Here is a 57671-nt window from a genome sequence, read left to right as displayed (position 1 = left end):
ATGTGAGAATATTTATGAGTCGCATGAGACTTCAACATGGCTTTTTACTATTAATTTTACAGATAACTTGGTTACCTGCCTTAGTGGTAGCGCAAGAAACAGATCCCTTCCTCAATGATCTAGAGCTTTTAGATTGTGTTATCGACCCCAGTGAGACAGCTGATCTAGGTAGCCATATTCCAGGTGTATTACAATCAGTCAACGTTGACCGCGGCGATTTTGTTAAAGCAGGAGACGTGATAGCAGTACTTGAATCAAAAGTCGATATGGCATCACTTGAACTCGCTCGTACACGTGTCTCATTGACAGCTGAAATTGAATTACGACGTGCCAATGCAGAGTTTGGCGAACGACAAAGCAAGCGTATTGAAGATCTGTATAAACGCTCAATGATATCGAGCAAAGAGATGGATCAAACGCAAACCGAAACTAAATTGACTCAACTACAACTCAATCAGGCACTTGATAATCAAAAGCTAGCTGAACTGGAATATGCACGCGCAAAGGAAGTCGTGGATCGCCATACTATTCGTAGCCCAATAACAGGGTTCATCATGGACCGCTTTAAAACACTAGGTGAATATGTTGACGATCAACCTATTGTTCGTATCGCACAACTCTCTCCTTTAAATGTTGAAGTTATCATTCCAGTAGAGCAAATGGGCAAAGTAGAAAAAGGAATGTTAGCAGACGTAAGGTCAGATGCGGTCGATCAAACATGGCAAGCAACCGTTAGCCGTATTGATCGCGTTGCCGATGTCGCCAGTGGCACTTACGGCGTTCGTCTTACATTAGATAACCCAGATTATGAAATCCCTGCGGGTCTGCGCTGTAAAGTTAGTTTTATATCGCAAGATAACGCAACGGAAACTCAAACTGCTAGCGTCACTCAATCTACTCATCACTCTACCGAACAAGTGTCGGTTTCTCATGATCTAGTCGCAGAAGAGGAGCACTCTTTTGTTGACCATCATTAAACACAGAGAAGAGTATATTGCGAATCTAATGCCTTTATTACTAACGGGTTTCAAAGGCTATAAAAAATACGCTTTTCAGTGGGATCAACCTTATTCACTGTCTTACTTAATGGCCACTGCTACTACTAATTACTCCTCAGAATTAGGGGTGTAGTGGTGATGAAATTTGTGATGAAAAAATCGACATCGATTAAAAAACGTAAATATAACGCGCCTGTTATTGAAGGGCTTGAGCCGCGTATTTTACTGTCAGCTGACTTACCGGGGTTAGATCTATCTGCTGGTGATCTCGATTTACCTGATCACATGTCAACGGAAGATATTTTACGCGATGCGCAGGCAGAATTCGATTATATTGACGCGCAAGATACAGCTATTAATGATGCTAACCATTCCGAATCACTGGTTGAGTCAAGGTCACAAACCACTGCTATCAATGATTCTAGTCAAGACAACAATCAATATGCTCAAGATGACCATTCCGAATTATTGATTGAGTCAACGTCACAAACAACCGATATTCGTCATGAACTGGTCATTATTGATGCCGATGTAGAAGATTACGCGCAATTAGTCGAGAGCATACAATCACAAACCGATGATGACGTTACTCTTGAAGTGATTATTCTAGATTCAAACCGTAATGGTATTGAGCAAATCAGTGAAATCCTCGCAGACCAACAAAATCTAGATGCTGTGCACCTTATTTCCCATGGGTCATCAGGTTCAGTGCAGGTCGGTAACAGCCAATTAAGCCAAAGCGAATTAACTCAACACTCACAGACAATAAGCCAGTGGGGTAATGCATTTTCAGCCGAGGGTGATTGGCTTATTTATGGCTGTGATTTGGCTGCTGATGCTCAAGGTATCGCGTTTATTGATACGCTATCACAATTAACCGATGCCGATGTGGCCGCGTCCGATGATTTAACCGGAGATACTGACCTTGGTGGAGACTGGGAGCTTGAATATGAAGCCGGCACAATAGAATCTAATGTGATTATTGATGCAGATACCCAGCAAAACTGGAGCTATTTACTGGCTGATAATCCTGACTTACTTGATGGTGATGAAGACTTTACTACTGCGACTTTAAATACCGATATGCTAAGTGGATATAGTGCGAGCGCCTCTATTACTGCAGTTAATGCGACTGCACTCACCGGGGTAGAACAAAGCATCACTGTCACCAATGGTACTGTCAACATAGGTGCAGACGGAAATATCACTTTCAGCGCAGCTGCTGATTATAACGGTGCTGTGAGCTTTAATTACACCATTAATGACGGTGGTACTGAGACTATAGACAGTGCGAGCGGGACGATTGCGGCGGTTAATGATGCGCCTGTGCTTAACTATACTACCAACCTATCTGATATTTCTGAAGATCCAACCACCAATACGGGTGATAAAGTCTCCGATATTATTGCCCGTGACGGTTTCTTCACTGATGTTGATGCGGATGCGCTCCAAGGAATAGCCATTTATGGCCTCCCTGATACTAATGGATATTGGGAGTTTGATACTGGCTCTGGCTGGCAAAGAGTTGATTCAATATCTACAGAAACAATATCTCTATCCAATTCACTTTTATTGCGTAGTGAAGATAGTTTGCGCTTCGTTCCGAACTTAGATTGGAATGGTCAAGTGTTTATTGGTTTTGCAGGGTGGGATCAGACGTCTGGTACATTTGGTTTACAAGGCTCCACTGTTGATGCTTCTTCTTTTGGCGGCACCACAGCATTTAGTGCAACAGGTACCGGTCCTTCAATCACAGTTACAGCCGTCAATGATGCGCCAAGCATCACCTCTGATGCTTCTATTAACGTAGCAGAAAATATTGTTGAGGTTACCACTGTCACTAGCACTGACGTTGATGGGGATACTGTTAGTTATACCATTACTGGTGGCGCCGATGCGTCATTATTCAGCATCGGCAGTGCAACAGATGAATTAACCTTTAACTCGGCACCTGATTTCGAGACGCCTACTGATGTCGGTGTAGACAACATTTATAACGTTCAGATTACTGCCACAGACAGTAATAATGCGACAGATATTCAAGATCTGGCGGTGACAGTCACCAACCTAAATCTTGAGGCCAGTGATGATACTTTTACTGTTTCGGCAGGCGTCCCGGTCACCATCGATCCGCTCAGTAATGACATCGATGTAGACGGTGACAGTTTAACGCTTACTCATATCATCGATACTGCAGATAATGATACAACATACGCTCTTGTTACAGGAACGCCCATAACCCTAGCATCGGGTGCGGTGATTGAACTGCGTGCTGATGGTCGTCTTAAGGTCACAGCCGCCACTGCCGTTAATGAGAGTTTTGATTATGTAGTTACAGACGGCAAAGGTAACAGTGATACCGGCACCGTCGACTTAACGGTGGGGGGCGACCAAACAACAGCAGAACAGATTGGTTTTGTGACTACTTGGAAAACCGATAATGCAGGCACATCTGAAGATTACCAAATTAGTATTCCAATTGGGAGCAAAGGCTCTGGAGATATTAATTTTACTGTTTACTGGGGAGATGGCACATCAGACATTTACAACTCGGAAGATGGGTTTGATAAAGATAAGATAGAACACACTTACGCTGACGCAGGCACTTATACCGTTGCTATTATCGGTGACTTTCCCGGCATTAACTTCGATACCAACGAAGATAGTAAGACCCCGAATGACGGTGATGCTGACAAACTATTAACTATCGAGCAATGGGGCAATATCGCTTGGCAGGATTTAGACGATGCCTTCGATGGTGCGAGTAACCTTGTTATTAATGCGACCGATGCGCCCGACCTTTCTGCAATAACCGATCTTTCTGAGATGTTTAAGGGCGCGATTACTACTAAAATTGACTCGACTATCGATACAGAATCGAAAACTTTGGATTGGGATACATCGAACATCACAGACATGAGTTTCATGTTCAACGGCGCTAAATTTTTTAATCAAGATATTAGCGGATGGAATACGTCTAAAGTTACGAATATGAGCTATATGTTCGACGGCGCGACTTCATTTGATGGCAATATAGGTGCGTGGGACACCTCAAGTGTCACTAGCATGCAAAGTATGTTCTCAGGCGCAACTGCGTTTGGCACTACTGAGTACGATACAAATATTGGTTCATGGAATACATCCAACGTCACCACCATGCAAAGTATGTTTAAAGGGGCATCCTCTTTTAATCAAGATATTGGTGATTGGAATACTTCAAGTGTCACCAATATGTGGAATATGTTCCAAGGAGCATCAAAGTTTAATAGGGATATTAGTACAAAAACTGACATAGATGGAAATGACATTTCATGGGTTACATCAAATGTCACTACAATGGAAAACATGTTTTCTGGTGCCACAATTTTCAATCAAAACATTGGCAACTGGAATACTTCAAATGTCGAAAGTATGCGGAATATGTTCCAAAATGCTTCAAAGTTCGACCAGGATATTAGTACAAAGAAAGACATAGACGGTAAAGACATTTCATGGGGCACCTCGAAAGTCACCACTACATCAGGTATGTTTAGCGGTGCTACCTTATTCAATACTGATATCACTAATTGGGATACTTCGAACGTCAAAATAATGAATTCGATGTTCAGTGGCGCAACAAAATTTAACCAGAGTCTGAGCGACTGGAAAACTGGCAGTGTAACTGACATGAGTTTCATGTTTAACGGCGCTACTTCATTTGATGGCAATATAGGTACATGGGACACCTCAAGCGTCACTAGCATGCAAAGTATGTTCTCAGGCGCAACTGCGTTTGGCAAAGATATCAATACAAAGACCAATACAGAGACTGGTGAAACTTCATGGGACACCTCAAGCGTCACTACCATGCAAAGTATGTTTAAAGGGGCTTCATCTTTTAATCAATATATTGGTGATTGGAATACAGGCAATGTGAGCAATATGCTGAACATGTTTTACAATGCTAGCAAGTTTAATCAAGACATTGGTGGTTGGAATACCAGCAACGTTACAACCATGCAAAACATGTTTTACAATGCGATCAAGTTTGATCAAGATATTGGTGGTTGGAATACCGCTAAAGTCACCAACATGAGTTTTATGTTCCGTAATGCCAGTGATTTTAATCAAGATCTCATTTTTAATTCAGATACCAACGCATGGAATACTTCTCAAGTTACTAACATGTCTTTGATGTTTCAAGACGCTTCATCCTTTAACGGCAAAATCGGCTCATGGGATACGTCAAGTGTCACTGACATGCAAAGTATGTTTTTGAATGCGAGCGATTTTAATCAAGATATTGGTGACTGGAATACGTCAAAAGTCACTAACATGAGTAGTATGTTCAAAGGGGATAGTGACGCAAATCCAAATGTCTTTAATCAAGATATTGGACGCTGGAATACGTTAAATGTGACTACCATGCAAAATATGTTTAACAGAGCAGACGCTTTTAATCAAAATATTGGTGCATGGAATACGGAAAATGTTAATACCATGGAAGCGATGTTTTTCGGTGCGAAGGCTTTTAACCAAGATATTGGTGGCTGGAATACTGGCAATGTTACCAGTATGCTGAACATGTTTTACAATGCAAGCGCGTTCAACCAGAACCTCGACTTCAATTCAGGCACCAATGCATGGAACACATCTAGCGTTACCAATATGGGGTATATGTTTTACAACGCGTCTGCATTTGACCAAAGTCTTGGTGATTGGAATATAGCAAACGTCACCAATATGGCAAGCATGCTAAGAAATAGTAATTTGTCCATTAGCAACTATGACAGCACGCTTACAGGTTGGGCAACACAAACGGTAAACTCTGGTATCTCGCTTGGCGCCGATGGGCTTCACTATAGCGATGTTAGCGCTGTTGATGCGTTAAAAGCGAAAGGATGGACAATTACAGATGCAGGTAGCGACAGTGTTGTCACTATTGAATTCGACCCTGCTGTATTCAGTGCAAATGAAAACGCTGGAACGATGACCATCAGCTATATAGTCACCTCTAAGTTTGAAAGTACCACCGCTAAGAATTTTGATTTTACCGTTACTGGCGGTACAGCCACTTCGGGCGAGGATTATACTTTTACTTTACCTATCACGATTAAAGCGGGTGATTACACCAGTCCTGATGTTCAACCGCAGACCATTACCATTACCCTTAACGATGACGATACCCCAGAAGATGATGAAACTATTTTATTAGCGCTTGCAGCTGCGGACGGTGAGCAAAATGTCGAATTTGGTACTCAGGACAGTGCTGTAGCAACTATCTTGAATGATGACAACCATGCGCCAGTAATAGAGCAAAATGCCGGTATTAGTTTAACGACTATCAGCGAAGATATGGGTGAAGACAATATCACTGGCAACTTGATTTCTGAGATACTTGCCAGTTCAAATACGGACACTGATTCTATTAGTGATGCAGATAGCGGAGCCTTAGAAGGTATCGCGATTCGTGGTCTATCAAGTGTTAATGGTGATTGGCAATACGATATCGGTTCAGGTTGGGTAACAATAAATTCTGTTTCTGAAAGTGAATCACTCTTGTTGGGAGCGGATGACAGAATACGTTTCATCCCCGACTCTGATTGGTATGGTACAGAGTTGTTAACCTACGTTGCTTGGGATCAAACATCAGGAGTACATGGCGAAAAAGCGAATACTTTTAATTTAGCAGATGATCGTGGTGGAACTACGGCATTTAGTAAAGGGCTGGTGGTTGCCAGTTTAACCGTCACAAGAGTCAATGACACTCCTACTATTGAAATAACGGCTAATGACTTTACTGAAGATGCTGGGGGCTTAACTGCGGGGGGCAGCATTGCGGGTAGTTACACCACCGATGATCACGGTGATGGCGACCAATTAACGGTAACCTTTAATACGGCGAGCACTCATTACACTTTAGATACAGTAAACGGTAAGATACTGCTGACACAAGCGGGTATTGATGTCATCAACGTGGGTGGCACGCTCGATGCGATTGATCTAAAAGTCACCGATAATAACGCAACGCCATTGTCTAGTACTGCTTTAGATACGCCAGTGGTAACAACAGTCAACGATGTTGAAACCTTGAGCCTGACCGATGTTACGGTGACCGAAGATACAACAGTTGCTGGCTCCGTGATGGGAAGCTACACGCTGACCGATGAAGAAGGCGGCTTAACGGTTGACTTTACCGCAGGCACTAACACAAACAGTAGCTATGAACTAGATGGCACCGACGTTAAATTAACCGCGGCCGGTGAAGCGTATTTAGATGCGGGCAATACACTGGCGAACATTAGCTTAACCACCAGTGATGGTGTGACCGCAACCAATACTGTTACCACTAACACCATCAATGATCCGATTGTATTAACGGTCGATCTGATTGATATCTTAAACGAAGATACGGTTAAAACAGACACCATAATTGCAACTATTAGCGCCACTGATGAGGATGGTGGTGATATTAGTTACCGTTTGAGCGCGGCAGATGGAACCAACTATAAAATTGATAGCGAAACGGGTGAAGTAACCTTAACGAATGCCGGGGTGACCTGGGTGAACAGTGGGGAAGATCTTCCTGACTTTAAAGTAACAGCGGCTTCAAATACAGGTGATACGTCAACAACGACACAAACCGTTAATCTAGAGGCTCTGACTGGTTTTATTACTACCTGGAAAACCGATAATTTTGGCACATCTGATGATAACCAAATTAGTATTCCAATTGGGACCAAAGGCTCTGGAGATATTAATTTTACTGTCTACTGGGGAGATGGCACATCCTCAACGCACACATCTGGTCCAGCAGAACACCAATATGATATAGCAGGCACCTATACCGTTTCAATTGTCGGTGACTTCCCTGGTATTAACTTCGACGACTCCAACACAAAGAATAATAACCCCGCTTCCACTGATGCTGACAAGTTATTAACCATCGAGCAATGGGGCAATATCGCTTGGCAGGATTTAGACGATGCCTTTGAAGGTGCGGATAATCTTGTTATCAATGCGACAGATACGCCTGACTTATCTGCAATAACCAATCTTTCTGATATGTTTAAGGGCGCGACCAGTATTAATGCCGATCTCAGCGGGTGGGTTACATCCAGTGTAACCGATATGTCTGGCATGTTTAATGGTGCCACTGCTTTCAATCAGGATATTGGAGGTTGGAATACTTCAAATGTCACCAACATGCAAAGCCTGTTTAGTAGTGCTTCATCTTTTAATCAAGATATTAGTGCCTGGAATACGTCAAGTGTCGTCAATATGCGGGATATGTTCTTAAGCGCCGATGCCTTTAACCAAAATATTGGAGATTGGAATACTTCAAATGTCACCACTTTGCATGGCATGTTCGCCTATACCGATGCCTTTAACCAAGATATTAGTACATGGGATACCTCTAGTGTCACCAGTATGCAGTCTACATTCTTTGGTGCCATTGCCTTTAAACAGGACATAGGGGAGTGGGATACCTCTCAAGTTACGACTATGCAAAATATGTTCCGTGCTGCCTATGCCTTTAATCAGGATATAGGGAAGTGGGATACCTCTAGCGTTACGACGATGTTCAATATGTTCCGGTATGCCACAGCCTTTAACCAAGATATAGGAGCGTGGGATACCTCTAGTGTTAAGACGATGGCAAATATGTTCCAGGGTGCCAGTGCTTTTGATCAGGACATTGGCAGTTGGAAGATCAATAACGTAAATAATATGGGCAACATGTTAAGTTCATCAGGTTTGTCGATCGAGAATTATGATGCAACCTTGATTGGTTGGGCTGCACAGGCCGTGAAGTCTGACATCACTGGCATCACTCTAGGAGCAAGCGAATTGTATTATAATGCCTCTGCTACTGATAGGAGTTCACTGATTACCGACCACGGCTGGACAATTGAGGGCGATAATCTTGTTAGACTGCAGTTGGATCTGGATGCGGACGACTCATCAGCTGCAACAGTATCAGATTTTGAGACGACTTGGACAGAAGACGGTGGCGCTGTTTTGATTGCGGATAATGATGCAACAATCATCGATAACAGAAGCGACAGCAGTTCGAACTTGACATCGGTAACCGTGACACTCACAAACCTGCTTGATATTAATTCAGAAACGCTCTCTGTAGATACAACCGGTACATCGATCACTGCCAGTTACGATTCTGGTGTCCTCACCCTTTCCGGTCCAGACAGCCTAGCTAACTATCAACAGGTTTTACGAACAGTTACCTATGACAATAATTCGCAGTCCCCAGATGAATCCGAACGTGTTATTACGTTCGAAGTGAGTGATGGAACCTATACAAGCAATCTGGCTAGCACGACGGTTAAAGTCGTAGCGGTTAATGACCTAACGGTTGTGAATGCTGATTCAGGCTTGACCAACGAAGATGTTGACATTGATATCGATGTATTAGCCAATGATAGTGATACGGCTGATGGTGTTGATGCGGTGATCTCACCAGTGGCTAGCGTAACACAGGGAACCAACGGTTCAGTATCAGTCAATACTGATGGCACAATTAAATATATCCCGAATACTAACTTTAATGGTACGGATAGCTTTACTTATACCAACGAAGAAGGCCAAGAAGCCACGGTTAATGTCACGGTGGATGCCGTGAACGACTTTACGATTGTCGCTAACGATACCGCGACGACTAACGAAGATGCAGCGATTGATATCGATGTGTTAGCCAATGATGATGATAGTACTGATGCCGTCGATAATGGCAGTGCTGCTGTAGTCTCGCCGGTAGAAAGCGTGACTCAAGGTAGCAACGGTATCGTGACGATCAACGCTGATGGCACCGTGAAATATACGCCGAATGTGAACTTTAACGGTGCTGATAGCTTTACTTATATCAATGAAGAAGGCCAGAAAGCCACGGTTAATGTCACGGTCGATGCGGTTAATGACTTAACGATTGTGAATAACGATATCGCGACGACTAATGAAGATGCGGCAATTGATATCGATGTGCTTGCGAATGATAGCGACACAGTTGATGGTACTAAAGCAGCAGTTTCGCCAGTGGCTTCTGTTACCCAAGGCGCGAATGGTATCGTGACGATCAACGCCGATGGCACGGTGAAATACACACCGAATGCTGACTTTAATGGGTCGGATAGCTTTACTTATACCAATGAAGAAGGACAGGAAGCCACGGTTAATGTCACGGTGGATGCTGTGAACGACCTTACGGTTGTCGCTAACGATACTGCAAGCACCAACGAAGATGTTGCGATTGATATTAATGTATTAGCCAATGACACTGATACAGCCGATGGCACTGATGCGGCAATTTCACCAGTGGCCTCTGTTACCCAAGGCACCAACGGCAGCGTGTCAATCAACACCGATGGCACAGTGAAATACACACCAAATGCTGACTTTAACGGCACGGATAGCTTTACTTATACCAACGAAGAAGGCCAAGAAGCCACGGTTAATGTCACCGTGGATGCCGTGAACGACCTTACGGTTGTCGCTAACGATACCGCGACGACTAACGAAGATGCAGCGATTGATATCGATGTGCTTGCAAATGATGATGACTCAACCGATGGTACTGCAGCGGCGGTTTCGCCGGTAGAAAGCGTGACTCAAGGTACCAACGGTATCGTGACTATCAACGCTGATGGCACGGTGAAATACACACCGAATGCAGACTTTAACGGCACTGATAGCTTCACTTATACCAACGCTGAAGGACAGGAAGCCACGGTTAATGTCACCGTGGATGCCGTGAATGATTTAACCGTCGTAGCTAACGATACCGCGACGACTAACGAAGATGCGGCAATTGATATCGATGTACTTGCGAATGATACCGATACGGTTGATGGCACTGAAGCAGCGATCTCACCAATAGAAAGCGTGACTCAAGGTACCAACGGTATCGTGACTATCAATGCCGATGGTACGGTGAAATACACGCCGAATGCTGACTTTAACGGCACTGATAGCTTCACTTATACCAATACTGAAGGGCAGAAAGCCACGGTTAACGTCACCGTGGATGCGGTTAATGACCTAACGGTTGTGAATAACGATACAGCAAGCACCAACGAAGATGCTGCGATTGATATTGATGTGTTAGCCAATGACACCGATACGGTTGATGGCACTGAAGCAGCGATCTCACCAGTAGAAAGCGTGACTCAAGGTAGCAACGGTTCAGTAGTAGTTAATGCCGATGGCACGGTGAAATACACACCAAATGCTGACTTTAACGGGTCGGATAGCTTTACTTATACCAATGAAGAAGGCCAAGAAGCCACGGTTAATGTCACGGTGGATGCGGTTAATGATTTAACCGTCGTAGCTAACGATACCGCGACGACTAACGAAGATGCAGCAATTGATATCGATGTGCTTGCAAATGATGATGACTCAACCGATGGCACTGAAGCAGCGATCTCGCCAGTAGCCTCTGTTACCCAAGGTAGTAACGGTTCAGTAGTAGTTAATGCCGATGGCACGGTGAAATACACACCGAATGCTGACTTTAACGGGTCGGATAGCTTTACTTATACCAATGAAGAAGGTCAGGAAGCTACGGTTAATGTCACCGTGGATGCGGTTAATGACTTAACTATTGTGAATAACGATATCGCCAGCTTGAACGAAGATACTGCGATTGATATCGATGTGCTTGCAAATGATGATGACTCAACCGATGGCACTGCAGCGGCGATCTCGCCAGTAGAAAGCGTGACTCAAGGTACCAACGGTTCAGTAGTAGTTAATGCCGATGGCACGGTGAAATACACACCGAATGCTGACTTTAATGGCACGGATAGCTTTACTTATACGAATGCTGAAGGGCAAGAAGCAACGGTTAACGTGACTGTGGATGCGGTTAATGATTTAACCGTCGTAGCCAACGATACCGCGACGACTAACGAAGATGCGGCAATTGATATCGATGTACTAGCCAATGATAGCGATACAGCCGATGGCACTGATGCTGCGATTTCGCCAGTGGCCTCTGTCACACAGGGTATTAACGGTAATGTCTCAATCAATACTGATGGCACAATTAAATATATCCCGAATACTAACTTTAACGGTAGCGATAGCTTCACTTACACAAATGAGGAAGGCCAAGTCGGCACAGTGAATGTAACTATTACAAACGTAAACGATGTAGCAGTCGCTTTTGATGATGCAGTCACCACTGATGAAAACAGCATCTTAAATAGCAGTGTACCCGTGGCGAGTGATGTAGATGGAACGATAGTAAGCTATCAACTGGTTGATGATGTAAAAATAGGTAAACTGATCTTCAATGAAGATGGAAGTTATACTTTTAATCCAAATGCAGATTTTGATGATTTGGCTGTTAATACAAGCCGTGATGTGGCTTTTACATACACTGCGACAGATAATGAAAACGGCATAAGTGAAACAAAAACAATCACTATTACGGTAACAGGAAGCAATGATCTACCAATCATTGATAACGTTAAGGGCAGTACACAAGTTGAAAATACTGCTGCTGCAGGAGATATCGTCGCGATCTTCGGCGCTAGTGATGCAGACGGTGACACCGTGACGTTTAGTCTCTCCAGTGGTAATGACAACGGTTACTTTGAGATTGATACGAACACAGGCAACGTGACTTTAACTGCTGCTGGTCAAACGGCGATTGAAAACGATATTCTTAACCTCGGTAACCAAGTGATAGGTGTGACTGCCAGTGACGGTATAAGCAGCTCAAGCGAAGCCAGTGCAATAATTGTAATTAACCATGTAAATGACAACGCGCCGACCATTACAACTAATGTGGGCAGCACTCAAGTTGAAAACATTGCGACTGCAGGAGATGTGGTTGCCACTTTCAGCGCCAGCGATGTAGATGGTGATAAGGTGACTTATCATATTAATAGTGGTAACAGCGATGGTTACTTCACTATTGATGGCAATACAGGAGTGGTGACGCTAACAGAAGCAGGTGAAACAATACTATCAAATGATGCCTTGGTTAACGCTGTTTATAGTTTAGCTGTTACAGCCACTGATGGTGTATTTGTATCAGCGCAAGCTACAGCAACTATATATTTTGAGGCGATCAACGACGCGCCAACCATCAACACCATTATCGGTAGCACTCAAGTTGAAAATATTGCAGCAGCGGGAGATGTGGTTGCAACCTTTACAGGCAGCGATTTAGACGGTGATGCAATAACTTATAACATCAGCAGTGGTAATGATAATGGCTACTTTATTATTGATACTAATACAGGTGTAGTGACCCTAACGAACGCTGGTGAAGTTGAACTGGATAACGATGCCTTAACTAACGCTGTTTACACATTAGGCGTTACAGCCACTGATGGCAAATTAACAACCGAGCAAGAGACAGCAACGATAGAGTTTGCTGCGATTAATGATGTGCCCACCATTAACAAGGTAAATGGTAGTACCCAGGTTGAAAATATCGCAATAGTGGGTGATCTAGTCGCAAGCTTCGCTGCTATTGACTTAGATGGCGACGCTCTGACTTATCGTATTAATAGTGGCAATGAAAATGGCTATTTCACGATTGATGCTAATAGCGGCGAAGTAACATTAACAGAAGTAGGTGAAGCAACACTGGCTAACGATGCTTTAATCGATACCTATTTTAAGTTAACTGTCGTTGCTAATGATGGCCAAATCGATTCCTTAGAAATGACTGCTGATATCCTATTTTCTGCAATAAATGATGCAGCATTGGTTAGCTCGGAGACTAAAGTAATCAATGAAGCAGATGAGCCTATTACCACTAGCGGTCAACTAACTGCCAGTGATGTCGATAATGAAGATAATGCTTTTAAAACTAGCACTTTAGTTGGCACATACGGCACATTTGATATTGATGAATCCGGTGCTTGGACTTTCACTGCGAACGACGCTTTTGATGTCTTGAATGAAAATGAAAACATATCAGAAACCTTCAACGTCGCCAGTATCGATGGCACAGCCAGTACCGTTACCATACAAATTAACGGCACTAATGATGCGGCTACGGTAAGTAGCGAAAGTCAGGAAATTAATGAAACAGATTCGGCTATTACTACCGGCGGTCAATTAACATCGAATGATGTTGATAATGAGGATAATACCTTCATTTCTGATACGCTAATCGGCACCTACGGCACGTTTAATATTGATGAATCCGGTGCTTGGACTTTCACTGCGAACGACGCTTTTGATGCCTTAAATGAAAATGAAAACATATCCGAAACCTTCAACGTCGCCAGTATCGATGGTACAGCCAGTACCGTTACTATCAAAATTAACGGCACTAATGACGCAGCAACAGTAAGTAGCGAAAGTCAGAAAATCAATGAAACAGATTCGGCTATTACTACCGGCGGTAAATTAACAGCCAGTGATGTCGATAATGAGGATAATATTTTCATTTCTGATACGCTAATCGGCACCTACGGTACATTTAATATTGATGAATCCGGTGCTTGGACTTTCACCGCGAACGACAATTTTGATGCCTTGAATGAAAATGAAAACATATCTGAAACCTTCAACGTCGCCAGTATCGATGGCACAGCGAGCAAAGTCACTATTCAGATTAACGGCACTAATGATGCGGCTACGGTAAGTAGCGAAAGTCAGAGTTTAAGTGAGACGAATGAAGCTATTACCACTAGCGGTAAATTAACAGCAAGTGATGTAGATAATGAAGATAATACCTTCATTTCTGATACGCTAATCGGCACATACGGCACGTTTAATATTGATGAATCTGGGGCTTGGACTTTCATCGCTAATGACGCTTTTGATGCCTTAAATGAAAATGAAAACATATCCGAAACCTTCAACGTCGCGAGTATCGATGGCACAGCTAGCACCGTTACTATTAAAATTAACGGCACTAATGATGCGGCTACGGTAAGTAGCGAAAGTCAGAGTTTAAGTGAGACGAATGAAGCGATTACCACTAGCGGTCAACTAACAGCTAGTGATGTAGATAATGAGGATAATACCTTCATTTCTGATACGCTAATCGGCACCTACGGCACATTTAATATTGATGAATCCGGTGCTTGGACTTTCATTGCGAACGACACTTTTGATGCCTTGAATGAAAATAAAAACATATCAGAAGCCTTCAATGTCGCGAGTATCGATGGCACAGCTAGCACCGTTACCATACAAATTAACGGTACTAATGATGCCGCGGTAGTGAGTAGTCAGCGTTTGGAAGTAGATGAAACAGATGCCCCGATCACCACTGCTGGTCAATTAACTGCTAGTGATGTTGATAATGAAGAGAATACCTTTGCTGCAAATACTATTGTAGGCAAATATGGTACCTTCACTATTAATGCCTCAGGTGCATGGGTGTTTACGGCAAAATCAGCATTTAATCAATTGATTGAGGGTGAACATTATGCAGAAACCTTTAATGTCAGTAGTATCGATGGAACCATCAGTACAGTAACAATACAAATTAATGGAACAAGAGAAACAGACACCAGCATTACTGATAATGAGATAATAAATGAACCTGAAATGCTTGAGCCAACGCCAACTCCTGATGACAATACAGACTCACCTGAAGATATTGTAGATAACAACATTGCTACAGAAGCTGTTAATGATGTTGATCTTACTATTGACATACTAGGCGAACAGGGCCGATTCATGACCACACCATTGGACGAAGATATCTTCCTGAGTGTGCTTTCTGAGCGTCCCGCAAGTAATGACGATAATGATAATACCTCCTTAGTTGAAGAGCAAAGCCAAACATTTCTTCAGGAATTAACCTCAATTTGGATTGATAATGGAATACAAACAGAAACTATAACGCCGCTCAGTACAACGGTTGCTAATATTGGCTCACGTAGCCCTGAATTTTTAGATGATTTGGATAAAATGCAACAAGACTTAGATGCTTCTGCAGAACAAAACCAAATCATTCAAGACCTGAACGTTGGAACAGTCGCTGGCGTGGGTATTACTGGTGCTGCTATTTTTGTAAGTTGGTTATTACGAGGGGGCACTCTGTTAGCTAGCCTTTTAACCGCAATGCCTGCATGGCGTTCGCTGGATGTTTTACCGATATTGACGGCCAGTGAGGCATTAACCCCAGCTGAATCAAGTGATCCTGACGCTGCAGGGGGAGATGCAGCAGGCGCTAATATCGATGCATTATTTGAAGATCAAAGTCCAGTACAATCACCTGATGATAGGATTAAAAAATAACCTATGAAAGTACCTGTAATATCTCCTATTGTTCGTCTTGCTATTGGGCTTAGCATGCTCACGGTCAGTTTGTTACTCGTTGCCGATTTTTTGGGCTTTATTCCAAATTCAAAATTGGCTGAATTCAATGCACGTAAAGTAATTGCTGAATCATTAGCGGTACAAGTATCCGCAGATGTAATGAAAGGTGATATCCGCTCTGTTACATTATTAATGCATTCGCTTCAGCAGCAGAATACAAGCATTAACTCACTGGGTTTACGAACTTCCGATAAACAACTTATCTCGAGTGCGGGGGATCACCTTAACTCTTGGCACTTAACTGATAAAAGTGCTTCAACTGTTGCTAATATATTGGTACCTATTCACGGGAAAGAAGGGCGTTGGGGAGCGTTAGAGGTTAGTTTTAAACCGCTGAATGGTAACCCTACTATATTTGAGCGAGCCGGCTCTATTATCACCATTATTATATTTATATTAACTGTTGGATTTTTCGTATTTTGGTTATTCCTAAAACGAGCACTCAATGAACTAGACCCAAGTAACGTAATTCCTGACCGTGTTAGTGCTGCCTTGAATATACTCGCTGAAGGTTTAGTCATACTTGATAACAATGGACGAATTGTTTTTGTTAATACCGCTTTTGAACAAAAACTAGGTCAGCCTTCAGCTAGCTTAATTGGTAAAAATCTATCAGATTTTGATTGGAGCCCAACAGACAATGAGAAAAGCGATGAGCCTTATCGTTTGCCTTGGCAGTTATTATTAGATGGTTTTGAAACAGAGCATTCAAACTTAAAGTTATGCACCCAATTAAAAGAAAACTTGAGTTTTGCCGTTAATATTGCACCGATTCAAACAGCCGATGCTGATATTCGTGGTGTGGTTGTGACCTTTGATGATATCACCGAATTAGAAAATAAAAATGTTGTGTTAGAGCGAGCACTAAGCCAAATAAAACATAGCCAACAAGAAATAACACGTCAAAATAAAAAACTACAAGTATTAGCAACACGCGATCCTTTAACCGGATTACTAAACCGCCGTTCACTCTTTGAAGGTTTTGCAACCTTATTGAGTGAGATGGAGGATGACGAGACACTTAGTTGCATCATGCTAGATATTGATCACTTTAAACTAGTCAATGATCGTTTCGGTCATGCCACCGGTGATATGGTCATTAAATCACTTGCTCAAATCTTAAGTGAAACTGCGCGCAGTGACGATTTAGTAGGTCGTTACGGTGGTGAAGAGTTTTGTATTGTGCTGCCAGGAGTTGATGAAAAACTAGCTGCTGATATTGCCGAACGTATTCGCTCAGTGGTTAACAATGATAAAAGTGGTGAAGCGAATGGCATCATTCCTTTTACCGCTAGTTTTGGTGTTTCAAGTATTTCAGGAGGAGGATTCACACCGGAATTCATTATCGATATTGCCGATAAAGCACTTTATTCTGCTAAAAAGTCGGGGCGTAATCAGGTGGTTCGTTGGTCTATGATTGAGTCTGGTGACAAAGCAATGGCACCACCTATCAAGCGAAACAGTGTAATAACGCAAGAGAAAACTAGCGTAAATAGCGAAAAAGTAATCGCGAGCAATAATGAGTCTAAATTAGTGATACTCCCTGTGCCTGAGTTTAATCGAACAGATCAAACGACAGTCCAAAATTTACATCATCGTATAATAGAACTAGAAGCTTTAATTTACGCAAAAAAAACGAATCAGTTTGATTTAAATGACATTAATGATTTCCCGAATCAAATAGTTTTGATTGACCGTATTAAACAAAGTATTGAACGTAGCTTGCGTTTAAATACGTTATTTGCAATCTTAATTATTGATATTGATGCTTCACAAATCATTAAAAATACGCTCGGAGAAGCGGCGAATAATAAAGTCATCAATATAGTCGCCAAGCGTTTAAAAAAGACACTACGATCTGCAGATTCTGTAATGATTGATAACGTTGAAAAAATGGGAAGTAATCTTTCTCGCACCAATAGTGGTGAATTTGTGGTGCTACTAACAGACATGAAAAAACAGGAAGAAGCAACATGGATAATCCAACGTTTATTTAGTTGTATGCAGAAACCTGTTGAAGTGGAGGATACTGAACTCTTTTTAGATCCTCGCATCGGTGCCAGTGTATATCCAAGTGATGGTGAAAACACGGAGCTGTTACTCACACATGCGGGGATTGCATTACGAGAAGCTAAAGCAACCTTAGGTAAGGAAGTTTGTCTGTATTACAGCAAAGAGACAAATCAACATGCCAAGTCTCAATTATATATGGAAGGGGAGTTACATCGAGCCATTGAACGCAATGAACTGTCTATAGAATATCAACCTGTTATTACACTAGAAACTGGGCGAATTGATAGCTTTGAAGTCTTACTGCGTTGGTACCATCCAAAACTGGGCTTAGTCTCTCCTGAAGAGTTTATATCAATTGCAGAGCATGTAGGGCTAATTGATGATATTGGTAACTGGGTTCTTCAAAAAGCATGCACACAGTTAAAAGTCTGGCATGATATTGGTCATCAGCACCTAACCTTAGCGGTTAACTTTTCAGTGGTACAGTTTCGAACACCAGACTTCGCGAATAAAGTTTTGTCGACGATCAAGCAAGCCAACCTTACACCGGATTCATTAGTTATAGAAATCACCGAATCAGCATTGATCCATAATATTAAAATGGTTGAGTTGAATCTTAATGAATTGAATAAAGCAGGTATGCGTATTTCATTGGATGACTTTGGTACTGGTTATTCATCACTTAGTTACTTAAAACTATTCCCCATTGATACGGTGAAAATTGATAAATCATTCCTAAAAGAATTTCCCGACCATGCACAAGGTGCCGCAATAGTGAGCGCTATTATAGCTATGGTTCATAGTCTCGGTTTACATGTGATTGCAGAAGGTGTTGAATCTGATATTCAATTACATGTATTACAAAACTTAAAGTGTGATGCAATTCAGGGATATTTATTTAGTAAACCACTTACTCGTGAACAAGCAACTTCGCTGTTAGCAAACCCCGCCAATATTCGTCAAAGAGTGTGGGACAGTCGAACCATTGAAATGCCCCAAGAAAATGAATTATTAGCAGGTGTGCTTAATCACATGCCTAAAGAACGAATATGATTAAACATCTATTTAATAGACAGTAATAACCACTGACTTTATGATGGGTATCGGGTATAAATTGATTGCCATTAATTGATTGCCATTAATTGATCACATAGTGCGAACAATAGAAAACGCTAACAATCAAAGTAAAATAGGGGGAATTAACGAAATGAACCAACCTCAACGACCTATTAATCTTCATGATAATTATCATGCACATGTTTATTTTGACCAGACAACAGTAGAGTTTGCAGCAAAATTATGTGAAAAAGCAGGGGATTTATTCAATTTAAAAATAGGTAGAGTACATCAAAAATTGGTCGGGCCTCATCCATGCTGGAGTTGCCAAATCCTTTTTGCATCGAATGATTTTGAACAACTTATTCCTTGGCTTGAAGAGTCGCGTCAAGGGTTGAGTATATTTGTTCACCCTTTAACAGGAAACGACCTAGACGATCATACTAAATATGCATGTTGGCTAGGGGATGAGTGTCAGTTAAAGGTAGACATGTTTCGTCGAAAGGCTCTTTAAGTAACATCACTTTTACCTAGTTTCTTACCTGCTTTTTTATGACGGCAATAAGCGCTGTTATTGGTTATAGAAAGAACGAGAAAGCAATCACTTCTCGTTCTTTATTGGTGTATTTATACTGGTGTATTTATATTGGCATTATTAATGCTGAGTAAACCGCCTCAATTGTTGTTGAAAAAACTCTTTTTCTCTTTGTAACGAATCCCTTTGTTGAATTAAATCGATAAGTAAGGCCACCGCTAGCCAATCAATTTCTAAATCTTGGTGGAGTCGCACCGCTTTTTTTATCCAATGAACACTCGAAGTGTCAAACTCCCAGTCCTCACTGTTGGCATTAGCAATGGGTTTGACAATGCCATTTTCAACGATTTCAATAATATGATGACTCTCAATTCTCTCTAATTGACATAACTCATTGAGTGAAATCACCGTTAATCTGCGCATCATAGATATTCTCCCCATGAAACCCGTGGGTCAAAAGCTGAATTTTTTGCAAGCTCTTGCCATAATTGGGTTGCTTTATCATTGCTGACAGGCGGTATGATCACATTAATAACCACAAACAGATCACCCAACTTATCTTTTCTTTTTAAGCCTTTACCTTTAACGCGCAATTTTGTACCGGATTGAGTATTGGCAGCGATTGTTAGCGTCACCTTGCCATCCAACGTCGGTACAGTGACCTTGGTTCCTAGCGCTGCCTCCCAAGGTGCAAGCGGTAAGGTTAATACTAAATCATGTTTTTGAACATCAAAAAGGGGATGGTTATTTACACGAATATGCAGATAAAGATCACCCGGTTCACCACCGCCATAACCCGGCTTTCCTTGGCCTTTAAGACGAATACGCTCACCATTAATAACACCTTGCGGTATTTTTATATTTAATTGTTTTTTAATTTGATGTGTTTTTCCACCTTCGGAAACAGGCAATTTAAAGTGAACCGTTTTAATTTGCTGATGCAGCGTCTCTTGCAATGACATAGCCAGTTCCGTTTCAACATCTTGGCCTCTAGAATGATGTTGCTGAGCCTGTCCATGAAAATGTGATTGATCAAATCCACCACTAAAAATGGAATTAAAAAAATCAGAAAAGTGTGCATCAGCGTTAGGATCGCCTTGGTACGCATGTTGATCTTGTTGCCATCCCGGCGGAGGCTGAAATCCTTGGCTTGATTGATCCCCATATTCTAGGATCTCATCGAATTTTGCTCTTCTACCGTCATCCTTTAATACCTCATAAGCTTCAGCGATCTCTTTAAATTTTTCGCCAACACCTTCAGCAGGATTTAAGTCAGGATGATACTTGCGGGCAAGTTTTCGGTAGGCTGTTTTAATATCTTTAACATCAGCATTTTTGCTGACACCGAGTATTTTATAATAATCTTTGAATTCCATAAAATAACCTAAAAATAAAATCACAAACACTGTGAAACATATAGTTAAGTCTACGCTTTAATTGTATTTTGACCATAAATTTATTAATTATTTAAATGCATAAAGACAAATTAATGTCATGGAAAAGTTAAAGGAAATATGATTAAATTGATGGATTTTGCACGGGATTTCTAGAATGAGTTTTCATTAAATGAAACTCGAAAGTGGAATGTAGTAGCCGTGTTGAATCATGCTGTATGAGTAGGAGTGGTTCAGGGAGCAAAAAATAATACCCCCCGTTTTTAATCATTAGTTAATTTTAAATATCATTTATCTATGAAAGTTTGTGGGGGGACAGAACTTTGTTATATGGAAAACTTCGACGCTATTAAACTCTTTTTTGCTTGCGAGCTAATCTAAAACCTAAAAGCCCTATTACTAATATAGCCGAGGTAGCTGGCGCAGGTACCATTAGCCACGCTGAGTTTGACTTGTTAGGGTAAAAACTTTCAACTCCACATGGACCCGGAATGCAATCCCAGTCATAATCAAGGTTATCGTGCCAGAACCATAGATTTACATACCCGTATAGCGTCATTCTTCCTACTTTAGCTCTCCCGTACTCATCAGTAGTCCCTTCATCGAACCAAAATGTGAGTCCATCACCTTCACTTGGGTGTCCAAGCGTATAATCACCACAACCAAATTGCGGCTGATTTGGTCCTGCACAATATGGCCCTAATTCACCGGATAAAGTCACACTAAGCGACGAGTGTTGATCGCCTCGATCAGGTACTGTAACACCTGTTGCCAAAGTGAAAAAATCTGCTGCTTCAGATCTATTTGCAATATAGAAACCTTCGTACAAACCTCCAGTCTGTGTTAATGCCTTTGTTTCCGCGTAACTTGAATGCAAAGTTTCACCCCATCCTGCATAAGTTTTTCCATTCGAGGCTGTCATTAAATTAGTACCGTTTTCCTCAATACTTAATTCGCCCATGATAATCGTTGCATTAGTTGTAAATGAAGTTAGCGATAATGCCGCTATTACAGCTAATTTAGTAAATGAAAATTTCATCCTAGTATTCCTTGTTACGTAACTATTTTTTATAGGAAATAATTTCTACGGTAACTTTACTTTGCAAATAAGATATAGTCGATTCAGCATTCAGCTCATGCGAGCTTCTAGATCAAACTACATCTAATCATAAGTATTTAACCTAAAATCATAATGTTATATATACAGTCATGTATGCTTTCTGATGATTATTTCGTTTTATCTTAATAAATAATGGTTGAATTATAAAAAAGTGAAAAACTTAATAAAATAAGTAAAAATCATCAAACCGCGCTTATGATAATCTAAAAAATATTATAAACTTCTTTTTATTTGATTATTATGTGATTAATAAGGTGCTTTTATTTCGTTTATAAAGATAAGTAACAAAGCACTCATGTCATCTGTATTTCGAGTACACTTATTACTTGAATTCGAGAATATTAAGTTAATTCTTTTGAAACGTTACTCGTCCCTAAAAATTCATTATTGGATAGAATGATTAGGTTCATTTTTTAAGTGAAGGTGGCTTAATCCGTATGACAGAAAGTGGGGTAAAACAGTTAGAATGGTTTGGAGCAGGTCTTTGCTTTTGCATGAAGGTGAAAAAAGAGCACCACATTATTTTGAAGTGATTTTTCATTAAGTTTTAATTTAAATAATTGATTATAAATATTATTTATCTGTTGGGGTTTATGGGTATCGAGCACTTTCTGTTTGTTGCTGCTAGTAGCGGCTTTCTGTTTTAGCTCGTATGGGCTCGTCCAGCCTGTTTGATTTTTATTGACTATTTTTTCGCCTTGTCGGCGACCATCTTTTTCTTACCAGAAGCGTATTTTTGCCCATAACATGGCTAGAACGTGCCTAAACCAAACATCCTGTTTGGATTTGCTAAAAGAAATGAATGATTTGGGAAAGCTCAACGGTGGGGAAGTTGCAGCCAAATTGAGTAAGGTTCTATTGTAACTATTTGATATTGATTATTTTCGCTGTATTCCAAGTTGCAGGAATAGGTTTTTTCTCTTGAAAGATAATTCAAAATGAAAGACTTGACCCCCATTTTTTTGATGCTGTTTGTGATGCGTGGAATGACTTTGTCAGTGATAGTCAAAGAGTCATAAAAATGTGTACTAGAGATTGGATGAGTCTGACCAACTAATTATGCGGAATGGTATAACCGCTTTTTGTTTAGCTCGTCTGCACTCGTCCAGTCTGCTTGATGTTTATTGACAGTGCTTTCGCCCTATCGGCGACCAAACTTTCTTTTATCAGAAAAGAAAGTTGGCAAAGAAACTGACCACCGAATCACTTTCTGATCCAAATAATCAATTGCTTTTATAACGCACCGGCTCTTGCTGGCCATCCATGGCCAGAGCGAGCCTAAGCCAAACATCCTGTTTGGATTTGCTAAAAGCAATGAATGATTTGGGAAAGTTCAACGGTGGGGGGAGTTGTAGCCACATTGAGTAAGGTTTTATTGTAACTATCTAATATTGCTTGTTTCAATTTTTTCGCTGTATTTCAAGTTGCAGGAGCAGGTTTTTCCTCTTGTAAGATGATTCAAAATGAAAGACTTGACCCCATTAGTTCTTGGAGTTGTAGCCACATTGAGTAAGGTTTTATTGTAACTATCTGATATTGCTTGTTTCAATTGTTTTCGCTGCATTTTAAGTTGCAGGAGCAGGTTTTTTCTCTTGAAAGATAATTCAAAATGAAAGACTTGACCCCCATTTTTTTTTTCATCTTTAACCTAGCAAGAGTAAAAGTTTATTAACAAAACTTATTAACGAAATTGATTAACAAAACAGCAAAGTAACGAGAAGTTAAAAGCTTCTCGTTTACATTTTTTACATCATCAATATTCGATAAAGCGACTCAATTATTGTTGAAAAAATGCATTTTTTTGCAATCAAGTCTAATACTTTGATTATTGATGAGTTATTTCTTTTTCAGCTTAATTAACAATATTGATGTGCTTTTTCCATCAACATGGATATTGTTTCTCTTTTGGAAAAGTTTAATCGCTTGACGTGTTTTTTTGCCCATAAGACCATCTGCTGGGCCTGCATTAAAACCAAGACGGTTTAATTGTTGTTGCGTTTGCAAAACTAAACTAGAACCTCTTGGTGCTGATTTAATCACGACTACTTTTTGCTGAGTTTTTACAGTTTTTTGTGGTTTTTTTACGACTACTTTTTGCTGAGTTTTTACAGTTTTTTGTGGTGTTTTTAAGATTACTTTTTGTGGTGTTTTTACAACTACTTTTTGCTGCCCTTGTATTTTGGCTTTTGATGCTTTTTGTTGTTGAGTCGCACCATTAGTTACTTGGCATCCTTTACTATTTTTTGAATTTTGTGTGTAACATTTAGATGTGTTTTGTCCATTGTTTTGAGAAAATACTTGATGACTAAGCATTAATCCACCTAAAATGATTAAAGTCGAATATTTCATTTATTGCTTTCCTTCCTAGAGAGTTAATTATGCCTTCTTGAGGCAGTTAGGGTTGATATAAGTTCATCTTCTTCTATTTTACCTATAAATGGTTATTGATAAAAGTCGTCGATATATCTATCAACATGAAACAATCTAAGATCATTGCTTTTTAACGGAGAGAATAGACGTAATCAAAGTTGGTAAGATTTTTGTTAACTTAAAATAGTTAACTTAAAAAAGGCAATACCTGACCGGATGATCTTCGCAGTACTTTTACTAGTAACCTAGCACTTTCCACCAAAGGCCACCCACAACACCCCAGATAGATAAATTAATGATACTCATTATAAAGCCCATGACCCACCAACAACTCAAAGAAACTGACCACCGAATCACTTTCTTATCCAAATAATCCATTGCTTTTCTAACGCACCGGCTCGCTCTGGCCATCGATGGCTAGAACGAGCCTAAGGCAAACATCCTGTTTGGATTTGCTAAAAGCAATGAATGATTTGGGAAAGCTCAACGGTGGGGGAGTTGTAGCCACATTGAGTAAGGTTTTATTGTAACTGTTTGATATTGATTGTTTTCGTTGTATTTCAAGTTGCAGGAGTAGGTTTTTTCTCTTGAAAAATAATTCAAAATGAAAGACTTGACCCCCATTTTTTATTCTTTTATTGAAAATCTGAGCTTAATCATTTTGTTTTTTATATTTAATGTTATTGTTTTTGTTATATTTTTTTAAGTTAATTTGAAGGGACGTTTATGTACTTAGAGTCATTAGAAATAACAAACTTTAGAAAGTTTGGCACTAAAAATAATAAAATTGAGTTTGTTCAATCTGATTATAATAAAACGATACAGGATCCATCAGACAAAAAAAGTTTTGTTGCTTGTGCCACAACTCTTGTTATAGGTAAAAATAATGCAGGAAAAACGACTGTAACAAAAGCTTTACATCAAATTATCAACAGTGATGAGATCAAAGGTACATCTTTTAATCTGAACTATATGAATTCTCTATTTTCAGAATATATAGGAATATATGAGCATAACACAGATATAGATGAGCATATTAAGTTAGATAAAATTGATTTACCTACAATGAGTTTTAAGTTAAAAGTTGGTCTTGCGGGAGACCCTAAATCTATATCAGTCCAAAACTTAAGAAGCATTATCCCAGTTGAGAAGTTTGAAGTGCAGAAAGCTGTGATTATTGAGGTAAAATTTTGTATCGTTGAATCTGAACAGTATAAAAAGTTTATACATAAATTGTTTGTGAAGGCATTAAAGAGAAAGAAACAGGTTAAATTTTCTGAGTTTCTTAAAGTCATAGATTTGAGTAAATTTAAAAGAACAATATTTGATATCAAAGGCAAGGAGGTTAGTAGTTCTATTTTTAATATTAATAACTTACTCGATTTGAAAGTAATAAAAGCTAATTTAGATGATGGGGATACAACACTTTCTTCAGTTTTTAATAAAATTGTTCAATACAAGTTAAGAAATGAAGAAAATGATAATCGCATTAAGCTTGAGGATAAAATATCTGAAATAAACGATTTTATGGATACTCATGTTGGAAGTTCTCATGAGGAATCGGTTAATAATGTAGTTCGCAATATTATTGACGATAAAAATATGCTAGTTCATTTAAGGTCTGATTTGGATTTTGATTCATTGTTTCAGAAATTGATTAGTTATGAGTTTCAAGAGAATAATAATTACATACCAGAAAGTCAGTTTGGCCTAGGATACTCTAACTTAATGAAAATACTCGGTCAAATAATAGATTATATTGAACAGTACGAAGAAAGAATAACACATGACAAAGTTAATTTAATCTGTATTGAAGAGCCGGAAAATTTTATGCATCCTCAAATGCAGGAATTGTTTATTAAAAATATTGATGATGCTCTGAGTGCTTTATTAACTGGTGAAGATAAAAAAAATATTAATAGTCAGTTAATTATCACTACCCATTCTCCACATATTGTAAATAGTAAAATACACAGTAGTAATACTTTTAATAACATTAATTATATTACTACAGATGAAGATAATTTTAGTAATGTTGTGACATTAAATGATCGTAAAATTAAATCCTCTTCTACTGACTCAGATCTTAATGCATTAAAGTTTTTGAAAAAGCATATTAAATATAAAGTTTCTGAACTTTTCTTTTCTGATGCAATTATTTTAGTAGAAGGTATAACTGAAGAGCATTTAATTCAGCATCATATTAATGAATCTGATCAATTATTTAAATTTGGAATATCGGTATTTAATATAGCAGGCGCTTATGCACATATTTATAAACCACTTATAGACATACTAAAAATACCTTGTTTAATTATTACAGATCTAGATATCAAAAGAGCTAATGCAGATAAAGGAAAAGCAAAACCTGCTACTTTCAAGCAAATATCTAACCTTAATGCTGATGAAACAACAAATGTAGTCTTACATAATTATATTTGTGATTCTGTAACCCCATGTAGTAATAAATCAATCGATGACGATGTAAAGAAAAGTAAATTACTTCCAGATAAGTTGGAATATTTTTGTGAAAATAATTTCAAAGTTGTTTTTCAAAAAGATCCTATAGAAGGTTATATAGCTTCAAGTTTCGAAGAGGCTTATATACTTACAAATTATGATAATGATATTCTTAATTGTGTACTTAAAGAACTAAAGCCTAGAATATACAAAAGCATAATTGGAACTGGGGATCAAGAAGATAAAAAAAATTCGATAGCAAAATCTTTTGAATGGCAATGTAAGCTAGCCTCAAGTAAAAGTGAGTTTGCCAATACACTTCTATACAAAATAATCACTTCAGATAGTGAATCACCATACCTCCCGAAATATATAAAAGATGGTTTAACATGGTTAACTGATAAGTTAAATAATTCTATTTCTAAAACTACTATCTGAGCGAGAATAAGTATTATGAAAAAACTAACAGAAGATCCAAAAAAACTAGTAAATGAAAAATCAGTTCAACTTAAAATTAACAAGTCCATTGATGAAAATTCAAGCTTTTTTTTTGATGCTGGAGCTGGATCTGGAAAAACATATGCTTTGATAGAAAGTCTGAAATATATACTTAAAAAGTACGGACAGGAAATTTCAAATAGAAATCAAAATATACTTTGTATAACTTATACTAATGCGGCTGCTGAAAATATTAAGTTAAATTTTGGTAATAGTAATATCGTTAAAGTTTCGACTATTCACGAAAGGATTTGGGAGCTAATTCATTTACATCAAGATGCTTTACTTAGAGAACATGTCATTAAAATAAAGGATAAATTAGTTTCTTTGAATGCTAGTTTTATGGGGAGTTGTCACGAACAATGGCTTGAAAGCGGAGCTTTAAAAGATTTTTATAATTATTTTATGCAGAAAGAGGTTAAGAATCTTTATTATAACTCTCAAGATCTTAAAGGTGACTTTGAGGAAAAACTTAGGGCTATAGGGTATAAGTTTCAGAGAAATAAAGGAAAGTTTATAAATTCAATCAATTTTTTGTATGGCATAGATAAATTAAACCGGTGTCTTTCTGACATTAAATCGGGTAAGAATAATACAGTTAAATATGATGCTAATTTTAATAGTGATAGGCTTCATTACATGATTATTAGTCATGACACCTTACTTGAGTATGGTTTAGCATTATCTTTAAAATACCCAATGTTTAACCAAATTATTATTGATTCTTACCCATATATATTAATAGATGAATATCAAGATACTAATCCTAATGTTGTTGAACTTCTTTCCAAGCTAACTACAGATAATAAATCGAATAGAAAACCATTAATTGGTTACTTTGGTGACGTCATGCAAAGTATTTATTCTGATGGAATCTCAAATAGGCTTAATCAGTACCATGGAAATTTAAAGTACATTTACAAAGAATACAATAGAAGATCTCGTGATGAAATTATTAATATATTCAACACATTTCGAGCCGATAACTTATTACAAGAAAGTATTTATGAAAATAATATTGGTGGTACATTTTCATTTCATCAGTTGATAGATGATAAACCTTTTGATTCATCCAAATTAGTTTATGAATTCGTTAATAAAGAGTTATCTTTTCAAGGTGAAAATGTAGATTGTTTAGTTTTAAAGAATGAAATGTTAGCGGAACTTAGTGGCTTTAGAACACTTTATACTAGCTTTAAAGATTTCTTTTTTTTTAAAGAACAAGCTCAAAAGCTTATTAGTAAAGATTTAAATAAATTAGATAATACAATTCGATTCATTTGGGGAGTAATGGAGTTTCGGAATATGATTTTAAATAAAAGTAGACCTCTTGAAGATCTATTACCCAAAAAGGAAATGCCGATTTTAATGTCTGAAGCTCAATGTTACGTTTCAGAATTGCAAAAACTAATAGATAAAGATGCTAAGACTTTTTCTGATTTTATAACTGGAATATTTCAGTTATATGATGAAGGTACATTACTTTATAAAACTAAAATAAAAGAACTTTTTCCTTTTGATGGATTCAAGTATTCAGTAGCTAGCTTTTGCTCACTTTTAAATGATCAGCTACCGTCTAGTGGTTCGATAACAGAAGAGGAACGGCTTCCAAAGATTGATCATATATTAAACATAAACTTAAGTGATTATATTAAATGGTACGAATTTATTAATGATACTAGTACTGATAGAATCAAATTTCATACTTATCACAGTACAAAAGGACTTGAGTACGAAAATGTAGTCATAATTATGGAGAATTCATTTGCAAATCAGAAAGAATATTTTAGTGATTTTTTTAGAAATCCTAAAAGTGAAGAGTTTATAGAGCGTCGTAACTTGCTTTACGTAGCCTGCTCAAGAGCAATTTCAAATCTTCGAGTATTATATTTAGATCCTATAGAATCTTTTAGAAGTGGCGTCGAGTCTTTCTTTGGTAAACCTAAAAGTTTTAAAGTAGATAGTCTTTGTACACATGAAGCTCCCCAACCCAATGATTAAATTTACTTTTTTGATTACTCTAATGATAGTTATGCTATTTTAGGCTTATTAAGAAAAACCAATAAAAACAATTCTCTTAAAAGGTGACGCGTGTGTTTAAAGTTTACCATTCCAATCAAATAAGCTTGCTGAAAGAGCTGGTGTTGGCGCTGATGAAGCAATCGCCATTAAGTCATCCTTTTGAAAATGAAACTGTTCTCGTGCAAAGTCCGGGTATGGCCCAATGGCTACAATTAGAGATTGCACAATCAACGGGGATCGCGGCGAATATTGATTTCCCACTGCCAGCGAGTTTTATTTGGCAGCAATTTAAACATGTTTTACAAGATGTGCCCGATAACAGTCCGTTTAATAAACAATCCATGACCTGGCAGATAATGAAGTTGTTGCCTGATTGTTTAGAAGATGAAGATTTCAATGCCTTAAATGATTATTTAAAAGATGATACCCATCTGCGTAAACGCTTTCAGTTGAGCGGTAAAATTGCGGACATTTTTGACCAATATTTAGTGTATCGACCGGAGTGGATTGATAACTGGGAAACACTTGAAGATAACCAAGTGAGCTTAGAACACTTACAACCCGATTGGTTGGATGCGCATCTTTGGCAAGCTAAGTTATGGCGTTTATTGGTTAGTAGCATTAAACAAGGGTTTCAAGCACAGGGTAAAGCGTATCACCGTGCGGGTCTGTACCAAGATTTTTTAAGTACACTCGAGACTAAAACAACGGCTGAATTAAGCCATTTACCAAAACGTATTTTTGTCTTTGGTATCTCCTCTCTACCGGAATCTTACCTGCAGGCCTTGTTAGGTTTGGCAGAACATTGTGATGTGCATTTTTTATTAACCAATCCTTGTCGTTATTACTGGGGTGACATTGTTGACCCTAAACTGCTTGCAAAACGTTTTGCGCAATCGCGTCCAAAAGTCAGTGTTGAAGCAGGCGCTGTTGCGGAACTAACGGCGACGAGTTGGCAAAAAGATGCGGCGCATTTAGCCTGGGCGAGTAGTGGTGATGTGGAAAGTGAAGTAGGTAATCCTTTACTGGCGTCAATGGGTAAGATGGGACGTGACTTTTTATACCAATTATATAGCCTTGAACAACAAGAGATTGATGCCTTTGTAGATATTGACCGCGATAGTCTTTTACACAATATTCAGGCGGACATTTTAGATTTAGCCGATAGTTCGGCACAAACCTTGGTTGACCCTACGCTGCGTATTGAAATTAATGATGACGATAACTCGTTGAGCTTACATGCTTGTCACAGCGTGATGCGTGAAGTGGAAGTATTACACGATAATTTATTGACTATGTTTGAGCATGATAAAAAGCTCACACCTAAAGATATTATTGTAATGGTGCCAAATATTGATGCCTATGCGCCTTATGTTGAAGCCGTGTTCAGTCGCTTTGGTAGCAGTATCAGCATTCCTTTTTCTATCTCAGATGTCAGTGCGCAGCAAGAGAATCCTATTCTGGCGAGTTTTTTACAGTTGTTGAACTTACAACAAAGCCGTTATACCCGCGAAGATATTTTAGCCTTGCTAGAAGTGCCGGCTATTTTAAATCGATTTGCGATTAAGCAAGATGAGTTTGATTTATTACAACACTGGATCACTGAAAGTGGTATTCGTTGGGGACTTAATGATAATTCGGCCATCCAATGGGAGCTGCCTGCATTAACACAAAATAATTGGCTGTTTGGTTTAAAACGTATGTTGCTCGGTTATGCCATGAGCGACAATCTATTTGAAGGCATTGCGCCTTACGATGAAGTGCAGGGTTTACAGGGAGATTTGTTAGGCCGCTTTATTGAGTTTGTTGATACTTTAATTGTGTTAGAAACTAATTTAAACCAAGAAGTTAGTTGCGCGGAATGGCAGTTGTTTATTAATCAGTTGATTGATGATTTTTATCTTGAAGATGAAGATAACAGTGCTTTATTCAGTCAAATCCGTCAGCAAATGCAAGCGCTGACGGAACAAACCGCGCAGGCTAAATTTGATCAACCCTTAGCCTTAATGGTGCTGGTGGAGTATTTACAAGAACACCTTTCTAGCCAATCTAACAGCCAACGTTTTTTAGCTGGGCAAGTTAACTTTTGTACGCTGATGCCAATGCGGTCTATCCCATTTAAAGTGGTATGTTTGTTAGGCATGAATGATGGATTATATCCGCGTTCTTTATTACCCATGGGATTTGATTTAATGGTTGGGCACCGCAAGCGTGGTGACCGTTCACGTCGAGATGAAGATCGTTATCTGTTTTTAGAAGCGTTGTTATCGGCGCAATCTAACTTTTATGTTAGTTACATTGGTAAAGATATCAGTGATAACAGCGAAAAAATGCCCAGTGTGTTAGTCAGTGAATTGCTCAATTATATTCAGCAGAGTTTCAGGCTTGCTAGCCAATCGGTGAGTTTAATTGCAAGCGGCGAGCTAGAAAGTGGGCAACTAGAAAAAGCGTTATTAGCTTCATTAACGCATCACTATCCTATGCAGAGTTTTAGTGAGCAATACTTTCAAGGTAAGCAAAAAACCTATCAACAATCTTGGTGGCAGGCATTAACGAAAGCGCCTGTAGCGGAAGGTGAAATTAACCAGCCCTTGCCTTTATTACAAAGTGACCACGTTGAATTAACGTCATTGATTCGCTTTTTACAAAACCCTTGTCGCGCATTTTTTAATCAAGGCTTGAATGTGTATTTTGAGATTGATGAAATTGACCAAGAAAACGACGAGCCCTTTGCCTTAGATAACCTGCAACAATATATGCTTAAAAAGCAGCAATTTGAGAATGGATTAGATGATCAAGCATTAACTGAGTTATATGTTGGTTTACAAGCACAGGGTAAGTTACCCGTTGGTGAATTTGCTACCTTGATCTTTAATAAAGATTTGCAGGTAATGGTGGATTTAGCGGGAGTATATAGTGGTTATTTCATTGGCGATATTGAGCAAATACAGGTCGATATTCCCTTTGATAATAAACGCTTAATTGGTGCATTAGATGACCACTGTGAAAATGGATTAGTACGCATTAAACCGGGCAATATTAAAGGTAAAGATTTATTAAAACTTTGGGTTGAACATTTGAGTTATTGCATTGTGCACGGACAACACCTCAATGCGACTTTATTTGGTCAAACTAAGGGGCACTATTTTGAAGAGATCCCCGCGGATTATGCGCATAAACGTTTATCGGAACTGTTAGCGTTATATGAGCAGGGTTTACAGCAAGCCTTACCGTTTTTTGTTGAAAGCGCTTACCAATGGTGTGAGGCCGTTTGCCAATTACAAGCTAATGTTTTTGTATTAGATGAACTCAGTTTTGATACTCGTGCAGCTGGCCAACAAGCAGCTTTAAAAGTATTTAATAATAGTCGAGGTTATGCCGAAGCCAATGACCCTTATATTAATCGTCTTTTTGATAACATTGAAGACCATTGGCAAGCTTTTGAATCCATCGCATTACAGGTCTTTATGCCGTTATTATGCAATTTGAATGATTTAATTTATCAACAGTGGGGAGAGGAATAATTATGGTAGAAGAAAATTTAAACCTCGACCTTGATATAGCTAATGATGAGATCAATAGCGATATTTCTGTAACCCCTTTACAGGCGTTAACCTTTCCACTGTTTGGGCGTCGATTGATAGAAGCGTCAGCGGGTACGGGGAAAACCTATACCATTGCGAGTTTATTTATTCGCTTGCTGTTAGGTCATGGTAAGCAAGGCGATGCCCCGTTAGATAGCGATAATATAAGTGCTATTCAAAGTACTGAGCAAACTAAGCAAAGTGCCATGCAAAGCACTAGTCAAGCTAGCAACCAAACTGCGCATCGTTCGGCATTAACCGTAGATAAAATTTTAGTGGTGACCTTTACTGAAGCGGCCACTGCAGAGTTAAGAAGTCGAATTAGAGAGCGTATTCGTGAAACACGTTTAGCGTTTATTGCAGGCGGTAGTAAAGATGATTATTGCCAGCAATTGATTGAAGATAGCACCAACCTTGAACATGATATTCGTTTACTACGTTTTGCCGAATTACAAATGGATGAAGCGTCTATTTTTACCATTCATGGTTTTTGTCAGCGCATGTTACAACAAAATGCTTTTGAGTCGGGTAGCTTATTTCAACAAACTTTATTAGAAGACGATTCTGAAATTTTAAGCCAAGCCTGTAACGACTTTTGGCGCGCACATTTTTATCAATTATCTACGTCATTAACGGAAGTTATTTATGGTTATTGGGCGAACCCTGCAGCGTTAAAATCAGAATTACAGCAATGGTTGTCACGCAATGATTTAACGTTTATTCCAGCTATTACTGATTTTGATTTTCAAAGTAAATATGAAAAAAGTTTAAATGCCATTGCACAGGTTAAACAAGCCTGGAATGCTGATAAGGATGATTACTTAGACATTATCACGCATTCTGGTGTCGACAAGCGAAGTTACAGTAAACGTAATTTACCGGAATGGTTTAAGAATGTCAGTGAATGGGCGTTATCTACCCAGCTGGACTTAACACTACCTAAAAGCTTACCTAAGTTTTCACAAGCTGAGTTAATTAATAAAACGAAGAAAGGGGCTGCGCCAACGCATGCAACATTTGAATTAGTTGAAGCCTTACTTGAGCAAGACATTTCAATTAAAAATACTTTATTGATTAAAGCGACACATTGGATAAAAGAGAATTTACAGAGCACCAAACAACAGCACATGTTGTTAGGATTTGATGACTTATTAACGCGTTTAGACCATGCATTACAGGTATCACCAGCAGGGCATTTAGGGCAACAAATAAAGCAGCAATATCCGATCGCATTGATTGATGAATTTCAAGATACTGACCCGGTGCAATACCGTATTTTTGATACGATTTATGCGCAAGTTAGTGTTGATAATGATCAGCTTAACGATCCGCTTAATGATGCGATTGATGACGCGGCGAATGATATGCCGGATCAAATTAAAGACGGCACTAAAGCTCAAGGCCGAATAGATCAAGTAGAACAATTAACGCGCTTTGATCAATCAGGTTTATTTATGATCGGTGACCCCAAGCAAGCGATTTATAGCTTCCGTGGTGCAGATATTTTTACTTATATGAAAGCGCGTAATGCGGTCACCGCGCATTATAGTTTGGATAATAACTATCGCTCCAGTGCGGAAATGATTGATGCGGTAAACGGTTTTTTCCAACATCGAGTCGCACCGTTTATTTACGATCAAGATATTCCTTTTTTCCCTGTGCAAGCGCCACCCATTAAACGTAAAAAATTAGTGGTCAATAACCCCGATGATGATCAACAGACGGCATTGCAGTTTTTACATATTAATGGTGGTTTAAGTAGCGATGCCTTTCGATATGCAAGCGCACAAGCCGCAGTGAATGAGGTTAAGGCGTTATTGTTATTGGCGCAGCAAGACCAAGCTTATTTAGAAGACTCTGAAGGTAATAAATCACCTATTCTAGCGAATAACATTTCAGTATTAGTCCGTACCGGTAACGAAGCCAACATTATTCGTAAAGCGTTATTAGAAGAAAATATTAATAGTGTGTATTTGTCATTGAAGGAGAGTGTATTTGCAAGTACTTTAGCGCAGGATTTGTTGCGTTTATTAAGTGCCTGCTTGCACCCAAGTAATGAACGTTATTTACGTTCTGCAATTGCTTGTAAATTGTTTTCGTTAACCCCTTATCAAATTCACTTTACCTTTTCTGACACCGCCAGTTGGGAAGCTAAAATTGCTGACTTTGCGCGTTATAAAACCGTATGGGAAGAAAGTGGCATATTGGTGATGTTGCAACAGTGTTTTCATGAGCAAGGTATTAGCGCCAATTTATTAGCGCAAAGCCAAGGGGAACGTGCATTAACGGATCTCTTACATCTCGCTGAATTATTGCAAAAAAACAGTATGGTGTATGAAGGGGCCTTTGCGTTATTACGTTGGTTTAGCGAGCAGATAAATAATGCTAAAAACGAGCAAGGTGAGCAGAAACAACGTTTAGAAAGTGAAAAAGAGTTAGTACAGGTAAGTACTTTGCATAAATCTAAGGGGCTAGAATACGATATTGTGTTTATTCCATTTAGTGGTTTATATCGAGAACCTAAAGAGTGTTTGTTTCACGATAGCCAACAACGTTTAGTATTTGATTTAAATGGCGAAGAGGCAAATAGAGAAAGTACTGCCAAAGAGTTGTTAGCGGAAGATATTCGACTGCTTTATGTCGGTTTAACGCGCAGTGTTTATCGTTGTTATTTAGGCATTGGCCCTTATAAAAGAGGACGCGCTAAAGTATCACCGTTAACCAAAAGTGCGTTGGGTTATTTATGTGTTAAAGCAGGTGAAGAATTACAGGCCGGTGATGACCAAAAACTGCAACACTTATTAAAAAGTGTGTGTGACATGTCGAAAAATATCGGTATTCGTAATACACCAAATCCCTTGAGTGAAACCTATCAAGCGACCAGTCAATCTGCGGCTGAATTAATTGCACCGCAGCAGTTTGCTGGACACATTGAAAAAAATTGGTGGGTGACTAGTTACTCGGCTTTATCTCGTTTCCATAGCGCGCCGACCATTGAAGATAAACAGACCAAAAAAATTCCAGAAGAAAGCGTTCAAACCTTAGAACAGTTACAGCAACCTTCGTTACTACAACCGACTCTAGTAGCGCAAGAGCAGCAAGTTAATAATGTATTTAGTTTTCCGCGTGGTGCAAAACACGGTACTTTTTTACATGAGTTGTTTGAAGAACTTGATTTTCAAGATAGCCCCGCAGATAAGTTGATCCCTTGGTTAACGGACCGTTTAATTATTAATGGTTATGAACCAGCGGAAGAGTGGGCACCAATTGTCAGTGAATGGATAACGCATATTTTAGCGCACCAATTAGCTGCCAATGAATACCCTGAGTTATCGCTGTCGCAATTAAGTGAAGCGCAAAAGAAAGTAGAGATGCAGTTCTTTATTCCGATGCAACCGATTGAAGCGTCATCGGTGAACCAGTTGATTACTCATTATGACCCTTTATCGGCACGTGCGGGTTTATTACAGTTCAACCAAGTGCAAGGCATGCTCAAAGGCTTTATTGATTTAACTTTTGAATATCAAGGGCAATATTTTGTATTGGATTATAAGTCTAACTACTTAGGTGATAGTCTCGCGGATTATAGTGAACAGGGCATGGCCGATGCAATTGTTGAGCATCGTTATGATTTTCAATATCAATTATATACCTTGGCATTACACCGTTTGTTAAAATCACGCTTAGATGATTACGATTACGAGCAACATATTGGCGGTGTGTTTTATACCTTCTTACGGGGAATGCAAGGAGAGCACAATGCAGGTTCTTATTTTACTAAACCAAAGTTCGAACTGATTGATAAATTAGATAAGTTATTAAGCGGTGAGTTAAGCGCAGAAAAACTGCGAGAGGAGTTGTCATGCTAGATAAAAACAATAACCTTGGCACTAAGTCGGTACAAGGGATCATAAGCGAACAGCTCAGCGCAAGTGAACAGGATATGTTAGCGTTATTAAAGCGCTGCCAGTTAAATCAACAAATTCGCCCAATAGACTTCCATTTTGCAAAATTTATGGCGCAATTAGGGGCTGATAATTTAATGCAATTAGCGGCTGCGCTAGTGAGTCAGCAACTCGGTGGCGGTCATATTTGTTTACCTATCGATAAAATAGGTAGTTTGTTCCATCAACATTGTTTGCAGCTTGGTATCGATTCAAAGGTTGAAAGTGAACGTCTAAAGGTGTCTTGTATTTTTCATGATCAACAACAAATGCATTATGCCTTAAATGAAAGTATTTGTTGTGGTGACGATGCGCCTTTACGCTTGCAATATGACGCTTTATTCATGGCGCGTTACGCTGAATTTGAGCAACTTATTTCAGATAAACTTTTGCAGCCTATTGCTGTAATGGTAAGTGAAGAAAGCAAAGCATATTTAGAACAGTTGTTTAAACCTCAGTACACTTATTTATGGCAGGCATGGCAACAAAATAACACTCAATCGGTACAGATTTTATGTGAAAAGTTTTTAGATGTTATCGATAATGCTGCCGTTGATTGGGGAGCGGTTGCCGCTGTTTTCAGTAAAGCAAACTGCGCGGATGATTTAAACTCATTAGCAACACTAATAAGCAATCACGTGCGTTGTGATTGGCAAAAAATAAGCGCGGCATTGGCGTTAACCTCTGCGCGTTGTGTTATTTCAGGTGGTCCAGGGACAGGTAAAACCACCACTGTGGTTAAACTGTTAGCTTTGTTATTACATGCTGAGCCGGATTTAATGATAAAAATGGTCGCGCCAACGGGTAAAGCGGCGGCACGTTTAACGGAATCGATTACTAACGCATTAGCAGATTTAGATTTAGACAAAACCGTTGCACAGCTTATTCCTACTGATGCTAGTACTATTCACCGCTTATTAGGGGTACGTAATAATAGCGCCCACTTTCGTCACCACGAACACAACAAGTTAGTATTAGATTTGCTGCTGGTGGATGAAGCCTCTATGGTTGATTTACCTTTGATGGCTAAGTTATTGAGTGCTTTACCTGATCATGCTCGTTTAATTTTGTTAGGTGATAAAGACCAATTAGCTTCCGTTGAAGCGGGCGCAGTATTAGGTGATATTTGTTCGTTTATTGAATCGGGTTATAGCCAACAAAAAGCACAGCAATTAGCAGATTTAACTGGTTTCGATAGTTTATTAGATCAAGCAAACATTGCGACAGCTGCTGCATCCGAAGCTGCTACGACTAAAACTACAATATCCCAAACAGCAGTATCCCAAACAAGAATGTCGGATAATTTATGTTTATTGAAAAAAAGCTACCGTTTTGATCAATTCTCCGGCATTGGTTACTTAGCATCGGCGATCAATAAAGGCGGCATTACTGCAGCCAAACTATTGCGACTATGTGAACAATACGATGACTTAAATTATTATCCTAATGACCCTCAAAGTGATGCTATCTTTGAACAGCTAGTGATTGAGGGTTATGGCCCTTATTTATCTGATATATGCGCGATTAATGACGATAACCGCGATCAAGCGAAAAAATTGTTACAGCAATTTAATGATTTTAAAATTCTCTGTGCAACGCGTGAGCAGGAGTGGGGTGTTGATAATCTAAATCATCGCTGTGAAAAAATATTGCAAAAGGCGGGTTTATTAGCACGTCGTTTCGATCTCACACAAACTTGGTACCTTGGGCGACCTGTGATGGTGACTGAAAACAGTTATCACCTTGGATTGTTTAATGGCGATATTGGTGTGTGTTTGGCCGATCCAAGTGGGCAATTAAGGGTTTATTTCGTGATGCCCGATGGTTCCGTGGCTGACTTTCAACCTAGTCGATTACCTACTCATCAAACGGTATTTGCCATGACGGTGCATAAAAGCCAAGGTTCAGAATTTAAACATACCTTACTGGCTTTGCCTGACTATGCGTTACCTGTGATGAATCGGGAGTTGATTTATACGGGTATTACACGTGCAAAAAAACAATTAACGCTGATTGCTGATCTTTCATTAGTGGCCAGTTCAGTGAGGAATAGAGCAAGTAGAAATAGCCGTTTAACTGAACGATTAAGCACAAATTAATGAGTACTTACTGAGAACATAACTATTTTAGCAAGCCGCTATGCTAGCAAGGGCTATGTTCGCAAACAGCAAGCAGTTTTAATTGGGCAATGGGTAGATACTTAATTTATTGATAATAGGCGAGTAAAAATGACACCGGCAATATTATTAGCAGAAAAAAATAAAATAACGTTTCAAGTACATCAATATAAACATGATAAAAAAGCTGAATCCTATGGTTTAGAAGCCGCTGAGAAATTGAATGTGGACCCACTACAAGTTTTTAAAACATTGGTGGTGGAAGTTGATAAGCAATTAGTGGTGGCAGTACTACCAGTGACGGAACAACTTAATTTAAAAGCAGTTGCGTCGGCATTAAAAGCTAAGAAAGCGCAAATGGCGAATAAAAATGATGTATTACGTTCTTCGGGTTATGTGTTGGGTGGTGTTAGTCCACTTGGTCAAAAGAAACAATTGCCAACCTTGATTGACGAAAGTGCATTAGCACAACAAACTATTTATGTAAGTGCTGGTAAAAGAGGGTTAGAGATACAGTTAGCAGCGCAAGACTTAGCAGATCTTTTATCGGCTCGCTTTGTTGATTTAACTTAATGTTTTTTATTTACTCCTGTTAGCGCTCCGGTCTAGAGTCTGTCTGCATCTACATTGTGTTGAAGGGGACAGTTGATCGTAAAATAGATCCTTCCGCTGACAGGTTTAAACCTTGACTCATTTCCTCATAAACACAGATTTATTTTAAATACTATCTAGCTTCTAAATACGTCTATGTTAGCATGCGCTGAATTTTCTGGCGTAGCGTCGGAAACACTTTTTTAATTGTTAATGAGACAGTAGATGGAACAAGTAATTACCCTATATTTAAAACTATTTTTTATGATGACACCGTTTTTTGTGTTATCTGTTTTTTTGATCATGAGTAAAAGATTAACCTCATCGGAAAAGAAGCAAATTATTCTTAAATTAAGCATTACTGTGCTCATCATTAGCTTAGTATTCCTGATCTTCGGTCAATATATTTTCAGTTTATTTGGTATTACATTAGATGCCTTTAAAATTGGTGCTGGTACTGTGTTATTTTTAAGTGCGTTAGAAATGATCAAAGGCGGCACAGAAGTGCCTGAAGGACCAGAAGGCTCTAATAAACGCGGTGTTGATTTTGCCATTGTCCCCTTAGCTATTCCGGTAACAGTTGGTCCAGGTATGATTGGTATATTAATGGTTATTGGTGCTGAGTTAGATGGATTAGCCGATACGATTGTGGTGGTATTAGCCTTGATTGCTGCTGTAGTTTCGGTGGCAGCTGTGCTGTTGTTCTCTAATAAGATCCAACGTTTATTAGGTCAGCAAGGTTTAGAGGTATTACCTAAAATCACAGGATTATTTGTTTCTGCTATTGGCGCACAAATTGTATTCTCTGGGATCCAAGGATTTTTTGTTGGTGGGTTGGTCGCTCAATAAAAAATAGTGCTGTGTTAGCTAATGAATAAAAAGTTAACACAGTATTTAAGCGTTATTTAAAATTGCTTTTAACAAGCTATGTAATGAAAGAGCTAACAAAGCTTGCGCTAAGCGCTGTAACAAGCCCTTTAATAACGCATTTAATAGGCTTATTAGCTAAAGCTATATATTGATTGAACTACTTTTCTTAAGATTCAGACCAAACGGCGAATTCATTGCCACTTGGTTCGGTAAAATGAAAGCGCACACCACCCGGAAACGCAAACAGCGGGGTACTTATTTTACCGCCGGCTTGCACTATTTTTAGCTCAAGCGCAGCTATTTCCATGGTATAAAATACTGTCAGTCCAGCACCATTAGCTGAATTAGAGATTAGCGGAGAACGATAAAAACCACCGTTAAGTCCTGATTTTTCGACGAACGCAATATAATCTGGCCCATAGTCAGTAAATTGCCAGTTAAAAACTTGGGTAAAGAAACTTCTAGTTGCCGCTAAATCTTTCGCTGGATATTCCAAATAATTTATCTTGTCGCTTTTAGTCATGGCTTATCCCTCTTAGTTTGAAATGATAAGTGCTTCAATGTTAAATCCGCGTGCTTTAAAAACGTTAATGCTGTTAATTTATCTAAATAGCATGGTTTAATTTTTTTAGTCTTGCTCTCGCTTGTTATATGCGGGCGAACATTAAAGGTATTTGATGATGTCAGTTGCTAACCACTTTGAATGTGAGCGTTATTTAAGCAAGCATTTACGAATTACTAAACAAGTATCTAAACAAGTACCTATGCAATGGCCTGCAAGTATTTAAGCAGTTACTATCGCTGAATCATAAAATTTATAAACAGAAAGCGATCACAGGTCTAAAACTATTTGCTCTTTTAGCACTTATTTTTTTATGAATTGCCAAAAATAGCACTGATCTTCTAAAAAACTGAGCTAGCACTCGGTTTTTACTATCTGCTACCTATCGACTATCAGCAAAACAGTGTCTATAATGGCGCGTCTTAAATTTCACTATAGAAATCATAAAATGATTTTTGATTAAGGTGTTATTTTATCATGCGGTTAGTCTAAGCAAATACACCTTAGTGATGAAAGCGAATAAATAAATAGGCTTTTATCAGTAAATACAATTTTTAACGTAAAAGATAAAGGAATAAAAATGCAAGTTTCTGTTGAATCTACACAAGGCCTAGAGCGCGTATTAACAATTACTGTTGCTGCTGAAACATTCGATAAAGAATTTGACGGACGTCTACGTCATTTATCAAAAACACAACGTGTTGATGGTTTCCGTCCAGGTAAAGTTCCAGCATCAGTTATTGCTAAGCGTTTTGGCGCAGCTGTTGAGCAAGAAGTTGGCGGCGAAATCATGCAACGCAACTTTTATGAAGCTATTGTTGCTGAAAAATTAAACCCAGCTGGCGCACCTGCTGTAGCACCTGTTGCACGTAAAAAAGGTGAAGATTTTGTTTTCACTGCAACATTTGAAGTTTACCCAGAAGTAACATTAAATGAATTAGACGCATTAACAGTAGAAACTGTGACTGCTGAAGTTGAAGATGCTGATTTAGATAAAATGTTAGTAACATTACAAAAGCAACATGCTGAATGGAATGACGTTGAGCGTGAATCTCAAAACGATGACCAAGTAACTGTTGATTTTGAAGGTTCTATCGACGGCGAATTATTTGAAGGCGGTAAAGCGGAAGGTTTCCAAATCGTTTTAGGTAGTAACCGTATGATCCCTGGTTTTGAATCAGGTATCGTTGGTAAAAAAGCAGGCGAAGAGTTCAGCATCGACGTAACTTTCCCTGAAGATTACCATGCAGAACAGTTAAAAGGTAAAACAGCACAATTTGCAATCAACTTAACTAAAGTTGAAGAGCAAACATTACCTGAGTTAACAGAAGAATTCGTTAAAAAATTCGGCGTTGAAAGTGGTGACCTAGCTGCTCTTAAAGAAGACGTTAAGAAAAACATGCAACGTGAACTTGAGCAAGTATTAAAAAATACTGCAAAAGACAACGTATTAACTGCATTAGTTGAAAACAACGAAATCGAAGTGCCTAAAGCATTAGTTGATGGTGAAGTTAACGTATTACGTAAACAAGCTATGGAACGTTACGGTAAGCAAATGGACCCAAGCAACTTGCCTGAGTTACCAGCTGAACTGTTTACTGAGCAAGCTGAAAAACGTGTTAAAGTAGGTCTTTTACTAGGTGAAGTAATCAAAGTTAACGAATTAAAAGTTGACCAAGAAAAAGTTGCTGCATTAATTGAAAATGCTGCTTCTGCTTACGAAAACCCATCTGAAGTTGTTGAATATTACAAAAACAACAAAGAACTAATGCAAAACATGGAAAATGTTGCATTAGAAGAGCAAGCGGTTGATTTTATCATTGAAAAAGCTAAAGTAGCTGAAGTAAAAAAATCGTTCGATGAAGTAATGAATAAACCTGCTGCTTAATAGTTTCTTTAACTATTAATTCAAGTGGTTATACATTTCAATGGCTCGGGTGATTTCACTCGGGCCATTTTCATTTTTAACGCAAACAATAAAAATAAATAATTAGGATGGAATATGACTAACCCATTTGCTGGAAATACGGAACAAATCAGTAACGCACTTATCCCTATGGTTGTTGAACAAACGGCAAAAGGTGAGCGTTCATATGATATCTATTCTCGACTATTAAAGGAACGTGTTATCTTTTTAACCGGTCCTGTTGAAGATCACATGGCTAACGTGATCACTGCGCAGTTACTTTTTTTAGAGTCTGAAAGCACAGAAAAAGATATTTACATTTATATTAATTCACCAGGTGGCTCGATTAGCGCTGGTATGGCAATTTACGATACAATGCAATTTATCAAACCAGATGTAAGTACTATCTGTATGGGAATGGCCGCTAGTATGGGCGCATTTTTATTAGCAAGTGGCGCTGAAGGTAAACGTCATGTATTACCTAATGCTAAGGTGATGATTCACCAACCACTAGGTGGTTTCCAAGGTCAAGCTTCTGATTTTGAAATACATGCAAAAGAAATTTTAGCAACAAAACAGCGTATGAATGAGTTATTAGCATTCCATACGGGTAAAGATATTGAAGTTATTGCTCAGGATACTGACCGTGATAACTTTATGCGAGCTCAAGAAGCAGTTGACTATGGTATTGTTGACTCAATCTTAACTCGCAGAGCATAAATAAGGGATAACGATAACTATGTCCGATAAAAACAACAATGATGCTAATAGCAGCCTATTGTATTGTTCGTTCTGTGGTAAAAGTCAGCATGAAGTTAAAAAACTGATTGCAGGACCTTCTGTGTATATTTGTAACGAATGTGTTGATCTTTGTGATGACATCATTAAAGAAGAAATTGCTGAGCTTACAAGTAATGCTGAAACCAGTACTAACAGCAATAAAAAATTACCAACACCCCATGATATCCGTGCGTCATTAGATGATTATGTTATTGGCCAAGATTTAGCAAAAAAAGTGCTATCTGTTGCTGTTTATAATCATTACAAACGCTTAAAACACGGTGATATCGCCGATGGTGTTGAGTTAAGCAAATCTAATATTTTGCTGATTGGTCCAACGGGTAGTGGTAAAACACTCCTGGCTGAAACCATGGCTCGTTTATTAGATGTACCATTTACAATGGCTGATGCAACCACTTTAACTGAAGCTGGTTACGTGGGTGAAGATGTTGAAAACATCATTCAAAAACTATTACAAAAATGTGATTACGATCCTGAGAAAGCGCAACGCGGTATCATCTATATTGATGAAATTGATAAAATAACGCGTAAATCTGAGAATCCATCTATCACTCGTGATGTTTCTGGTGAAGGTGTTCAGCAGGCATTATTGAAACTGATTGAAGGTACCGTTGCTTCTATTCCTCCACAAGGTGGGCGTAAGCATCCAAACCAAGAATTTATTCAAGTTGATACATCTAAAATATTATTTATTTGTGGCGGTGCATTCTCTGGTTTAGATAGCATTATTGAGCAACGTATTAACACCGGTGCTGGTATTGGCTTTGGTGCAACCGTACGCGATAAAGATGCTAAAGCGTCATTAAGTGATACGTTCAAGAAAGTGGAACCTCAAGATTTAGCAAAATATGGTTTGATTCCTGAATTTATCGGGCGTTTACCAGTAGTTGCAACATTAACTGAATTAGATGAAGAAGCATTAGTTGAAATTTTAACTGCACCTAAAAATGCAATTACAAAACAATATGCGGCTTTATTCGGCTTAGAAAATGTTGAACTTGAATTCCGTCCTGAAGCGTTAACTGCGATGGCTAAGAAAGCGATGAACCGTAAAACTGGTGCACGTGGTTTACGTTCTATTGTTGAAGCTGTGTTATTAGATACGATGTATGACCTGCCTTCAGTTGAAAATGTAATCAAAGTGGTTGTTGATGAAAACGTTATTATGGGTGATGCATCACCTTTGTTAATTTACTCAGAAGAAGAAAATAAACTCGTATCGTCTGATAAATAAGCAATTAATAACAATAAAATAAAAAAAGAGGGCATTATGCTCTCTTTTTTTGTTTCTACGCTTGAAAAAAAACTTAACATCCCCAATATTGGATACAAGTAAAAATATTTTTACGCGTGCATTCATTTCATGTATTTATTTTCAATACTTTTTCTGGGGACAATATGAAATTAGAAACAGACCAGCTGTTGACGCTACCTGTCTTACCACTCCGTGATGTCGTTGTTTACCCGCACATGGTTATTCCATTATTTGTCGGCAGAAAAAAATCGATCAGCTGTTTAGAAGCTGCGATGGAGCAGGGCAAAAAGGTATTATTAGTAGCACAAACTGAAGCTTCACTAGATGATCCTAAAATAGAGGATTTATACTCAGTGGGTACGGTTGCTAATATTTTACAATTATTAAAATTACCTGATGGCACGGTTAAAGTGCTAGTCGAGGGTGTGCAACGAGCCACTATTCTTCGTAACATTGATCATGAAGAATACTTCTTTTCTGAAGTTGAGCTGCTAGAAAGTGAAGGCGTCGATGAGAAAGAAGAAGAAGCGCTGATACGTAGCGTATTAGGACAATTTGAGTCATATATTAAGCTCAATAAAAAAATTCCACCTGAAGTACTTGCTTCTGTTAATGGTATCGACGAACCAGAGCGCTTGGCAGATACAATTGCAGCGCATATGCCATTGAGCCTAGAAGATAAACAAACGGCGTTAGAGTTAACTAATGTGACTGAACGTTTTGAATATCTAATGGGTATGATGGAAAATGAAGAAGATATTCTAAAAGTTGAAAAACGTATTCGTAGCCGTGTTAAGAAACAAATGGAACGCAGCCAACGTGAGTATTATCTTAACGAGCAAATGAAAGCGATTCAAAAAGAGCTCGGCGATAGTGAAGAAGGTCAAAGTGACCTTGAGCAATTAGAAGAAAAAATTGAAGCGGCTGGCATGTCAGCTGAAGCAAAAGAAAAAGCGTTATCTGAACTTAAAAAGCTAAAAATGATGTCACCGATGTCATCGGAAGCAAGTGTTATCCGTACTTACATTGAAAGCTTAGTGAATGTACCGTGGAAGAAACGCAGTCCTGTTAAAAAGAATTTAGCTAAAGCACAAGAAATCTTAGATGAAGATCATTACGGTTTGGAAAAAGTCAAAGAGCGCATTTTAGAATATTTAGCAGTTCAAACACGTATTAATAAATTGAAAGGCCCTATTTTATGTTTAGTGGGGCCTCCAGGTGTTGGTAAAACATCTTTAGGCCAATCCATTGCGCGCTCAACTGGCCGTAAGTATGTACGCATGGCATTAGGTGGTGTACGTGACGAAGCTGAGATCCGTGGTCATCGTCGTACTTATATTGGTTCGTTACCGGGTAAGTTGATTCAAAAAATGACTAAAGTGGGCGTTAAAAACCCATTATTCTTATTAGATGAAATTGATAAGATGGCTTCCGATATGCGTGGTGATCCTGCTTCTGCATTATTAGAAGTGTTAGATCCAGAACAGAATAATAGCTTTAATGACCATTACCTTGAAGTTGATTACGATCTTTCTGATGTGATGTTTGTTGCTACGTCTAACTCAATGAATATTCCAGGTCCACTTTTAGACCGTATGGAAGTGATTCATTTATCTGGTTATACAGAAGATGAAAAACTTAACATCGCTAATGGCCATTTATTAAGCAAACAAATTAAGCGTAATGGTCTAAAAGAATCAGAAATTTCAATTGATGATAGCGCGATAATTGGTATCGTACGTTATTACACGCGTGAAGCCGGTGTACGTGCTTTAGAGCGTGAGATTTCTAAAATTTGTCGTAAAGTTGTGAAAGATATTTTATTAGACAAAAAACTGAAAAAAGTAGATGTTACTATTGATAATCTAAAAGATTATTTAGGTGTACGTCGTTATGACTTCGGTAAAGCAGACTCTGAAAATCAAGTTGGCCAAGTTACAGGGCTTGCTTGGACATCTGTTGGTGGTGATTTATTAACTATCGAAGCAACCTCTGTACCGGGTAAGGGTAAGTTAACTTACACTGGTTCATTAGGTGATGTGATGAAAGAGTCTATTCAAGCTGCGATGACAGTGGTGCGTGCGAAAGCTGAAGAATGGCGTATTAATAGCGACTTCCATGAAAAACGTGATATACATGTGCACGTGCCTGAAGGTGCTACGCCAAAAGATGGCCCAAGTGCTGGCGCAGCAATGTGTACGGTGTTAATTTCTAGCTTAACAGGTATTCCTGTTCGTGCTGATGTGGCGATGACAGGTGAAATTACGTTACGTGGAGAAGTACTTCCAATTGGTGGTCTAAAAGAAAAATTATTAGCGGCTCGTCGTGGTGGTATTAAAACGGTATTGATTCCGTTTGAAAATACACGTGACTTAGAAGAAATCCCTGATAATATTAAGGACCAACTAGAAATTAAGCCAGTTCGTTGGATAGATGAAGTATTAGAAATCGCTTTACAAGATAGCATTAAAGGTTTTTCTATCGGAAAAACTGAAAAATAGGTGACAAACCGCATAAAATAAGGGCTATCTACCTAATTTTATTCAAATTTACTTGCTTGAATTTGAATAGAACAGTAGCCTAGCCCTGTATTTTTTTACTATGTGCCATTCAATCTTAAAATAGCACCAATTTATTATAGACAGGGGATTTACAAATGAACAAAGGACAATTAATCGATAACATCGCTGAAAGCGCAGATATCTCAAAAGCTGCAGCTGGTCGCGCATTAGATGCATTTATCGACAGCGTTACTACAGCTTTAGTTGAAGGCGACAGCGTATCACTAATTGGTTTTGGTGCTTTCTCAGTAAAAGAGCGTGCTGCACGTACAGGCCGTAATCCACAAACTAATGAGCCAATTCAAATCGCAGCAGCAAAAGTACCTGCATTTAAAGCGGGTAAATCATTAAAAGATGCTATCAACGCATAAGCGTTTTTATTGCACCGTTATGCATTAAGCGCGTCCTATGATGCGCTTTTTTGTTTTTAAGTCTTAAAGAGTAAAATATTATGTTAGATAAAATGCGCGAAGGCTCTCAAGGGATCGTAGCTAAAAGTATTTTAGTGGTGATCATCCTGTCTTTTGCTTTGGCGGGGGTGAGTAGCTATTTAGGGACTACTTCAGAAAGTGCAGTTGTCACGGTTAACGGTGAAGCTATTTCACAACAAAGTGTTGAACAAGCTTATCAAAATGAAAGAGCGCGTTTACAACAGCAATACGGCGAACAGTTTGACTTGATCGCTTCTACACCTGGTTTTACACAACAGATTCGTGCTCAAGCTACACAGACATTAATCACTGAGCGTTTGATTGCACAAGCCGTTACTGAAATGGGTTTACGTGTCGGCGATGATCAAGTTAAAGAAGCTATTCGAAACATGCCTGAATTCCAAGTTGATGGTAAATTTGATAACAACTTATACTTGTCTTTATTACGTAACAATAACTTAGCTCCAGCACAATTCAGTGCAAACTTTAAAACTGACTTAGTACGACTACAACTATTAGAATCATTAGTGGGTAGTGAGTTTGTTTTACCATTAGAAGTTGAGCAAGCTTATCAATTGCAAGGTCAACAACGTGTTGCACGTATTTTGAATATAAAAAGTGCTGATTTTATGACTACAGATTCTGTGTCTGAAGATGAAATCAATACCTACTATGCAGATAACAGCGAGCAGTTTCAAAATCCTGAGCAAGTTGATGTTGAATACATTCTGTTAGATGCTGCAACATTAGCACCAGAAGTAAACCTGAATGAGAAAGATATTGAAACTTACTACGAACAACATGCGGATCAATATCAACGTGTTGAACGTCGTAAAGTAGCTCATATTCTGGTTCAAGGTGATTCAGAAGAAGCGAAAAATAAAGCACAAGCTATTTTAGACGAATTAAAAGCGGGTGCAGATTTTGCTGAATTAGCAAAAACAAAATCAGATGATGTCTTTTCTGGTAAAAATAATGGCGAATTAGATTGGTTCGAGCGTGGTGTGATGGATCCTGCATTTGATAAAAGTGCTTTTTCGTTAACAACTGATGCACCTCTATCTGATGTTGTTAAATCAGAATTTGGTTTTCATATTATCAAATTAATTGAAGCACAGGAAAAAGCAACATTACCGTTGGATGAGGTTAAATCTAAAATCGAAATCGCGCTTAAAAACGATAAGATGAAAGAGATGTACGACAACTTATACCAACGTTTAAGTGAAGTCGCATTCGAGTCTCCTGATAACTTAGAAGAAGCCTCTGCTGAAGTTGGTGTAGCGATTCAAACAACAGGTTTCTTCTCAGCTGATAATGCTCCAAGTTCTGTTGATAACCGTAATGTACTTAATCAAGTGTTTAGTGAAGATTTCCGTGCTGAAGGTTTAAACTCTGAGATTATTGAACTTAATGATTCTCAAGCAATTGTAGTGCGAGTTAAAGCTCACAAAGACGCAGCGACTAAACCATTAGCGGACGTTTCTGAGCAAATTACATTACAACTTGAAGAGCAAAAAGCAGCAGCTGCAGCACAACAATTTGTAGAGTCATTAATGGCTAAATTAAACGCTGGTGAATCAATTGCAGCTGAACTAGCGGATAAAGATATTGCGTTCACTGCACCGTTGACGCTAGCACGCTATAGCCGTGATTATGATGCTCAGGTTATTCAACGTTTGTTCCAATTAGCTAAACCAGAAGCTGAAAATGTGACACGTGATTACGTGGTTACTGCACAAGGTGATTTTGCAGTTATTGAGTTATCTGACATTGTTGATGTGGATAATGCAGAAGCGAATGAGCAGACTAAAACGCAATTATCAACTATGTTAGAGCGCAGTACTTCTGAAGCGACTTATCAAGCATTAGTGACGTACTTGTTAGACAATGCTGATATTAGCTATGCGGGTGAACAATAAGTCCTAATGTCTAATGAATGACTTAATAAACTATGTTTCATAATTAATAAGTTATTCTATAAAACCTAGATAAATAAAAAGCGGCTCAATGAGTCGCTTTTTTAATGTGTAACTTGTTGATTTTGTTTTATTACCCCGAATTGAGATTATGTAGACTCAGTAAAATTTGTCACTCTTTATCCCAAAATACTTTCCTGAAGTGTTTACGACAAACAGAGACATAACTTTCATTTCCACCTATTTCAACCTGAGCACCTTCCTGAATTGCCTCACCATTTCCATCCAAGCGTAAAACCATATTAGCTTTACGACCACAATGGCAGATTGTTTTTAACTCGATCAATTTATCAGCCCAGGCTAATAAATATTGACTACCTGGAAATAGTTCACCTTGGAAATCTGTTTTAATACCATAGCAAAGTACTGGAATGTCTAATATATCCACAACATAGGTAAGCTCTCTAACTTGTTGTTTACTTAGGAATTGAGACTCATCGATTAAAATGCAGTGTTGTTTTTGCTGCAGATGTACTTCAGCGATCATTTCAGCTAAATTATCCGTTGCTGCAAAGATATGCGCATCGCTTTCAATGCCGAGTCGTGATGAAACTTTACCAATACCAGAGCGATTGTCGATGGCTGCAGTTAATACAAATGTATTCATGCCTCGTTCACGATAGTTATATGATGATTGTAATAGTGACGTTGATTTACCTGCATTCATTGCGGAGTAATAAAAATAAAGTTGTGCCAAAATAAAGTCCTGTTATCAAGCTGATTAATATACCCAAACTGCAAAGAACTTTTTATGGTTCGCAGGGCTAATAACGTATTATAACACTACCCAATCACTTTGTTATTGTTCGGTATATATTTACTGTAATGTAGTGATGTAAATAAATTAAAATAATCTTGGGATAAAGTATTTTTAAATGGAGTGAGTAATGAGTAAAGCAGTTTTATATTATGTATATGATCCGATGTGTAGTTGGTGTTGGGGATATCGAGATAGTTGGTTAAAACTATCTCAAGCATTAGGATCAAAGGATCTAAGCATTGAATATAAGTTAGGTGGGTTAGCACCAGATTCTGATGTTGTTATGCCCAATGAAATGCAACAGATGTTACAGGGAATTTGGCATAAAATTCACAGCCAATTAGGCACACAATTCAATTTTGACTTTTGGACACAATGCGCACCGCAGCGATCAACTTATCCCGCTTGTCGTGCTTGCCTTATTGCAAGAGATAATGACCAAGAACAAGCTATGTTATTTGCTATTCAGCAAGCTTATTATTTGCAAGCAAAGAATCCATCATTAACCTCTACATTAGCAGAGTTAGCCGAAAGTATTGGTTTTAATAGGGAATGGTTTGAAAAACAATTGAATGATGACGAAGTGAATGTGAGATTCCATCAAGAAATTTCGGCTAGTCGTCAGTTGCCTATTCAAGGTTTTCCATCATTAGTTTTAGCGGTTAATGGTCAACATATACCGATAGCCATTGATTATTTAAATTGGCAAAAAACCTATCAACAAGTTATAGATTTATTAAATTAATTCAGTAGTTAAAGTTGTTAGTGAATAAAAAAGCCCGTTTATGGATGCTAGTTTAATGTCGCATTTCATTAACGGGCTTTAAATTTAGCTAACGTCTCACTTAATAAAGTTTACGCTGCATTCTCACGTGCTTCAATGAAAGCGATAGCGCGCGAGATACGTTCAACACTGCGTGTTTTACCAATTAATGCTAATGTAACATCAAGAGAAGGGGACTGACCTGCACCTGTAATTGCTACGCGTAACGGCATGCCTACTTTACCCATTCCTACTTCTAGTTCAGCGGCGGTATCTTCGATAATTTGGTGTAAGTTAGTTTCTGACCAATCATCGCTAGCTTGTAGTTTTGTTTGTACAAGCTGTAAAGCTTCTTTAGCAACAGGACGTAAATGTTTTTTAGCTGCCGTTGCATCAAAATCTTCATAGTCTTCATAAAAGTAGCGACTAGAATTTGCTAACTCTACTAATGTTTTTGCACGTTCTGCTAATGCCGTAACAACTTCTGTTAAAGCAGGACCATTACTGGTATCAATATTTTGCTGCTGCATATGCCATTGTAGATGACCTGCAACATATTCAGGGCTTGATGTTTTAATGTAATGGTTGTTTAACCAAAGTAATTTATCAGTATTAAATGCTGATGCAGACTTACTAACATGATCCAAGCTGAATAGGTCAATCATCTCTTGTTGTGAGAATATTTCTTGGTCACCGTGAGACCAACCTAAACGAACTAAGTAGTTATTTAATGCATTTGGTAAATAACCTTCGTCACGATATTGCATGACAGAAACAGCGCCGTGACGTTTAGAAAGTTTTGCGCCATCATCGCCCAAGATCATTGAACAATGCGCAAAACGTGGTACAGGTGCGCCAAGTGCTTCATAGATGTTGATTTGGCGAGGTGTGTTATTAATATGGTCTTCACCACGTACAACGTTAGTAATGCCCATATCCCAATCATCAACAACAACACAGAAGTTATATGTTGGCGAACCATCACTACGACGAATAATAAGGTCATCAAGTTGATCGTTAGCTATTTCAATTTTTCCGCGGATCTCGTCATCAAAAATCACTGAACCTTGTTTTGGATTACGGAAACGAATAACACAAGGTTGATCGGCTGTTGCTGCTTGATTCACTGCAACAATTTTAGGATGTTGTGCATCATAGCGTGCCATCTCTTTATTAGCTTCTTGTTCGGCACGGATCTCATCTAATAAATCTTTAGGTGCGTAACATTTGTAAGCTTTATCTTCAGCTAATAGCTTATCCACCATTTCATTGTAACGGTCGAAACGCTTAGTTTGATAATAAGGCCCTTCGTCCCAATCCAAACCTAACCAAGTCATACCTTCTAAAATAGCATCAACAGCTTCTTGAGTAGAGCGCTCGATATCGGTATCTTCAATACGTAATACGAATTGACCACCTTTGCTTTTTGCATGTAACCATGAATATAGTGCTGTACGCGCACCACCAACGTGTAAATACCCAGTTGGGCTAGGGGCAAAACGAGTTTTAACTGTCATTAAAAATTTCCTTATGGAACTATTGAATAATCATTGCCGTATTTTAACGAAACCGCATCTAATTACATTAACTATTTATCGATAGCGCGCATTTGCCTCTGAAAAGGGTGAAAACAATAAAAATTAAGCGTTTTTTGCTTGCCCTTTAAGCAGTTAAGCAAAAAAGAACACTTTTATTTAAAAAGGCCTTGACTGAAAAAAGTCGAACCCTATAATACGCCCCACAAACAACGGCATTCAATTTAATGTTTTGTTAGTAGAGAGTAACATGGGCGATTAGCTCAGTTGGGAGAGCATCGCCCTTACAAGGCGAGGGTCACTGGTTCGAACCCAGTATCGCCCACCATGTTACTTGTTCTTCAAGAGAATTAAAATTTTGAACTTTGAAAGTGGGCGATTAGCTCAGTTGGGAGAGCATCGCCCTTACAAGGCGAGGGTCACTGGTTCGAACCCAGTATCGCCCACCACTTTCAAATGTTATAGCAATAAAATTTAAAGATGGGCGATTAGCTCAGTTGGGAGAGCATCGCCCTTACAAGGCGAGGGTCACTGGTTCGAACCCAGTATCGCCCACCATCTTTAGTTTATTATTATGGCAACAATAAATATCATGGGCGATTAGCTCAGTTGGGAGAGCATCGCCCTTACAAGGCGAGGGTCACTGGTTCGAACCCAGTATCGCCCACCATGATATTTATTAAAAGATTTAAAGATGGGCGATTAGCTCAGTTGGGAGAGCATCGCCCTTACAAGGCGAGGGTCACTGGTTCGAACCCAGTATCGCCCACCATCTTTACGTTTTTATCAGTACGGCATTAAAATATCATGGGCGATTAGCTCAGTTGGGAGAGCATCGCCCTTACAAGGCGAGGGTCACTGGTTCGAACCCAGTATCGCCCACCATGATATTTGAAAAAGATTTAAAGATGGGCGATTAGCTCAGTTGGGAGAGCATCGCCCTTACAAGGCGAGGGTCACTGGTTCGAACCCAGTATCGCCCACCATCTTTAATCTAGTCACTCACTTATTAAATAATCAATTTAATAAGTCTACAAATAGAAAATAATCCTCATTTAAATCCATTGTGAACCTATATTAATTCTTATACCTGAAGTTAATCCTTTATGTCACAAGTGGCTACTTAGATCTAAGTAATAGTTAATTGATTTATACTTATAAAAATTAATGGCATTTTAGTTACTGCTTTAATTCGGAACGTCTTACTATAACTCTCAGAATTTTTAGAATTAATCAGTCGATTTAAAATTGTTCCAGTCTATTTCCGTTGTCAGAACAATTGGTTATTACAAATAATGACTTCTATAGTTACTTTATTCTTAACCCTAGATAGTTCAGTCATTTGTTCTCGATTGAGATCACTACATGCTTTATATAAATAAACGACATCTACATTAATACTTCTATTAACTAGTCTACATTTATCGAACAAAAAACAAGGTTTCTTTTCATTATCAGTATAATAAAGATTATGATCATAATTTTAAGATATAACTAATATTATTTCTGTAAACAGATACCACTATAAACATTTCATTCTATTGGTATGGGCATAATAAACAGCTTTCATAAAGACACTCATATCAAGGTTTCTAGCTAATGAAGATGAATTTTTATCAATTTAAATAAGCTAAGTGATCAGATAGTTAAGGTGCAACGTATACTAAATGTAAATTTGACTAAAACACTTATCTCTATTACTTTAGTATTGGTTTATTTGATTTTTTTGGAATATATAATTTATAGTGTTTTACATAAGAAATAGACATTAACAAACAGTTTGAAACAATAATCAAAAAAATAATTTTTTACAAAATAAATATGCAATAAAAAAAGGATAAGTTTGTTGTGTATTTTATTTTTAAATTTTCTAATAGTTTATTTATTAGAATTAGAATAGTCGCGTTGGGGAAAAATAATGGAAAAGCAAAATAATCTAGTTGATGATACGAATGACACTGAAGTTGTACTAAATGAACAACAAGTGACTGAAGCTGAACAGCAATTAAAAGCCGGTGAAGAACAATTAATTGCAACGGAAGATCAATTAGTCCCAACTGCGACGGATGATGCCGTCTCTGAAGTTGATGCTGAAGAAGAAATTGTCTCAGATATCGAAAATATTGACGATTTAGAAGCGTTACTTGCGCTTGGCGAAGAGGTCTTTGATTTAGATATTGAAACTGCTGCCGGTGAATTATCGAATGGAGGGAGTTCTTCTGTTGTTGATTTCGCTCGAGATGGCGCCGAAACTATTGCCACCACTGCTTTCCAAACATCTGCCTTCAATACCCCCACTATAGATACGCAAGTGTTTACTGACGAAAATGATGACGATGCTAATTTTAATGTTAACTCTGCAGCAACACTTACATTAACAAATACTAACAACTTTATCGAAGATGATGGTAGTGCAGTCATTGGTGCCGTGGTTTCAACTTATACCATTAATGATTTAGATGGTGATCAAGTTACAGTTACTTTAAGCGACACTGAAAACTATGCCTTAGATGGTAATGGTAATGTTGTGTTAACAGAAACTGGAGCGGCTTTGGTTAATAACGGCCAGGATTTGCCTCCATATACATTAACACCAAATGATGGCCAAGTTGACGGTCAACCGGTAAGCCATGACCCAAGTATTACCACTACAAATGATGCACCGATCTTAACATTAACTAGCACCACTGATTTTACAGAAGATGATGGAAGTGCCGTTGAAGGTGCTGTGGTTGCGACGTTTGAAACCTCTGATGAAGATGGCGACGATGTGACGGTTATCTTGAATGACACAATCAACTATGCGTTAGATGATAATGGTAATGTTGTGTTAACGGAAGCAGGCGCTGCTTTGGTGAACAGCGGTCAAGTATTACCTCCTTTCACATTAACCCCAACTGATGGTCAAGATAATGGTGAAACCGTTTCTGTTGAACCAGGTATTACTGCGGCTAATGATGCCCCAACGATTGATATCACCTCAGTGACGAACGTCACCGAAGATGCGGCAGAAACCGTGGCAGGATTGGTAGTAGCGACGTTTGAAACGAATGATGAAGACAGTGACTCGGTCACTGTTGTATTAAGCGATACCGTTAACTATGCGATAGTTGATGGCACGGTGGTGTTAACCGCCGTCGGTGCGGCCTTAGCCAACAGCGGTGAAGAATTACCTGAATTTACCTTAACACCAAGTGATGATGATGTGAGCGGTGAGCCCGCGTCAGTGGATCCAAGCGTGGAGTTAATGAATGATTTAACCTTCGTTAATAATGATACTGGAATATTGAATGAAGATGCTGCCATTGATATCGATGTATTAGCGAATGACGATGACTCAGCCGATGGATCAGATGCGGCGGTTTCGCCAGTAGAAAGCGTGACTCAAGGCGCTAATGGTTCAGTCTCAATCAACGCCGATGGTACGGTGAAATACACACCAAATGCTGACTTTAACGGGTCGGATAGCTTTACTTATACCAATGAAGAAGGTCAAGAAGCCACGGTTAATGTCACGGTCGATGCCGTGAATGATTTAACGGTTGTGACTAACGATACCGCGACGACTAATGAAGATGCGGCAATTGATATCGATGTGCTTGCGAATGATACCGATACGGTTGATGGCACTGCAGCGGCGATCTCACCAGTAGCCTCTGTTACCCAAGGTAGTAACGGTTCAGTAGTAGTTAATGCTGATGGCACGGTGAAATACACACCGAATGCAGACTTTAACGGCACGGATAGCTTTACTTATACCAATGAAGAAGGTCAGGAAGCTACGGTTAATGTCACTGTGGATGCCGTGAACGACCTTACGGTTGTAGCTAACGATACCGCGACGACTAACGAAGATGCAGCGATTGATATCGATGTGCTTGCAAATGATGATGACTCAACCGATGGCACTGAAGCAGCGATCTCACCAGTAGAAAGCGTGACTCAAGGTACCAACGGTATCGTGACTATCAATGCCGATGGCACGGTGAAATACACACCGAATGCTGACTTTAACGGCACTGATAGCTTTACTTATACTAACGAAGAAGGTCAGGAAGCCACGGTTAATGTCACCGTGGATGCCGTGAACGACCTTACGGTTGTAGCCAACGATACCGCAAGCACTAACGAAGATGCAGCGATTGATATTGATGTGCTTGCAAATGATGATGACTCAACCGATGGCTCTGAAGCAGCGATCTCACCAGTAGAAAGCGTGACTCAAGGTACCAACGGTATCGTGACTATCAAT

Annotated in this window: 26 protein-coding genes and 7 tRNA genes; 26 read left to right on the top strand and 7 right to left on the bottom strand. The window is 38.8% G+C overall.

Features of this window, described 5'->3' with window-relative positions; translation table 11 throughout:
• Positions 1 to 14: 14 nt before the first annotated feature.
• The 4 genes from MT391_RS09850 (at position 15) to MT391_RS09835 (ending at position 19878) form a co-directional block, all read left to right on the top strand.
• Positions 15 to 977, top strand: coding sequence for an efflux RND transporter periplasmic adaptor subunit (locus tag MT391_RS09850; RefSeq protein WP_499497789.1), 963 nt, complete (start codon positions 15 to 17; stop codon positions 975 to 977).
• Between the two features lie 159 nt (positions 978 to 1136).
• Entirely contained in the window at positions 1137 to 16214 is a 15078-nt protein-coding gene (locus MT391_RS09845) for a BspA family leucine-rich repeat surface protein (protein WP_499497842.1), read from the top strand.
• Between the two features lie 3 nt (positions 16215 to 16217).
• A complete protein-coding gene (locus MT391_RS09840; RefSeq protein WP_299660699.1) occupies positions 16218 to 19361 on the top strand; it encodes an EAL domain-containing protein in 3144 nt (1047 codons plus the stop codon).
• A gap of 154 nt (positions 19362 to 19515) precedes the next feature.
• Entirely contained in the window at positions 19516 to 19878 is a 363-nt protein-coding gene (locus MT391_RS09835) for a DOPA 4,5-dioxygenase family protein (protein WP_499497788.1), read from the top strand.
• Between the two features lie 141 nt (positions 19879 to 20019).
• Here the strand turns inward: MT391_RS09835 and MT391_RS09830 are convergent, their stop codons facing one another.
• From MT391_RS09830 to MT391_RS09815, 4 genes are all read right to left on the bottom strand, one after another.
• Positions 20020 to 20325, bottom strand: coding sequence for a chaperone modulator CbpM (locus MT391_RS09830; RefSeq protein ID WP_499497786.1), 306 nt, complete (start codon positions 20323 to 20325; stop codon positions 20020 to 20022).
• Positions 20322 to 21275, bottom strand: a complete 954-nt coding sequence (locus MT391_RS09825; RefSeq protein WP_499497784.1) for a DnaJ C-terminal domain-containing protein — start codon at positions 21273 to 21275, stop codon at positions 20322 to 20324. Before MT391_RS09825 ends, MT391_RS09830 begins: the two co-directional genes overlap by 4 nt.
• 367 nt (positions 21276 to 21642) lie before the next feature.
• Positions 21643 to 22332, bottom strand: coding sequence for a hypothetical protein (locus MT391_RS09820; protein WP_499497782.1), 690 nt, complete (start codon positions 22330 to 22332; stop codon positions 21643 to 21645).
• Between the two features lie 1917 nt (positions 22333 to 24249).
• Entirely contained in the window at positions 24250 to 24762 is a 513-nt protein-coding gene (locus tag MT391_RS09815; RefSeq protein ID WP_499497780.1) for a peptidoglycan-binding domain-containing protein, read from the bottom strand.
• A 747-nt stretch (positions 24763 to 25509) separates the two neighbouring features.
• Here MT391_RS09815 and MT391_RS09810 point away from each other — a divergent pair.
• The 7 genes from MT391_RS09810 to MT391_RS09780 all read left to right on the top strand — a co-directional run bounded on the left by MT391_RS09810 (position 25510) and on the right by MT391_RS09780 (position 40848).
• Positions 25510 to 27681 carry an AAA family ATPase gene (locus MT391_RS09810; RefSeq protein ID WP_499497778.1) on the top strand — a complete coding sequence of 724 codons (2172 nt, stop codon included), beginning with the start codon at positions 25510 to 25512 and terminating at the stop codon, positions 27679 to 27681.
• 15 nt (positions 27682 to 27696) lie between these two features.
• Entirely contained in the window at positions 27697 to 29742 is a 2046-nt protein-coding gene (locus MT391_RS09805) for a UvrD-helicase domain-containing protein (protein WP_499497776.1), read from the top strand.
• Between the two features lie 92 nt (positions 29743 to 29834).
• On the top strand, positions 29835 to 33287 hold the full coding sequence (gene recC, locus MT391_RS09800; protein WP_499497775.1) for an exodeoxyribonuclease V subunit gamma: 3453 nt from the start codon (positions 29835 to 29837) through the stop codon (positions 33285 to 33287).
• A 2-nt stretch (positions 33288 to 33289) separates the two neighbouring features.
• Entirely contained in the window at positions 33290 to 37216 is a 3927-nt protein-coding gene (gene recB, locus MT391_RS09795; RefSeq protein ID WP_499497773.1) for an exodeoxyribonuclease V subunit beta, read from the top strand.
• A complete protein-coding gene (recD, locus tag MT391_RS09790; RefSeq protein WP_499497771.1) occupies positions 37210 to 39390 on the top strand; it encodes an exodeoxyribonuclease V subunit alpha in 2181 nt (726 codons plus the stop codon). Before recB ends, recD begins: the two co-directional genes overlap by 7 nt.
• A gap of 129 nt (positions 39391 to 39519) precedes the next feature.
• Positions 39520 to 39981, top strand: a complete 462-nt coding sequence (ybaK, locus tag MT391_RS09785) for a Cys-tRNA(Pro) deacylase (RefSeq protein WP_166373224.1) — start codon at positions 39520 to 39522, stop codon at positions 39979 to 39981.
• A gap of 243 nt (positions 39982 to 40224) precedes the next feature.
• Positions 40225 to 40848 (top strand): MarC family protein, encoded by a 624-nt coding sequence (locus MT391_RS09780; protein WP_166373222.1) that lies wholly within the window; start codon positions 40225 to 40227, stop codon positions 40846 to 40848.
• 187 nt (positions 40849 to 41035) lie between these two features.
• Here the strand turns inward: MT391_RS09780 and MT391_RS09775 are convergent, their stop codons facing one another.
• Complete coding sequence (locus tag MT391_RS09775) at positions 41036 to 41392, bottom strand: VOC family protein (protein WP_166373220.1); 357 nt, start codon at positions 41390 to 41392, stop codon at positions 41036 to 41038.
• Between the two features lie 619 nt (positions 41393 to 42011).
• On the opposite strand from MT391_RS09775, the gene tig reads away from it, so the two are divergent.
• The 6 genes from tig (at position 42012) to MT391_RS09745 (ending at position 50304) form a co-directional block, all read left to right on the top strand.
• The gene (gene tig, locus MT391_RS09770; protein ID WP_499497769.1) at positions 42012 to 43319 is read left to right on the top strand and encodes a trigger factor; all 1308 of its coding nucleotides are present in this window, start codon (positions 42012 to 42014) and stop codon (positions 43317 to 43319) included.
• A gap of 114 nt (positions 43320 to 43433) precedes the next feature.
• A complete protein-coding gene (clpP, locus tag MT391_RS09765) occupies positions 43434 to 44057 on the top strand; it encodes an ATP-dependent Clp endopeptidase proteolytic subunit ClpP (RefSeq protein WP_028869508.1) in 624 nt (207 codons plus the stop codon).
• Between the two features lie 19 nt (positions 44058 to 44076).
• Entirely contained in the window at positions 44077 to 45372 is a 1296-nt protein-coding gene (gene clpX / locus MT391_RS09760; RefSeq protein WP_166373216.1) for an ATP-dependent protease ATP-binding subunit ClpX, read from the top strand.
• 164 nt (positions 45373 to 45536) lie between these two features.
• Entirely contained in the window at positions 45537 to 47894 is a 2358-nt protein-coding gene (lon, locus tag MT391_RS09755) for an endopeptidase La (protein ID WP_166373214.1), read from the top strand.
• Between the two features lie 155 nt (positions 47895 to 48049).
• Positions 48050 to 48325: an HU family DNA-binding protein gene (locus MT391_RS09750; protein ID WP_028869511.1), complete on the top strand. Its 276-nt coding sequence runs from the start codon at positions 48050 to 48052 to the stop codon at positions 48323 to 48325.
• A gap of 80 nt (positions 48326 to 48405) precedes the next feature.
• Positions 48406 to 50304 (top strand): SurA N-terminal domain-containing protein, encoded by a 1899-nt coding sequence (locus MT391_RS09745; RefSeq protein WP_499497767.1) that lies wholly within the window; start codon positions 48406 to 48408, stop codon positions 50302 to 50304.
• Between the two features lie 169 nt (positions 50305 to 50473).
• On the opposite strand, the gene MT391_RS09740 is transcribed toward MT391_RS09745, so the two are convergent.
• Positions 50474 to 51058: a thymidine kinase gene (locus MT391_RS09740; protein ID WP_499442050.1), complete on the bottom strand. Its 585-nt coding sequence runs from the start codon at positions 51056 to 51058 to the stop codon at positions 50474 to 50476.
• Positions 51059 to 51248: 190 nt separating this feature from the next.
• On the opposite strand from MT391_RS09740, the gene MT391_RS09735 reads away from it, so the two are divergent.
• Complete coding sequence (locus tag MT391_RS09735) at positions 51249 to 51866, top strand: DsbA family protein (RefSeq protein WP_166373211.1); 618 nt, start codon at positions 51249 to 51251, stop codon at positions 51864 to 51866.
• Positions 51867 to 51976: 110 nt separating this feature from the next.
• Here the strand turns inward: MT391_RS09735 and gltX are convergent, their stop codons facing one another.
• Entirely contained in the window at positions 51977 to 53401 is a 1425-nt protein-coding gene (gene gltX / locus MT391_RS09730; protein ID WP_166373210.1) for a glutamate--tRNA ligase, read from the bottom strand.
• Positions 53402 to 53671: 270 nt separating this feature from the next.
• On the opposite strand from gltX, the gene MT391_RS09725 reads away from it, so the two are divergent.
• The 8 genes from MT391_RS09725 to MT391_RS09690 form a co-directional block, all read left to right on the top strand.
• Positions 53672 to 53747: transfer RNA gene (locus tag MT391_RS09725), tRNA-Val, on the top strand.
• A gap of 45 nt (positions 53748 to 53792) precedes the next feature.
• Positions 53793 to 53868, top strand: a tRNA-Val gene (locus MT391_RS09720).
• A gap of 33 nt (positions 53869 to 53901) precedes the next feature.
• A tRNA-Val gene (locus MT391_RS09715) sits at positions 53902 to 53977 on the top strand.
• A 36-nt stretch (positions 53978 to 54013) separates the two neighbouring features.
• Positions 54014 to 54089 (top strand) — tRNA-Val (locus tag MT391_RS09710).
• Between the two features lie 26 nt (positions 54090 to 54115).
• Positions 54116 to 54191: transfer RNA gene (locus MT391_RS09705), tRNA-Val, on the top strand.
• 37 nt (positions 54192 to 54228) lie between these two features.
• A tRNA-Val gene (locus tag MT391_RS09700) sits at positions 54229 to 54304 on the top strand.
• 25 nt (positions 54305 to 54329) lie between these two features.
• Positions 54330 to 54405, top strand: a tRNA-Val gene (locus MT391_RS09695).
• A gap of 932 nt (positions 54406 to 55337) precedes the next feature.
• The coding region (locus MT391_RS09690; RefSeq protein ID WP_499497766.1) for an Ig-like domain-containing protein at positions 55338 to 57671 on the top strand (2334 nt) is incomplete at its 3' end.

Source organism: Vibrio sp. 1-Bac 57, from assembly GCF_037546855.1.
Taxonomy (GTDB): Bacteria; Pseudomonadota; Gammaproteobacteria; order Enterobacterales; family Psychromonadaceae; genus Psychromonas.
Note: the sequence above shows the minus strand (reverse complement) of the source record. Positions and strands in the feature narration are given on the sequence as shown.

Coding starts and splice junctions, on each gene's coding strand:
- MT391_RS09750 (WP_028869511.1), top strand. CDS start 48,050: ATGAACAAAGGACAATTAATCGATAACATCGCTGAAAGCGCAGATATC.
- ybaK (WP_166373224.1), top strand. CDS start 39,520: ATGACACCGGCAATATTATTAGCAGAAAAAAATAAAATAACGTTTCAA.
- MT391_RS09780 (WP_166373222.1), top strand. CDS start 40,225: ATGGAACAAGTAATTACCCTATATTTAAAACTATTTTTTATGATGACA.
- lon (WP_166373214.1), top strand. CDS start 45,537: ATGAAATTAGAAACAGACCAGCTGTTGACGCTACCTGTCTTACCACTC.
- clpX (WP_166373216.1), top strand. CDS start 44,077: ATGTCCGATAAAAACAACAATGATGCTAATAGCAGCCTATTGTATTGT.
- MT391_RS09845 (WP_499497842.1), top strand. CDS start 1,137: ATGAAATTTGTGATGAAAAAATCGACATCGATTAAAAAACGTAAATAT.
- MT391_RS09820 (WP_499497782.1), bottom strand. CDS start 22,332: ATGAAATTTTCATTTACTAAATTAGCTGTAATAGCGGCATTATCGCTA.
- recB (WP_499497773.1), top strand. CDS start 33,290: ATGGTAGAAGAAAATTTAAACCTCGACCTTGATATAGCTAATGATGAG.
- MT391_RS09830 (WP_499497786.1), bottom strand. CDS start 20,325: ATGATGCGCAGATTAACGGTGATTTCACTCAATGAGTTATGTCAATTA.
- MT391_RS09810 (WP_499497778.1), top strand. CDS start 25,510: ATGTACTTAGAGTCATTAGAAATAACAAACTTTAGAAAGTTTGGCACT.
- MT391_RS09815 (WP_499497780.1), bottom strand. CDS start 24,762: ATGAAATATTCGACTTTAATCATTTTAGGTGGATTAATGCTTAGTCAT.
- clpP (WP_028869508.1), top strand. CDS start 43,434: ATGACTAACCCATTTGCTGGAAATACGGAACAAATCAGTAACGCACTT.
- MT391_RS09825 (WP_499497784.1), bottom strand. CDS start 21,275: ATGGAATTCAAAGATTATTATAAAATACTCGGTGTCAGCAAAAATGCT.
- gltX (WP_166373210.1), bottom strand. CDS start 53,401: ATGACAGTTAAAACTCGTTTTGCCCCTAGCCCAACTGGGTATTTACAC.
- tig (WP_499497769.1), top strand. CDS start 42,012: ATGCAAGTTTCTGTTGAATCTACACAAGGCCTAGAGCGCGTATTAACA.
- MT391_RS09840 (WP_299660699.1), top strand. CDS start 16,218: ATGAAAGTACCTGTAATATCTCCTATTGTTCGTCTTGCTATTGGGCTT.
- MT391_RS09775 (WP_166373220.1), bottom strand. CDS start 41,392: ATGACTAAAAGCGACAAGATAAATTATTTGGAATATCCAGCGAAAGAT.
- MT391_RS09805 (WP_499497776.1), top strand. CDS start 27,697: ATGAAAAAACTAACAGAAGATCCAAAAAAACTAGTAAATGAAAAATCA.
- MT391_RS09735 (WP_166373211.1), top strand. CDS start 51,249: ATGAGTAAAGCAGTTTTATATTATGTATATGATCCGATGTGTAGTTGG.
- MT391_RS09745 (WP_499497767.1), top strand. CDS start 48,406: ATGTTAGATAAAATGCGCGAAGGCTCTCAAGGGATCGTAGCTAAAAGT.
- MT391_RS09835 (WP_499497788.1), top strand. CDS start 19,516: ATGAACCAACCTCAACGACCTATTAATCTTCATGATAATTATCATGCA.
- recD (WP_499497771.1), top strand. CDS start 37,210: ATGCTAGATAAAAACAATAACCTTGGCACTAAGTCGGTACAAGGGATC.
- MT391_RS09850 (WP_499497789.1), top strand. CDS start 15: ATGAGTCGCATGAGACTTCAACATGGCTTTTTACTATTAATTTTACAG.